At 68.2% G+C, this 53,321-nt stretch carries 48 protein-coding genes and 1 other RNA gene (1 of these 49 only partly in view); 17 read left to right on the top strand and 32 right to left on the bottom strand.

Annotation, left to right across the window (positions count from 1 at the left end):
- The 4 genes from RKE40_RS13330 to RKE40_RS13345 form a co-directional block, all read left to right on the top strand.
- On the top strand, nt 1-789 hold the 3' portion of the coding sequence (locus tag RKE40_RS13330; RefSeq protein WP_316018718.1) for a LysR substrate-binding domain-containing protein. It extends 123 nt beyond the left edge of the window; the window shows 789 of its 912 coding nt (coding positions 124-912); its start codon lies off the left edge, out of view; its stop codon occupies nt 787-789.
- A 121-nt stretch (nt 790-910) separates the two neighbouring features.
- Nucleotides 911-2,335, top strand: a complete 1,425-nt coding sequence (locus RKE40_RS13335) for an FAD-binding oxidoreductase (protein ID WP_316018719.1) — start codon at nt 911-913, stop codon at nt 2,333-2,335.
- Between the two features lie 33 nt (nt 2,336-2,368).
- Complete coding sequence (locus RKE40_RS13340) at nt 2,369-3,583, top strand: MFS transporter (RefSeq protein WP_316018720.1); 1,215 nt, start codon at nt 2,369-2,371, stop codon at nt 3,581-3,583.
- Nucleotides 3,584-3,746: 163 nt separating this feature from the next.
- The gene (locus tag RKE40_RS13345) at nt 3,747-4,694 is read left to right on the top strand and encodes a 50S ribosomal protein L11 methyltransferase (protein ID WP_316018721.1); all 948 of its coding nucleotides are present in this window, start codon (nt 3,747-3,749) and stop codon (nt 4,692-4,694) included.
- A 26-nt stretch (nt 4,695-4,720) separates the two neighbouring features.
- Here RKE40_RS13345 and RKE40_RS13350 read toward each other — a convergent pair whose 3' ends face one another.
- Nucleotides 4,721-4,849, bottom strand: coding sequence for a hypothetical protein (locus tag RKE40_RS13350; RefSeq protein WP_316018722.1), 129 nt, complete (start codon nt 4,847-4,849; stop codon nt 4,721-4,723).
- A 68-nt stretch (nt 4,850-4,917) separates the two neighbouring features.
- Nucleotides 4,918-5,160, bottom strand: a complete 243-nt coding sequence (locus tag RKE40_RS13355; RefSeq protein WP_316018723.1) for a hypothetical protein — start codon at nt 5,158-5,160, stop codon at nt 4,918-4,920.
- Between the two features lie 305 nt (nt 5,161-5,465).
- Between RKE40_RS13355 and RKE40_RS13360 the strand changes: the two genes are divergently transcribed.
- Nucleotides 5,466-7,310, top strand: a complete 1,845-nt coding sequence (locus RKE40_RS13360) for an aminopeptidase P family protein (RefSeq protein WP_316018724.1) — start codon at nt 5,466-5,468, stop codon at nt 7,308-7,310.
- A gap of 9 nt (nt 7,311-7,319) precedes the next feature.
- Here the strand turns inward: RKE40_RS13360 and RKE40_RS13365 are convergent, their stop codons facing one another.
- The 4 genes from RKE40_RS13365 to RKE40_RS13380 form a co-directional block, all read right to left on the bottom strand.
- Nucleotides 7,320-7,619, bottom strand: coding sequence for an AzlD family protein (locus RKE40_RS13365; RefSeq protein ID WP_066471812.1), 300 nt, complete (start codon nt 7,617-7,619; stop codon nt 7,320-7,322).
- Nucleotides 7,616-8,329 (bottom strand): AzlC family ABC transporter permease, encoded by a 714-nt coding sequence (locus RKE40_RS13370; RefSeq protein WP_316018725.1) that lies wholly within the window; start codon nt 8,327-8,329, stop codon nt 7,616-7,618. Before RKE40_RS13370 ends, RKE40_RS13365 begins: the two co-directional genes overlap by 4 nt.
- 15 nt (nt 8,330-8,344) lie before the next feature.
- Nucleotides 8,345-9,208 carry an AraC family transcriptional regulator gene (locus tag RKE40_RS13375; protein WP_316018726.1) on the bottom strand — a complete coding sequence of 288 codons (864 nt, stop codon included), beginning with the start codon at nt 9,206-9,208 and terminating at the stop codon, nt 8,345-8,347.
- Between the two features lie 99 nt (nt 9,209-9,307).
- Nucleotides 9,308-10,522, bottom strand: coding sequence for an MFS transporter (locus RKE40_RS13380; RefSeq protein WP_316018727.1), 1,215 nt, complete (start codon nt 10,520-10,522; stop codon nt 9,308-9,310).
- A 73-nt stretch (nt 10,523-10,595) separates the two neighbouring features.
- Between RKE40_RS13380 and RKE40_RS13385 the strand changes: the two genes are divergently transcribed.
- The 3 genes from RKE40_RS13385 (at nt 10,596) to pepT (ending at nt 14,475) form a co-directional block, all read left to right on the top strand.
- Nucleotides 10,596-11,612 carry an AraC family transcriptional regulator gene (locus tag RKE40_RS13385; RefSeq protein ID WP_316018728.1) on the top strand — a complete coding sequence of 339 codons (1,017 nt, stop codon included), beginning with the start codon at nt 10,596-10,598 and terminating at the stop codon, nt 11,610-11,612.
- 329 nt (nt 11,613-11,941) lie between these two features.
- The gene (locus RKE40_RS13390; RefSeq protein WP_316018729.1) at nt 11,942-13,153 is read left to right on the top strand and encodes an alpha/beta hydrolase; all 1,212 of its coding nucleotides are present in this window, start codon (nt 11,942-11,944) and stop codon (nt 13,151-13,153) included.
- A 92-nt stretch (nt 13,154-13,245) separates the two neighbouring features.
- A complete protein-coding gene (gene pepT, locus RKE40_RS13395; RefSeq protein WP_316018730.1) occupies nt 13,246-14,475 on the top strand; it encodes a peptidase T in 1,230 nt (409 codons plus the stop codon).
- Nucleotides 14,476-14,586: 111 nt separating this feature from the next.
- Here the strand turns inward: pepT and ligA are convergent, their stop codons facing one another.
- On the bottom strand, nt 14,587-16,737 hold the full coding sequence (ligA, locus tag RKE40_RS13400) for an NAD-dependent DNA ligase LigA (RefSeq protein WP_316018731.1): 2,151 nt from the start codon (nt 16,735-16,737) through the stop codon (nt 14,587-14,589).
- 194 nt (nt 16,738-16,931) lie between these two features.
- On the opposite strand from ligA, the gene RKE40_RS13405 reads away from it, so the two are divergent.
- Complete coding sequence (locus RKE40_RS13405; protein WP_316018732.1) at nt 16,932-17,741, top strand: DUF2189 domain-containing protein; 810 nt, start codon at nt 16,932-16,934, stop codon at nt 17,739-17,741.
- Between the two features lie 119 nt (nt 17,742-17,860).
- Here RKE40_RS13405 and RKE40_RS13410 read toward each other — a convergent pair whose 3' ends face one another.
- Together RKE40_RS13410 and RKE40_RS13415 are read right to left on the bottom strand one after the other, a co-directional pair.
- A complete protein-coding gene (locus tag RKE40_RS13410) occupies nt 17,861-18,115 on the bottom strand; it encodes a PepSY domain-containing protein (RefSeq protein WP_291636819.1) in 255 nt (84 codons plus the stop codon).
- Between the two features lie 439 nt (nt 18,116-18,554).
- A complete protein-coding gene (locus tag RKE40_RS13415; RefSeq protein WP_316018733.1) occupies nt 18,555-20,600 on the bottom strand; it encodes a DEAD/DEAH box helicase in 2,046 nt (681 codons plus the stop codon).
- A 232-nt stretch (nt 20,601-20,832) separates the two neighbouring features.
- Here RKE40_RS13415 and aidB point away from each other — a divergent pair, with 232 nt between their 5' ends.
- Nucleotides 20,833-21,651, top strand: a complete 819-nt coding sequence (gene aidB, locus RKE40_RS13420) for an AidB family quorum-quenching N-acyl homoserine lactonase (protein ID WP_316018734.1) — start codon at nt 20,833-20,835, stop codon at nt 21,649-21,651.
- A 4-nt stretch (nt 21,652-21,655) separates the two neighbouring features.
- On the opposite strand, the gene recN is transcribed toward aidB, so the two are convergent.
- From recN to RKE40_RS13460, 8 genes are all read right to left on the bottom strand, one after another.
- Nucleotides 21,656-23,344: a DNA repair protein RecN gene (recN, locus tag RKE40_RS13425; RefSeq protein ID WP_316018735.1), complete on the bottom strand. Its 1,689-nt coding sequence runs from the start codon at nt 23,342-23,344 to the stop codon at nt 21,656-21,658.
- 113 nt (nt 23,345-23,457) lie between these two features.
- Nucleotides 23,458-24,360, bottom strand: a complete 903-nt coding sequence (locus RKE40_RS13430; RefSeq protein ID WP_316018736.1) for an outer membrane protein assembly factor BamD — start codon at nt 24,358-24,360, stop codon at nt 23,458-23,460.
- A gap of 175 nt (nt 24,361-24,535) precedes the next feature.
- A complete protein-coding gene (lpxC, locus tag RKE40_RS13435) occupies nt 24,536-25,486 on the bottom strand; it encodes a UDP-3-O-acyl-N-acetylglucosamine deacetylase (protein WP_316018737.1) in 951 nt (316 codons plus the stop codon).
- A 318-nt stretch (nt 25,487-25,804) separates the two neighbouring features.
- Entirely contained in the window at nt 25,805-27,520 is a 1,716-nt protein-coding gene (gene ftsZ, locus RKE40_RS13440; protein ID WP_316018738.1) for a cell division protein FtsZ, read from the bottom strand.
- 129 nt (nt 27,521-27,649) lie between these two features.
- Nucleotides 27,650-28,975: a cell division protein FtsA gene (ftsA, locus tag RKE40_RS13445; protein ID WP_066471751.1), complete on the bottom strand. Its 1,326-nt coding sequence runs from the start codon at nt 28,973-28,975 to the stop codon at nt 27,650-27,652.
- The gene (locus RKE40_RS13450; RefSeq protein ID WP_316018739.1) at nt 28,972-29,877 is read right to left on the bottom strand and encodes a cell division protein FtsQ/DivIB; all 906 of its coding nucleotides are present in this window, start codon (nt 29,875-29,877) and stop codon (nt 28,972-28,974) included. Before RKE40_RS13450 ends, ftsA begins: the two co-directional genes overlap by 4 nt.
- 26 nt (nt 29,878-29,903) lie before the next feature.
- Nucleotides 29,904-30,818: a D-alanine--D-alanine ligase gene (locus RKE40_RS13455; RefSeq protein WP_316018740.1), complete on the bottom strand. Its 915-nt coding sequence runs from the start codon at nt 30,816-30,818 to the stop codon at nt 29,904-29,906.
- Nucleotides 30,819-30,925: 107 nt separating this feature from the next.
- Nucleotides 30,926-31,441, bottom strand: coding sequence for a MarR family winged helix-turn-helix transcriptional regulator (locus RKE40_RS13460; protein ID WP_316018741.1), 516 nt, complete (start codon nt 31,439-31,441; stop codon nt 30,926-30,928).
- A 112-nt stretch (nt 31,442-31,553) separates the two neighbouring features.
- Between RKE40_RS13460 and RKE40_RS13465 the strand changes: the two genes are divergently transcribed.
- Nucleotides 31,554-32,135, top strand: a complete 582-nt coding sequence (locus RKE40_RS13465; RefSeq protein ID WP_316018742.1) for a nitroreductase family protein — start codon at nt 31,554-31,556, stop codon at nt 32,133-32,135.
- A gap of 34 nt (nt 32,136-32,169) precedes the next feature.
- Nucleotides 32,170-33,090 (top strand): DMT family transporter, encoded by a 921-nt coding sequence (locus RKE40_RS13470; RefSeq protein WP_316018743.1) that lies wholly within the window; start codon nt 32,170-32,172, stop codon nt 33,088-33,090.
- Here RKE40_RS13470 and murB read toward each other — a convergent pair.
- From murB to RKE40_RS13535, 13 genes are all read right to left on the bottom strand, one after another.
- Nucleotides 33,045-33,968 carry a UDP-N-acetylmuramate dehydrogenase gene (gene murB, locus RKE40_RS13475; protein WP_316018744.1) on the bottom strand — a complete coding sequence of 308 codons (924 nt, stop codon included), beginning with the start codon at nt 33,966-33,968 and terminating at the stop codon, nt 33,045-33,047. The genes RKE40_RS13470 and murB overlap by 46 nt on opposite strands.
- Nucleotides 33,965-35,377, bottom strand: a complete 1,413-nt coding sequence (gene murC / locus RKE40_RS13480; protein WP_316018745.1) for a UDP-N-acetylmuramate--L-alanine ligase — start codon at nt 35,375-35,377, stop codon at nt 33,965-33,967. The genes murB and murC overlap by 4 nt, the downstream gene beginning before the upstream one ends.
- Nucleotides 35,378-35,416: 39 nt before the next feature.
- Nucleotides 35,417-36,517, bottom strand: coding sequence for an undecaprenyldiphospho-muramoylpentapeptide beta-N-acetylglucosaminyltransferase (gene murG / locus RKE40_RS13485; RefSeq protein ID WP_316018746.1), 1,101 nt, complete (start codon nt 36,515-36,517; stop codon nt 35,417-35,419).
- The gene (locus tag RKE40_RS13490; RefSeq protein ID WP_316018747.1) at nt 36,514-37,653 is read right to left on the bottom strand and encodes an FtsW/RodA/SpoVE family cell cycle protein; all 1,140 of its coding nucleotides are present in this window, start codon (nt 37,651-37,653) and stop codon (nt 36,514-36,516) included. Before RKE40_RS13490 ends, murG begins: the two co-directional genes overlap by 4 nt.
- Before the next feature lie 220 nt (nt 37,654-37,873).
- On the bottom strand, nt 37,874-39,301 hold the full coding sequence (gene murD, locus RKE40_RS13495; protein ID WP_316018748.1) for a UDP-N-acetylmuramoyl-L-alanine--D-glutamate ligase: 1,428 nt from the start codon (nt 39,299-39,301) through the stop codon (nt 37,874-37,876).
- 4 nt (nt 39,302-39,305) lie between these two features.
- On the bottom strand, nt 39,306-40,388 hold the full coding sequence (gene mraY, locus RKE40_RS13500) for a phospho-N-acetylmuramoyl-pentapeptide-transferase (RefSeq protein WP_316018749.1): 1,083 nt from the start codon (nt 40,386-40,388) through the stop codon (nt 39,306-39,308).
- A 19-nt stretch (nt 40,389-40,407) separates the two neighbouring features.
- Nucleotides 40,408-41,835 carry a UDP-N-acetylmuramoylalanyl-D-glutamyl-2,6-diaminopimelate--D-alanyl-D-alanine ligase gene (locus RKE40_RS13505; protein ID WP_316018750.1) on the bottom strand — a complete coding sequence of 476 codons (1,428 nt, stop codon included), beginning with the start codon at nt 41,833-41,835 and terminating at the stop codon, nt 40,408-40,410.
- A 1-nt stretch (nt 41,836) separates the two neighbouring features.
- A complete protein-coding gene (locus RKE40_RS13510; protein WP_316018751.1) occupies nt 41,837-43,300 on the bottom strand; it encodes a UDP-N-acetylmuramoyl-L-alanyl-D-glutamate--2,6-diaminopimelate ligase in 1,464 nt (487 codons plus the stop codon).
- A gap of 13 nt (nt 43,301-43,313) precedes the next feature.
- Nucleotides 43,314-45,092 (bottom strand): peptidoglycan D,D-transpeptidase FtsI family protein, encoded by a 1,779-nt coding sequence (locus RKE40_RS13515; RefSeq protein WP_316018752.1) that lies wholly within the window; start codon nt 45,090-45,092, stop codon nt 43,314-43,316.
- Nucleotides 45,089-45,478 carry a cell division protein FtsL gene (ftsL, locus tag RKE40_RS13520; RefSeq protein ID WP_316018753.1) on the bottom strand — a complete coding sequence of 130 codons (390 nt, stop codon included), beginning with the start codon at nt 45,476-45,478 and terminating at the stop codon, nt 45,089-45,091. The genes RKE40_RS13515 and ftsL overlap by 4 nt, the downstream gene beginning before the upstream one ends.
- Nucleotides 45,479-45,480: 2 nt before the next feature.
- Entirely contained in the window at nt 45,481-46,476 is a 996-nt protein-coding gene (gene rsmH, locus RKE40_RS13525) for a 16S rRNA (cytosine(1402)-N(4))-methyltransferase RsmH (protein WP_316018754.1), read from the bottom strand.
- 26 nt (nt 46,477-46,502) lie between these two features.
- Nucleotides 46,503-46,961 carry a division/cell wall cluster transcriptional repressor MraZ gene (locus tag RKE40_RS13530; protein WP_316018755.1) on the bottom strand — a complete coding sequence of 153 codons (459 nt, stop codon included), beginning with the start codon at nt 46,959-46,961 and terminating at the stop codon, nt 46,503-46,505.
- Between the two features lie 373 nt (nt 46,962-47,334).
- Nucleotides 47,335-47,823: a MarR family winged helix-turn-helix transcriptional regulator gene (locus RKE40_RS13535; RefSeq protein ID WP_390893359.1), complete on the bottom strand. Its 489-nt coding sequence runs from the start codon at nt 47,821-47,823 to the stop codon at nt 47,335-47,337.
- Between the two features lie 204 nt (nt 47,824-48,027).
- Here RKE40_RS13535 and RKE40_RS13540 point away from each other — a divergent pair, with 204 nt between their 5' ends.
- Entirely contained in the window at nt 48,028-48,453 is a 426-nt protein-coding gene (locus RKE40_RS13540; protein WP_316018756.1) for an organic hydroperoxide resistance protein, read from the top strand.
- 68 nt (nt 48,454-48,521) lie between these two features.
- Here RKE40_RS13540 and rnpB read toward each other — a convergent pair.
- Together rnpB and RKE40_RS13550 are read right to left on the bottom strand one after the other, a co-directional pair.
- Nucleotides 48,522-48,914: RNase P RNA component class A (gene rnpB / locus RKE40_RS13545), an RNA gene on the bottom strand.
- Nucleotides 48,915-48,959: 45 nt separating this feature from the next.
- Nucleotides 48,960-49,628 carry a lytic transglycosylase domain-containing protein gene (locus RKE40_RS13550; RefSeq protein WP_316018757.1) on the bottom strand — a complete coding sequence of 223 codons (669 nt, stop codon included), beginning with the start codon at nt 49,626-49,628 and terminating at the stop codon, nt 48,960-48,962.
- A gap of 295 nt (nt 49,629-49,923) precedes the next feature.
- On the opposite strand from RKE40_RS13550, the gene RKE40_RS13555 reads away from it, so the two are divergent.
- The 4 genes from RKE40_RS13555 to RKE40_RS13570 all read left to right on the top strand — a co-directional run.
- Nucleotides 49,924-50,214, top strand: a complete 291-nt coding sequence (locus RKE40_RS13555; protein ID WP_066472615.1) for a glycine zipper domain-containing protein — start codon at nt 49,924-49,926, stop codon at nt 50,212-50,214.
- Nucleotides 50,215-50,438: 224 nt separating this feature from the next.
- Nucleotides 50,439-51,185: a TerB family tellurite resistance protein gene (locus RKE40_RS13560; protein WP_316018758.1), complete on the top strand. Its 747-nt coding sequence runs from the start codon at nt 50,439-50,441 to the stop codon at nt 51,183-51,185.
- Nucleotides 51,182-51,970, top strand: a complete 789-nt coding sequence (locus RKE40_RS13565; protein WP_316018759.1) for an N-acetylmuramoyl-L-alanine amidase — start codon at nt 51,182-51,184, stop codon at nt 51,968-51,970. Before RKE40_RS13560 ends, RKE40_RS13565 begins: the two co-directional genes overlap by 4 nt.
- Nucleotides 51,971-52,082: 112 nt before the next feature.
- Nucleotides 52,083-53,321: HlyD family secretion protein (locus tag RKE40_RS13570; protein ID WP_316018760.1), on the top strand; the 1,239-nt coding region annotated here is incomplete at its 3' end.

Below are 53,321 nucleotides of genomic sequence, written 5' to 3' on the forward strand. Positions count from 1 at the left end.
CAGATCCAGGCGCTGGAGGAGCATCTCGGCATCGCCTTGTTCGAGCGCAGCCCCACCGGCCTCAAAGCTACCGAGGCCGGCACGATCTACCGGCCCTATGCCGAGGCGGCGATCGAGCAGATGGAGCGTGGCGCCCGGCGCATCGCCGAAAGAACCGCGCTCGGCCGGCCAATCCGGCTGCACCTCGTCGCGATCGCCGGCGAGCGCTGGCTGATGGAGCGGTTTCCCAGCTTCGCCCAGGCCCATCCCGAGATCGACGTGCAGTTCACCAATTTCATCAGCGAGAGCCAGACCGAAGACTCCGATATCGATATCGTCCATGGCATCGGCCCCTGGCCCGACCGCGAGGCGCACTATCTGTTCGGGCGTCAGGTGGCGCTGGTCGCGGCCCCTGCTCTGCTCGAGCGCATGGGCGGCTTCACCAGCCCAGCCGACATCCAGAAGATGACGCTGCTGCAGCATTTCCAGATGCCGGCCTTCTGGGCCGAGTTCACCGAGGCGCATGGGCTACGCGGCGCGGTCCCGGCGCATACGGTACGCTATGGCTACTATTCGGTGATCATTCGCGCCGCCATGGCGGGGCTTGGCGTCGCGCTCGCGCCACGCTGCTATGTCGCCGAGGAGCTAGCCTCGGGTACGCTGGTCAACCCGCTCAGCCTTGGCTTCGACAGCACCGTCGGCTGCTGGATGACGCTAAACCCGCGGGGACAGCGCGGTCCCGGCGTCGAGGCGCTGGTCGGCTGGCTGCGCGAGGAAGCAGCCCGCTTCGAAGCGGAGGCCAGCGCGTGAGGCAAAGCGAGCCTTCTGCCTGCTTGGCGACGCAGGGCACTCATGCTGCACCAGCCATGGCATGCGACAGAGAGACGTTGGAAGCTGCCGCCCGGCCACTGGCCGTTCAACGAGGATGACGATGTCCGCCACAGCCACCACCGACGCCGTCACCCTCCCCCACCCCGCCCTCGACGGGCTGACCGCCTCGCTGCGCGATCTGCTCGGCGCCCGCTGTTCGACGGCCCAGTCCGAGCGCGAGCATCACGGCCATGGCGAATCCTATCATCCGACCAGGGCGCCGGACGTCGTCTGCTACCCCGCGACGACCGAGGAGGTCAGCCGCATCCTAGCGCTCTGCCATCAGGCGAAGGTGCCGGTCATTCCGTTCGGCGCCGGCACCTCGCTGGAAGGCCATGTCGTCGCCCTGCATGGCGGCGTCTGCCTCGACCTGTCGCGGATGCAGCGCATCATCGCCGTCAACACCGAGGATCTCGACTGCGTCATCGAGCCGGGCGTGACCCGCAAGCAGCTCAACGAGCATCTGCGCGACACCGGTCTGTTCTTCCCGGTCGACCCCGGCGCCGACGCGACGCTCGGCGGCATGACCGCGACGCGGGCCTCGGGCACCAATGCCGTGCGCTACGGCACGATGAAGGACAATGTCCTGGCGCTGACCGTGGTGCTCGCCGACGGCACCGTGCTGAAGACGGGTGGCCGCGCCCGCAAATCCTCGGCCGGCTACGATCTGACCAGGCTGTTCGTCGGCTCCGAGGGCACGCTCGGCGTGATCACCGAGATCACCTTGAAGCTCTACGGCATCCCCGAGGCGAGCTCGGTCGCGGTCTGCTCCTTCCCGGATGTCGGTGCCGCCGTATCCTGCGCCATCGAGACCATCCAGAGCGGCATCCAGGTCGCTCGCGTCGAGCTGCTCGACGAGACCTGCATGCGCGCCATCAACCTGCATAACGGGCTGAGCTACCCCGAGACCGCGACGCTGTTCATCGAATTCCATGGCACGCAGGCCGGCGTCGAGCAGCAATCGACAGCGATGCATGCGATCGCCTTGGGCCATGGCGGCAGCGGCTGGCGCCATGCCGCCAGCGCCGAGGAGCGCACGAAGCTCTGGCAGGCCCGCCATAATCTCCACTACGCCCTGCTCGCCTTGCGGCCGGGCGCCAGCAGCTGGGGCACCGACGCCTGCGTGCCGATCTCCGAGCTCGCCACCTGCATCACCGAAATCCGCGAGCACGCCAAGGATGCGCCCTTCCCGGTGCCGGCGCTCGGCCATGTCGGCGACGGCAATTTCCATATGGGCTTCCTGATCAAGATGGATTCGCCCGCGGAGATCGCCGAGGCGGAGCGGCTCAACGCCCTCCTGGTCAACCGGGCGATCGATCTCGGCGGCACCTGCACCGGCGAGCACGGCGTCGGCTACGGAAAGTCAAAATTCCTGCGCCGGGAGTATGGCGATGAAGCGATCGCGGTGATGCGCCGGATCAAGCAGAGCCTCGACCCCGACAACATCCTCAATCCCGGCAAGGTCCTGCCGCCCGCGTCGCCGTGAAGGCCGCCAGAATCCGGCAGGCATGACGCGACCATGAAGGAGCCTCCAGCGACACCGGGCTGGGTCAGCGCCCTCTCGGCGATGATCATCGTGCAGATGGCGACCGCCTTCCTGACGCGGGTGACGCCGACCATCGCGCCGGCCATGTCGGCCGAGCTCGGCTGGTCGGACGCCGTGATCGGCTATCTCTCGAGCATCAGCACTGTCGGCTCGATTGCCTTTCTGGTGATGGGCGCGCCGATCATGCGCCGCTTCGGCTCCGTCCGCGCGCTGCAGCTCGGCCTCGCCCTCGGCATTTTCGGGCTCTGCTTCCTGCTGCCGCCCTTGCTGCCGGTGGCGATGGCCGGCGCTTTCCTGATCGGCCTCGGCTACGGCCCGTCGTCGCCGGCCGGCAGCGACGTTCTCCACCGCATCGCCCCGCCGCGCCATCACGCCCTGATCTTCTCGCTGAAGCAGGCCGGGGTGCCCGCCGGCGGGATCGTCGCCGGCCTCGCCTTGCCGCCGATCGTCGCCGCCTATGGCTGGCGCGCCTCGCTGCTGTTCTCGGCGGCGCTGGTAGTCGCCGTCATCCTGGTCGTGCAGCCGATGCGCCGCCGGCTCGATGCCGGTCGCGATCAGGGCCAATCGCTGGAGCCGGGCGCCTTCCTCTCGCTCGGCAATGTGCTGGAGCCGCTGCGAGCACTCCGCGCCTCGACCTCGGTTTTGCGGATCGCCGCCGTCGGCGCCTGCCTCGCCATCGGCCAGGGCATCTGGTTCGCCTATCTCATCACTTTCGCGGTGTCCGAACTCGGCTACGACCTGCGCGCCGCCGGCCTCGCCTTCGCCGTGATGCAGGCCACCGGCGTGTTCGGCCGCGTGCTGCTCGGCTGGCTCGCAGACCGCATGCGCGCGAGCGTAAGGCTGCTCGCTTTCGTCTGCCTGGCGTCGGGCGCAACCTCGCTCGCACTAATGCTGGCGACGCCCGCCTGGCCCTCCTGGCTGCTCTATGCGTTGGCGGCGGTGGCCGGCATCACCGTATCGAGCTGGAACGGCGTCCAGATCGCCGAGATCGCCCGGCGCTCGCCGAGCGGGCTGATCCGCGAGGCGGCCTCGGGCGCAACCATCGTCGTCTTCCTCGGCTATGTCGTGGGTCCTCTGTCGTTCGCTCTGCTCGTCGCCGCGACCGGCCGCTTCGATCTCGGTTTCCTGACCTGCGCCGCCGCCGGGCTCGTCGGCTTCCTGCTGCTCGCGACCAAGCGAGGCACCTGACGCGCCTTCCGAGGTGCGCGGCCGCATGACAGGCCGCCGGCAGGCTGCGAGATCGCCGCGCGTCCGTCCGGACGCGGTTACGGTGATCTATCTTTTTGTTATCGCATCGGAGTTTTCCGAAAAGTGGATTCCACTTTCCGGTCCGATGCTATAAGCCCGCGCCATGCGTGAAGGCCTCCTCCCCTCGACGGTCACGACCGTTCTCGAACTCTCGACCAGCGGCGAGCAGGCGCGCGCGCTGACCGAACTGCTCGGCGAGATCTTCGACCCGACGGAGACCGCGATCTCCGCCTTCGAGGTCGAGAGCGGCGTCACCACCCTGTCGCTGAACGAGCCCTGGAAGGTCGAGATCTACTTCTCGAGCCATCCCGACGAGGAGGCGGTGCGCGACCTGCTGCGACCGATCGTCGGCACGGTCATCGACGACACCCCGTTCACGACGGTCAGCCAGCAGGACTGGGTCGCCAACAGCCTCGAAGGGCTGAAGCCGGTGCGCGCCGGCCGCGTCCTGGTCCATGGCGCCCATGACCGCGACTATGTGCGCATCAACGATGTCGCGATCGAGATCGAAGCGGCACTCGCCTTCGGCACCGGCCATCACGGCACCACCTCGGGCTGCCTGCTCGCCCTCGATGCCGAGCTGAAGAAGCGCCGCCCGCGAAACGCCATCGATGTCGGCACCGGCACCGGCATTCTCGCGCTCGCCCTCGCCAAGCAGGTCAAGCGCAAGGTCGTCGCCGGCGACATCGACGCCGTCGCCGTCGAGGTCGCGGCGCGCAATGCCAGCCTCAATCACGCCGGTCAGGCGCTCGACCTTTATGTCGCGCCCGGCCTGCGCCACGCCAAGGCGAACCGGCCCCGGCGCTTCGATCTGGTCTTCGCCAACATCCTGGCGGGACCGCTGCGCAAGCTCGCGCCGTCGATCGCCGCGGTAACGGCCGATGACGGCGTCATCATTCTTTCAGGCCTGCTCGAAATGGATGTCGCAGGTGTGGTTTCCGCCTATCGCCACCAGGGCATCGCGCTGGTGCGGCGCTCCTCGCGCGAGGGCTGGGCGACGCTGGTCATGAAAAGAGGCGGCGCAGCCGCCAGGCCACGCCGCCTCCGATAGGCCGTCTGCTTCGAACGCCGTCGCGCTCAGAAGTCGAAGTGGCCGTACTTCTCTTCGGCCCGCGCCTGCATGACACGGGCATCGTGCCAGACGGCGGCCGCGAACTTGGCGGCATCGGCAACGGTCTCGTAGACGTACTTGATGACAGCGATCATGGTCTTTCTCCTCGATCAGGGCGCGGCGCGTGTCGCAGCCGGCGCTCCGGGTTTCAGCGGATAGAAATTCAGCGGTTGAACGGCAGCTCGGCGTCGTTTTTCAGCGAAGCCTTCGGGTAGCCACCGAGGATCAGCTCGGACTCGCGGGCGAGGTACGAATAGGCGCGCAGTTCGCGCAGCGCCGAGCGGCGGCGGCTCTCGATCATGGCGGCGTAGAGGCGCTGCCAGAAGCTCGGGCCGGCGGCCTTCGTGGTCGCCTCGGTGCGCTTGGCTACCGGCAGGTCCGCGGTGGTGTTCAGCACATAGGTCATAGGGTCCATCTCCTCAGCAAAACGAAGGACAGTCCCGGTCGCTTCCTCGTTCTCTTATGCCAGCAAGATGGGCCTTCTTCGCACTTGCGAGAAGATGTGTTCGCATATGCACAACATGCAAGGAACGCATAACGAAAACCGAGACCCGTTAATCATTGCAAAATATTGCATAACGAACCGACAGAGCGCCCAATCAGAAGTCAGCCGGAGCCTGCCGTGCAGGCACGACGAAAATGCCGGATTTGCACTGGCCTTTGACCGGCCGGCACGCCAGCATGGCCGATATTGCAGCTTCCGGACCCGACATGACCGCCTCGATCCCCGCCAAGGCCTCCGCTCCCCACTTCCAGTCCTTTTCCGAGCCGAGCGATCCGTCGCAGGTCGCGCCCCGGGTCGCGGCCCTGCGCGCCGCCCTCGCGCGCCAGGGCCTGGCGGGCTTCGTGGTTCCGCGCGCCGATGAGCACCAGGGCGAGTACGTTCCGGCCCATATGGCGCGCCTCGCCTGGCTCAGCGGCTTCACCGGCTCGGCCGGCAATGCGGTGGTGCTGGCCGACAAGGCCGCGCTGATCGTCGATGGCCGTTACACGATCCAGTCCGCCGAGCAGACCGACACCTCCGTGATCACGCCGGTCAGGATGGAGGAAACGCCGCTCGACAAATGGGTAGCGGCAAACCTGCCGGCCGGCGGCCGGCTCGGCTACGATCCCTGGCTGCACACCGTCGACGGCGTCGCGAAACTCGAAAAGGCGGTGGCGGCGGCTGGCGGCGAGCTCGTCGCGGTGACGCCCAATCCGATCGATGCGCTCTGGAGCGACCGCCCTGCTCCGCCCTCGGCACCGGTCAAGGCGCACCCCGCCGCCTATGCCGGCGAGAGCGCGGCGAGCAAGCTCGCCCGCATCCAGGAGGCGCTCGGCAAGGACAAGGTCGATGCGCTGGTCCTCTCGGATCCGCATGCGCTGGCCTGGACCTTCAACATCCGCGGCGGCGATGTCGAACACACGCCGCTGCCACTCGGCTACGCCATCGTGCCGCGCGAGGGCCGGCCGACCGTCTTCCTGGCTCCGGAGAAGATCACCAACGAGGCTGGTGACGCCATCGGCGCGCTCGGCGAGATCGCTCCGCCCCAGGCACTGGAGGAGCAGCTGAAGGCGCTCGGCGCGCGCAAGGCCAAGGTCCGCCTCGATGCGACCACCGCTGCAGCGGCGCTGGCGACCCTGATCCGCGAGGCCGGCGGCACGCCCGAAGCCGGCACCGATCCGATTGCGCTGATGAAGGCGCGCAAGAACGAGGCCGAGCTCAACGGCGCCCGCGCGGCGCATCTGCGCGACGGCGCCGCCATGGCCCGCTTCCTCTCCTGGCTCGCACGCGAGGCACCGAAGGGTGGCCTGACCGAGATCGACGCGGTGGCGGCACTGGAGGCCGAGCGCCGCGGCACCGGCCTGCTCAAGGACGTCTCCTTCACCACCATCGCCGGCGCGGGACCGAACGCCGCGCTGCCGCATTACCGCGTCACGGATTCGAGCAACCGGGCGATCGAGCCCGGCATCTTCCTGGTCGATTCCGGCGGGCAATACGAGGACGGCACCACCGACATCACCCGCACCATGGCGGTCGGCGAGCCCAGCCCGGAAATGCGCGATCGCTACACCCGCGTGCTCAAGGGCCATGTCGCGATCTCGCGCGCCGTCTTCCCGAAAGGCACCTCGGGCGCCCAGCTCGACGCCTTCGCCCGCGCCCCGCTCTGGCAGGCCGGGCTCGATTTCGACCATGGCACCGGCCATGGTGTCGGCAGCTATCTTTCGGTGCACGAAGGCCCGCAGCGCCTCTCCAAGCTCGGCACCACGCCGCTCGAGCCCGGAATGATCCTCAGCAACGAGCCGGGCTACTACAAGGAAGGCGCCTACGGCATCCGCATCGAGAACCTGATCGTGGTCGAGGAGCGCTCCATCCCTGGCGGCGACCGCACCATCTACGGTTTCGAGACGATCACCTGGTGCCCCTATGAGCGGGCGCTGATCGAGCCCGCGCTGCTCGACGATGGCGAGCGTGCCTGGATCGACGCCTATCACGGCGAGGTCTGGAAGCGCGTCGGCCCGCTGGTCGAAGGCGAGACGAAGGCCTGGCTGGAGAAGGCCTGCCGGCCGCTCTGACGGCCTTCGTCAGAACAACGCTCTGAGCCCCACCACGGTCGCAACGCCGACCGCGACCACCCCAAGCAGCGGCAGCCGCGTTGCGGCCAAGCCCGACACCAGTGCCGCGACCGTCTCGATCCAGCCGGTCGCCAGCGCGCTCGGCGCGATCACGGCGATCAGCACGGCCGGAGGGATCGCGTCGAAGGCGGCCTGCGCGCGCGGCGTCAGGTTCAGCCTGCCGACCAGGGCGAGCCCGGCGATGCGGGTGAGATAGGTCACCAGCGCCATGCCGAGGAAGGCGGCGAGATTGATCGGATCGAGGCTCATTCGGCCGGGCTTTCGCAGGGTTGCGCGGCGGCTTCGCTGCCGGCCGCGATCCAGGCGGCGGCAAGCCCACTGAGCGCGCCGGCCAGCACATGCCAGGGCGGGCCGGCGAACCGGTAGGCCAGCGCCGAGGCGATGCCGGCCGAGGCCACCGTCCAGGCCGTGACCCGGCCCTTCCAGAAGGCGGCGACGAGCGCGATGAACAGCGCGGTGAAGGCGAAATCGGCGCCGTAGCGCTTGGGGTCGCCGAGAGCTGCGCCGATGATCGCCCCGGTGGTCGAGGTCAGCAGCCACAGGCAGACGAAGGGGATCGCCATCGCGAACCAGTAGACCGGCGTGATCGGATGCGTGCGCGCCCGCTTCTCGGCCAGCGCCCAGTTCTCGTCGGCCATGTAGTAGAGCCCGAGGAAGGTCTGCGTCCGCGAAAAGCCCGAGAGCTTCGGCGCCAGCGACGCGCTCATCAGGATATGGCGGGCATTGATCAGCGCCGTCGAGAACACCAGCGCCAGGATCGGTGCCGGGCTCGCCCAGAGCTCGACAGCGGCGAACTGGGCACCGCCGGCGAAGACCAGCGCGCTCATCGCGAAGACCTCGAGCGGCGACAGCCCCTTGCCGGCCGCGAGCGCCCCGAACAGGAAGCCGATCGGCACCGCGGCCAGCGCCGCCGGCCAGATATCGTTCAGCCCTGCGCGGGCCTCATTGGTCCAGGACATCGCTTTGAAACTCGTTCAGGCGAGATGAGCGGCGCGGAAGGCGCCCGGCGTCACGCCGAGCCGCGCCTTGAAGGCCCGGGTCAGATGGGCCTGGTCGCAAAAGCCGGTCGCCGCCGCGACCTCACCCGGAGCATCGCCGCGGCGCAGGCGTTCGCGGGCGCGGCGAACACGGATGTCGACGAGATAGGCATGCGGCGTCAGCCCCGTCTCGCGGCGGAAGGCCCGGATCAGGTGATGGCGCGGCAGGCCCGAGCGCTTTGCCAGCTCGGCCAGCGAGAGATCCTCGTCATAGCGCTGCTCCAGAAGCTCACGCGCCTGGGCGATCGGCCCGCTCTCCCGCCCCAGCCCCCGGACCGTAAGGTCGGCATGGCGGGCGAGGCACCAGCCATAGGCGCGCAGCAGCCCTTCCTCTCCGGCGAGCGCGTCCCCGCCCTCCTCCAGCACGCGGTGAGCGGCGCCGAACAGCGCCGCCCCTTCCGGGTCCCGCACGGTCGGCTCGGCGAAGTACGGCGTGCCGATATCGTCGCGGCCAGTGAGCGAAGCCGCGACCTCGCGCATCAGCTCGACCGTCGGATAGCTCATCCGATAGCGATAGCCGCCCTCGCTGGGGGCGCCATCATGGACGTCGAGCGGCTGGTTGAAGACGATGTCGCCGGCCCCGGCATAGAGCCTGCGGCCGCGCGCATGCCAGATCTCGCAGCCGACCTCGATCGTGCCGATCGCATAGGTGTCGTGAACATGCGGGGCATAGGCGTGGGTACGGAACGTCGCCGACAGGAACTCCAGCCCGTCGAAGCGACGCGCCGTGAACAGATGCGCCCGCTCGCCCGACTGGAGCGGGGTCTGCTCCAGCGCCTCGCCCTGTGTGATCAGATCCATGCCGCAAGATAGAGCGGATGCGGGCGCAGATGTCTTGAAGAAAAGTGATGGCGACGATCACGCGAGCGTCACCATCCTCGTTGCAGGCGCGCGGGTTGCTCAGGGACGCGGCGGCTCCTTGCCGGCGACGAGTACCAGTACCGCACCCGCGAAGGTCGCGGCCGCCATGTAGCTGATCGGCCCGAGACCTCCGACAAGATTGACCAGCAGGCCGCCGAGTACGGCGCCGCTCGCGATCGCGACCAGGAAGGCGGCGGTCAGGAGCCCGCTCGCCGCCTCGGCGTGATCCGCCGCGATCCGCACCATCCAGCTCTGGAAGCCCACCGGCGCGAAGCCGAAGGCGAAGCCCCAGGCCGCGACCGCGATCCCCGCCACGATCGGCGACGCCCCGAACAGGGTCATCACCAGCGCCAGGGCCGCGACCGCCAGCGCGAAGGAGACGATGGCGAGCTTGACGCCCCGCGCTGCCACGGCTCCGCCGGCGAAGTTGCCGATGACGTTGCCGACGCCATAGCCGAGCAGGACGGAGGTGATCGCCGCCACGCCGAGCTGCGGCACCTGTTCGAGGAACGGCCGGATATAGGTGAAGCCGGTGAACTGGCCAGAGATGATGATCAATACGGAGATCAGCATCAGGCGCACGCTCGGCCGCGAGAGCAGCACCGCCAATGTGCCGAGCTTCGGAGCGGTCTGCGACGGCAGGGGCGGCATCGTCGCCATCAGCACCAGCAGGGCGACGCCGGCGAGACCGGCCGAGAGCGCGAACACCATCCGCCAGCCGATCAGCGAGTCGAGATAGGCCCCAAGCGGCCCTCCACCGATGAAGGCGGCGGAGACGCCGGCCGAAATGATCGCCAGCGCCCGCGGCACCGACTTCACGGGGACGAGCCGCAGCGACAGCGCCGGCGCCATCGACCAGAAGCCGCCGAGGCTGAGACCGAGGAGGAAGCGTGCCGCCAGCAGCATCGCATAGCCGTTGGCGAGCGCCGTGAGGATGCTCGACACCGCCAGCAGCGAGATCAGCGCCCACAAGACGAGGCGCCGGTCGAAGCGGCTGGTGACGATCGGCGTGAAGATCGCGGCGACCACCCCGACCAGCGAGGTCACCGTGACGGTCTGTCCGGCAGCGCCGGCGCTGATCGAAAGATCGGCGGCGATCGAGGTCAGCACGCTGGCGGGCAGGAACTCGGCGCTGACCAGCGCAAAAACGCCCATGCCGAGCGCAAACACCGCCGGCCAGACTGCGGTGCTGCGCTCTTGGGGCGCGATACCGGCGAGTGCGGGATCGGCGGTGACTGAAAGGGAATCCGACATGGGGTCGCTCCGGAAAGATCGGACACCGGAGTTAGGCGTGACGCTTCGGACCTTCCATGCTAGAAATTCCACAATGCTTGACAATTCGTCCAGAACCGCCACGCGCGATCCGCTGACCGAAATGCTGCGTGGCCTGCGTCTCGAAGGAGTCGACTACGCGCGCTACCGCATGGCAGCGCCGTGGTGCCTGCTGTTTCCCGCCCAGGCCGCGGCGCGCTTCCATTTCATGGCCGAGCGCGGCTGCTGGCTGCGGACCCCCGAGGGCGAATGGCACCGGCTCGAACAGGGCGACGCCGTGTTGATGCCGCGCGGCGCCGAGCACGCGCTCGCCAGCGAGCCGAGCGCCCAGGCGAAGCCGCTCGGCCGCTGCGCCTTCGAGGCCTGTTGCGGCGAGATCGCCGATGCGCATGGCGGTGGTGATGGCGAGGACGTCCAGTTCTTCAGCGCCAGCCTGTGCTTCAACGTCGATGCCCAGCACCCGCTGCTGCGGATGATGCCGGAGCTGATGTGGGTGCATGAGATGGCAGTGCATGAGCCCGCCATCCCACCGCTGCTCAGCACCATGTCGTGTGAACTCGCCCTTGATCGCGTCGGCGCGGGCGGAATCCTGACGCGCCTGGCCGATGTCGTCGCCGCGGCGCTGATCCGTTCCTGGGTCGAACGCGGCTGCGGCAGTCCTACCGGCTGGGTCGCCGCCGCGCGTGATCCCGATATCGGCAGGGTCCTGGCCGCGATTCATCTCGATCCCAGCGGCGACTGGACCGTCGAAGCGCTGGCCGGCGTGATGCACGCCTCGCGCTCCGCCTTCGCCGAGCGCTTCGCGGCGATCGTCGGCGAGACGCCCGCTCGCTATGTCGCACAGGTCAGGATGCACCAGGCGAGGCAATGGCTGGTGCGCGACCGGATAAAGATCGCGGTCGTCGCCCGTCGCCTCGGCTATGATTCGGAAGCTTCGTTCAGCCGCGCCTTCAAGCGCGTGATCGGCGCGCCGCCGAGCCGGTTCCGAGCGGGCGAGACGCTCGGGCCGCCCTTGCTCAGCGGCCCCCTGCCGCCGTCTTCGGTAGCCCCGCAGGACCACGGCGAGCCTTGATGCTCCGGCCTGCCGCCCTGCCCGCGCGCCCAAGCACGGACTGGAGCCATCTCGCGACGACCCCGGGCGCAGCGGCGATGGCCTCCCGACGCAGCTGGGCACTGCGACGCGCATAAAATTCGATGTCGATCGAGCCGTCGGTACGCCGGATGGTCGAGTCGTGAAGCTTCTCTGCCATGATCGCCTCCCTGGGCTGCCATGGCGAGACTGGCGCAGCATGCGGCGCCGCGCTTGACCGGGCTCTTGCGCTTTTCTTGTCCTTTCCCTGCTTTTTCGCGAAGGCTGTGGGCGTCGATACCGGCCCCGGCTTCCGCATGGTAAGAAGCGGCATGCGCTATCGCTTCGGGGCATTCGAGCTCGTTCCGGAAACGCGGGAGCTTCTCGCGGACGGGCGGCCGCGCGCGATCGAGCCGCAGGTCTTCGATCTGCTCCATTACCTGGTGTGCGAACGCGAGCGCGTGGTGTCGCAGGATGACCTGATCGCCGCGGTCTGGCACGGGCGGATCGTCTCGGATTCGGCGATCAGCGCCAGGATCAGCGCCGCGCGCGCGGCGATCGACGATGGCGGCAAGCGTCAGGACTGGATCCGCACCGTGGCACGGCACGGTTTCCGCTTCATCGGCCCGGTCGAGCCGGTGGAAGCCACGCGCCACCGGCAGCCCGCCGCAGAGGCGGCGGCGCCCGGCGGAACGCCGCATCAGCGCGTCGCCTTCTGCCGCTCGCGCGATGGCACCCGCATCGCCTATGCCACCAGCGGCGCGGGATACCCGATGGTCAAGGCCGGGCACTGGCTGACCCATCTCGAACACGATTGGCACAGCCCGCTCTGGCGCCCGCTGTTGAGCCGGCTCGGCCAACGGTTTGCGCTCCTGCGCTACGACCAGCGCGGCAATGGCCTTTCCGACAGGGAGATCAGCGACTTCGCGCTGGATCGCTTCGTCGAGGACCTCGAAGCCGCCGTGGATGCCGCCGGGCTCGAACGCTTCGCGCTCTACGGGACGTCGCAGGGCGTGCCGATCGCGCTGGCCTATGCAGGGCGACACCCCGAAAGGCTGAGCCACCTCGTCCTGCATGGGGGCTTCGTCAAAGGCCGCCTGGTCCGGTCGGGCGCCGACCGCGAACAGGGGCTGGCGCTGCTCACCTTGATCCGGCATGGCTGGGGCAAGGCGAACAGCCCCTTCATCAAGGCCTTCGCCACCCTGTTCATTCCCGATGGCAGCCGCGAGCAGATCGAATCCCTGGCCGAGTTGCAGCGGCTCACCACCTCGGCCGACAATGCCGCGGCGCTGCGCTGGGCGATCGACCATTTCGACGTCTCGGATCTGCTCGAGAAGCTTGCGGTGCCGACCCTGGTGATCCATGCCAATGACGATGGTGTCCAGCCGCTCGAACAGGGACTGGAACTGGCCTCGCGGATCGCCGATGCCGAATTCCTGCTGCTCGAGAGCCGCAATCACGTCATCGTGCCGGAAGAACCGGCCTGGCCGGTGCTCTTCGAGGGGATCGAGCGCTTCGTCCTGGGCGCAGCCGCACCGGGCTGAGCCGGATGGCCGAGCATCCCGGGGCCAAGCGCCCTGCCCTCCTCCCGTGACGCCCCTCTGACACTCGCCACCATGCACGCGACGGAACGACCATGAGCATTCGCCAGCAGCTGATCGACCGCTTTTTCCGCTATCTCTCGATTGCCAGCCAGAGCGACGCGAAGGCGGTGACGCTGCCGAGCACGCCCGGCCAGCAACAGCTCGCCGCGATGCTGGCCGACGAGCTGCGCGCGCTCGGCCTCGACGAGGTCGTTCTCGACCGGCACGCCACGGTCACGGCGGTGAAGCGGGGCACCGTGCCGGATGGGCCGAAGATCGGCTTCATCGCCCATCTCGACACCTTCGACGCCGGACTCTCGTCCGAGATCCGGCCGCAGTTACTGCGCTTCGAAGGAGAGGACCTGTGCCTCAACCGCGAGCAGGACATCTGGCTGCGGGTCGCCGAGCATCCGCAGTTGCGCGACTGGGTTGGCGCCGAGATCATCGCCGGCGACGGCTCAAGCGTGCTCGGCGCCGACAACAAGGCGGCGATCGCGGTGATCATGACCCTGCTCGCCAATCTCGGTCCGCAGGACGCGCATGGCGACATCCTCGTCGCCTTCGTGCCCGATGAGGAGATCGGCCTGCGCGGCGCCAAGGCGCTCGACCTGTCCCGCTTCGCTTGCGACTTCGCCTATACGATCGACAGCTGCGAGCTCGGCGAGGTCGTGATCGAGAACTTCAACGCCGCCGCCGCCGAGATCACCCTGACCGGCGTCAGCGCCCATCCGATGTCGGCCAAAGGCGTGCTGGTGAACCCGGTGCTGATGGCGCAGGACTTCATCGCCCGTTTCGACCGGGCAGAGACGCCGGAGAACACCGAAGGTCGCGAGGGCTATGTCTGGTTCAACAGCATCACCGCCAATGCCAGCGAGGCAAAGCTCGGTGCCCTGATCCGCGATTTCGACAAGGCGAGCTTCGCGGCCCGCAAGCGCCGCATCGGCGCGGTCGCGGCCGAGATCGCCGCGCTCTATCCGACCGGCCGCGTCGAGGCCCACATCACCGACACCTATGGCAACATCAACGACAGCCTCGGGCTGGACCAGCGCCCGGTCGCGCTGCTGTTTTCCGCGCTGGAGGCGCTGCAGATCCGGAAGAAGCAAATCCCGATGCGCGGCGGCACCGATGGTGCTGCGCTCTCGGCGCGCGGCCTGCCGACGCCAAACTTCTTCACCGGCGCCTATAATTTCCACTCGCGCTACGAGTTCCTGCCCGTCCCGGCCTTCGAGAAATCCTATCAGGTGGCGCGGATGATCTGCACGCTGGCGGCGGGGCGCAGTTAGGCGGCATGTCCCGTCATGGTCGGGCTTGTCCCGACCATCCACGTCTTCCTTCGGGCAATGCAGTGTTCAAGACGTGGATGCTCGCCACAAGGGCGAGCATGACGGCGAGCCCTACCCGCCAACCAGCTCGAACCAGCCGGCCTCGTCGATCACCTTGACGCCGTGCTTGGCCGCGTCCTTGAGCTTCGAGCCAGCACCCGGCCCGGCCACCAGCAGATTGGTCTTCGACGAGACCGAGCCGGCGACCTTGGCGCCCAGACGTTCGGCCATCGCCTTGGCCTCGTCGCGGGTCATGCGCTCCAGCGCTCCGGTGAAGACGACGATCTGGCCGGCGACCGGGCTCGACGACGCCACTGCCTCCAGAGGCTGCGGCGTCACCTCCGCCAGAAGCCGCGCCAGCATCTCCTGATTGTGTTCCTCGGCGAAGAACTGCAGCAGCGCCTCGACCACGGTCGGGCCGACGCCGTCAATCGCGTCGAGCGCCGCGCGCTCCTCGCTCTCCGGGCTCTCTGCCGCGAGGCAGGCGGCCTGCAGGGCCTCGAACGAGCCGTAATGGCGCGCCAGCAGGCGCGCATTGGTCTCGCCGATATGGCGGATGCCCAGTCCGAAGATGAAGCGGTTCAGCGGCGGCCTGCGTCGGTCCTCGATCGCCTCGAACAGCTTCTTGGTGCTGGTCGCGCCGAAACCTTCCTTGTCCTTGAGCTTCTTGAGATTGGCCCCGTCGCGCTGCGCCAGCGTGAAGATGTCGGCTGGCTCCTTCACCGGCAGATCCGGATCGGCATGGAAGAACTCGATCTGCTTGTCACCGAGCCCATCGATGTCGAGCGCGTCGCGCGAGACGAAATGCTTCAGACGCTCGACCGCCTGCGCCGCGCAGATCAGCCCGCCGGTGCAGCGGCGCACCGCATCCTCCTTGCCCGAGCGCGGATTATGCTCGCGCACCGCATCCGAGCCGCAGACCGGGCAGGTCGTCGGGAAGACATAAGGCTGCGCATCGGCCGGCCGCTTGGCGAGGTCGACCGCCTCGACGCGCGGGATCACGTCGCCCGCCCGCTTCACCGTGACGGTATCGCCGATCCGGATGTCGCTGCCGTCGCGGATCGGCAGCCCTTTCGAGTCGAAGCCGCGGATATAATCCTCGTTGTGCAGCGTCGCATTGGTGACGACGACGCCGCCGACCGTCACAGGCCTCAGGCGCGCCACCGGCGAGAGCGCGCCGGTGCGGCCGACCTGGATGTCGATCGCCTCCAGCACGGTGGTCGCGAGCTCGGCCGGGAATTTATGGGCGATTGCCCAGCGCGGCGCGCGCGCGACGAAGCCGAGCCGGGCCTGTAGTGCCAGTTCGTCGACCTTGTAGACGACGCCGTCGATATCGTAGCCGAGCGTCGCCCGCTGCGCCTCGATCAGCCGGTAATGCGCCAGCAGCGCTTCGACGCTCTCGCACCGGACCATCAGCGGATTGGTGCGAAAACCCCAGCGAGCGAAGGCCTCGACCACGCCGAACTGCGTCGGCGCCGGCAGGACCGGCATCTCGCCCCAGGCGTAGGCGAAGAAGCGTAAGGGGCGCGAGGCGGTGATCGAGACATCGAGCTGGCGCAGCGAGCCGGCGGCAGCATTGCGCGGATTGGCGAACTCCCGTTCTTCCTTTTCGCGCTGGCGCTGGTTGATCGCCGCGAAATCGGCATGGCCGAGATAGACCTCGCCGCGCACCTCGGCGACCTCGGGAACATCCCCGCCCTTCAGCCGGTGCGGGATCTCGGCGATGGTGCGGGCATTGGCGGTGACGTCTTCGCCCTCCTCGCCATCGCCGCGGGTCGCGGCGCTGACCAGTTCGCCCTTCTCGTAGCGCAGAGAGAGTGAGAGCCCGTCGATCTTGGGCTCGGCGGTGAAGGCGATCGGCTGGTCGTCCTTGCGGCCGAGGAAGGTCCTGATACGCGTGACGAAATCAGCGACGTCCTCGTCGGCGAAGGCGTTGCCGAGCGAGAGCATCGGCACCCGATGCCGGATCTTGGCGAACTTGCCGGACGGCTTGGCGCCGACCTTGTCCGAAAGCGCCTCGGGGCCCTTCAGCTCGGGAAAGGCGCCTTCGAGCGCATTGAGCCGCCGGCGCTTCTCGTCATAGACGGCGTCCTCCAGGACCGGCGCATCGTCCTGGAAATAAGCGCGATCGGCCTCGGCGATTTCGGCGACGAGTTGCTTGTGCTCGGCGCGCGCGGCCTCGGCGGTCAGGTCTTCGACGGGAAGGGCAGAATTGGCAATCATAGCGCTGTTCTAGAGCAGGGGCCTCTCCCTGCGAAGCACCCCTTGTCACGTTTGCGTTCGTCGATTTGTGACAGGAGCCCACCGGGTGTAAGCTTGCCGCGCTGACAATTGGATGCTCGACGCCTCAAGGCTCTCGAACCAGGGATTACGTCAGGGCCATCGAGGCGAACCGGGCCGGAACCGGGATGATCGCCATGGCCGATATCAACAGCACCCACCCCCGCATGAGTTCGATGCGCGCCGGGCCCGCCGAAGCGCTGCCCGTCCGCGCGCTGACGATGAGCGATATCGGCGACGCGCTGCGGCGGGGCTATGCCGACTTCCTGGCGCAGCCGAGCCATCTGCTCTTCATTGCGCTGATCTACCCGGTGGCGGGCATCGTGATCGCCCAGCTGACGGTCAGCTACAACATCTTCCCGCTGCTCTTCCCGCTGCTCGGCGGTTTCGCGCTGCTCGGCCCCTTCGCCGCCGTCGGCCTCTACGAGATCAGCCGCCGCCGCGAGCTCCACATCAACTCCTCCTGGCTGCATGCCTTCGCCGTGCTGAAATCCCCGGCGATACGGCCGATCGCGACGCTCGGCGGACTGCTGACCGGATTGTTCATCGCCTGGCTGCTCAGCGCCTGGGTGCTCTATCGCTGGCTGATGGGCAGCGTGCCGCTGACCTCGGCCGAGAGCTTCCTGGTGCCGCTCTTCAGCACCGTGAACGGCTGGACGCTGATCATCGTCGGCAATGCGCTCGGCCTGCTCTTCGCCATCGCGGCCTTCTCGCTGACCGTGATCTCGTTCCCGCTGATGCTGGACCGGCACGTCGACGTCGGCACGGCGGTGCGGACTTCGATCGCTGCGGTCGAGGCGAGCCCGCGCGCAATGATGTGCTGGGGCCTGACGATCACCGCGCTGCTGGTGCTCGGCACCTTGCCGGTGCTGGTCGGGTTGATGGTGGTGATGCCGATCCTCGGCCATGCGAGCTGGCACATCTACCGCAAGGTCGTGCCGCGCTAGCTTCGTCCCCGAGCGCGCAGGCAACCGGGAAGGATCGGAACCCGGTCCTTCGAGAGCGTGCGCGGGGGCGCCAGCCGCCCCTGATTTGCAGAGAAATTTGGCGGCCGGCGCTCAGCCGGTCATCTCCGCGGCGAACCGGTCACGGGATCGATCTTGACCTCGACCTTCGAGCCGTCGGTCTTGAAGTACTCGATCTCCCAGTAGCCGTTGCTGTCCCAATCCACCTCCTTGATGCTCGCAAAGCCGCTGACGGCCTCGATGCCGGCGACGATCTGGGACAGGGGCTTGGCGTTCGAAGGAGGGGCGGCGACGGCCGGACCGACCGCGAGAGCAAAGGCGAGCAGCGCGCCCGCGGCCATGGATTGAGTTCGCATCGACATCTCCTGCGCGAAGGACAGCGGAGCCACCAACGAGCGGCCACTCCGCCATGACCTTCGAGGCATCGGGTGACGAAAACACGACGACAAATCGCAGCAGGCGAGGCGCCCCGGTTTGGAGAGGCCAAGCGGCTCGGCTGGCATCGCGCGGAACAATGGCGCGCGAAAGCGCGTTCTCTAACGGCTGCGGCAGGCACGCCGCAGCCTGAATGCCGCGAAGGAGCGGCTTGACGCAACCAACGGGGGGTTCCGCCATGAACAACATCATCTACATCGTCGGTCTTGTCGTCGTCGTCCTGGCGATCCTGTCCTTCCTCGGCCTGCGCTGAGCACCGGCCGAAAGTGGAATCCGCTTCCTGCGGCCTCTAGATCGCCCGCGCGCGTCCGATAGGACGCTCGGCGATCTGGAGGCTGGGAAGGACTAAGACGAAACGGCTCAACGATCGTCGCGACGCGGCTTCTTGCCCGCGAAGGGCTTTTTCGCGCCGAAGGGCTTCTTGTCGGCGAAGGGCTTTTTCTCGCCAAACGCCTTCTTGGCTCCGAACGGCTTCGCGCCGCCGAAATCCCGCTCGCCATGCTTCGGCTTGCCGGCGAACGGCTTGCCGCCGCGCGGGAAATCCGCCGCATCGGCCGGCGGCTCGCGGTCGCGCCTGACCGGATCGTAGGTTTCGCGAGTGTTCTCCCGGCCGAACGGCTTGCCCTTGCCTTCATAAGGCTTGCGGAAGCCGCGCTCAGCCGGCGCGTCGTCGCGGCGCGGCGCCTTGGTGTGGTGGGCCTTCTCGGCGAAAGGCTTCGCCGGCCGACGCTCCTCATCGCCCGTCACCAGCTCGATCACGACCTTGTCGCGGTCGGCGGCGCTCGCCAGCGAGGCGAAGCGCTCGGCGACGTCGGCATCGATCTCGACCTTGGTCTCGCGGTCGAAGATGCGGATCGCACCGACCTCGTCGCGGGTGATCTTGCCACGACGGCACAGCATCGGCAGGAGCTGGCGCGGATCGGCTCCATCCTTGCGGCCGACATTGAGGCGGAACCAGACGGTCTCGCCGCGTGGTCCGGCCTTGCGCGGGGCATCGGGGTCGGCATTGTCGAAGCGCGGGCCGGCCCGGTCGCGCGGCCTGACATAGTCCTCGGGGCTGCGCGGGGCGCGGCTCGCCCGGTCGTCGCGGCCGAAGCCGGGATCGCCGACCTCTTCCGTCGCCGGCAGGCGCGAGCGATAGACGCGAACCAGCGCCGCGGCGAGTTCGTTCGCCGAGCGGCCGGCAAGCAACGCCTCGATCATGCCGGCATCGTCCTCGCCCGGCTCGCCGGAGAGCAGCGGGTCCTGCAGCAGCCGCTCCTGATCGAGGGCGCGGATCTCGTCCTGGGTCGGCGGACCGCCCCAGACGGCCTGCACGCCGGCAGCACCGAGGAGCATCTCGGCCTTGCGGCGGCGCGAGGCCGGAACCAGCAGCACGCTGGTGCCCTTGCGCCCGGCCCGGCCGGTGCGGCCGCTGCGGTGCTGCATCACCTCGGGATCGTTCGGCAGCTCGGCATGAATCACCAGGGTCAGCCCCGGCAGGTCGATGCCGCGCGCCGCGACGTCGGTCGCGACACAGACCCGGGCACGCCCGTCGCGCAGCGCCTGCAGCGCCGAATTGCGCTCGCTCTGGCCGAGTTCGCCCGAGAGCGAGACCGCCGCAAAGCCGCGTTCCAGCAAGGCAGCCTCGAGATGGCGCACCGCATTACGGGTGTTGCAGAAGACCAGCGCGCAGGCGGCGTCATGGAAGCGCAGCAGGTTGACGACCGCGAGCTCGGCTTCCTTCGGGTAGACCCGGACGGCCTTGTACTCGATGTCGGCATGGCCGCGGTCGGCGCCGGCGACCTCGATGCGCAACGCGTCGCGCTGATAGCTCTTGGCGAGCGCGATGATCGCCTTGGGCAGCGTCGCCGAGAACAGCAGGCTGCGCCGGTCCTCGGGAGCGGTCTTCAGGATGAATTCGAGATCGTCGCGGAAGCCGAGATCGAGCATCTCGTCGGCCTCGTCCAGCACGACGGCCCTGAGCGCCGAGACGTCGAGCCGGCCGCGCTCGATATGGTCGCGCAGGCGCCCGGGGGTGCCGACGACGATATGGGCGCCCTCGTCGAGCAGCGCGGCCTCGCGGCGCGGATCCATGCCGCCGACGCAGGAGATCACCCGCGCATTCGCCTGCTGGTAGAGCCAGTTCAGCTCGCGCTGGACCTGGAGCGCAAGTTCGCGCGTCGGGGCGATGATCAGCGCCAGCGGCTTGCCGGCCCGGCCGAGCGTCTCGGCGCCGTCGAGCAGCGTCTCGCCGATGGCGAGCCCGTAGGCCACGGTCTTGCCGGAGCCGGTCTGCGAGGAGACGAGCAGGTCGCGCCCGGCCGCCGCGGCTTCGAGCACCGCGTTCTGGACCGGCGTCGGCTCGCTGTAATTGCGTTCGGCGAGCGCACGCGCGAGCGGCGGGCTCGTGGAGATGAAGGACATCGATGTCAGGCCTTAGGTTCCAGCCGGCCGGCTGCCGGCGCGGAGATCGAAGGGCAGCGCCGGACACGGCACCGCGATATTGCGCTGCACATAGAGGAAAACGCGGAAAAAGGGAATGCGGCATCGGCCGGCCCCGCATGCGGCAGCGGAGGCCGGCCATGCTGCCCGTTCCGTTGCCCGCGTCGAGAGCCGCGTGATCTAACAAGTGTCACCGGAGCGGAGATCGGCGGGCATGAGCGAGACTTGGCGGCGTTTCGGACCCTATGACGTGCTCATCCTGGACGATGGTGTCTTCGAGGCACCGCTCGATGTCCTGATCCATGCCGAAGGCGAAGCCGCTCGCGACGGGGCCGTGACGCGCTGGGCCAAGCCGAAGGTCCGCATCCCCGTCAACTGCTTCGCCCTGAAGGGCGCCGACGGCATCACGCTGATCGATGCCGGTACCGGCCCTTCCTGGGGCGAGGCGATGGGTCATGCGCCCGCCGCCATGGCCAAGGCAGGCATCGCCCCCGAACAGGTCGAGCGTGTCCTGATCACGCATCTTCACGGCGACCATGCGCTCGGCCTGTTCGACGGCGAACGCGCCCGTTTTCCGAACGCCCTGATCATCGTGCCCGAGGCGGATTTCGGCTTCTTCGGAGACGAAGGCAATCGCGCGCAGACACCACAGAACCGGCAGGGAGGCTTTGCCATCACCGCAGCGGTGAAGAAGCACTATGGCGACCGCATCCATTCTGTCCCGCCAGGCAGCGTGCGGCCCGGCATCAGGCTGATCCCGCTCCCCGGCCACACCGCCGGCCATAGCGGCTATCTGATCGAGGGCGAAGAGAGCCTGCTGCTCTGGGGCGATGCGCTGCATCTCTCCAATCTGCAGGCCACCGATCCGGATATCGGCTTCATCTACGATTTCGATGCCGCCACTGCCTGCGCCTCCCGTAGTGCCATTCTCGAACGGGCTGCGCGCGAAGGCTGGATCGTCTCAGGCGGTCATATCGAAGGCTTCAGGCGTGTCGTCGAGAAAGGCATAGGGTACGAGTTGACCCCGGCCTGATCGACTAGTCGCGCATCCCCGCCGCATTGAGCAGCTTGCCGGCGGCCGCCCGCGCCTCTTCGGTGATCGAGGCGCCGGCGAGCATGCGGGCGATCTCCTCGCGCCGCGTCTCCTGTTCCAGCGGCGTGACGCGGGTGACCGTGCGTTCCTTGGCGTCCTCGCCCGCCTGCGCGGATTTCGCGATCAGGAAGTGCCGCCCGGCCTTGGCCGCAACCTGCGGCGCATGGGTCACCGAGACGACCTGCACCCGGGCCGCCAGCCGCGCCAGCCGTTCCCCGATCGCATCCGCGACGGCGCCGCCGACGCCCGTATCGATCTCGTCGAAAACCAGCGTCGGCGCCGAGCCGCGCTCGGCCAGCACGACCTTCAGCGCCAGCATGAAGCGCGAGAGCTCGCCGCCGGACGCGACCTTCATCATCGGCCCGGGCCGCGTTCCCGGGTTGGTCTCCACCCAGAACTCGACGCGGTCGAAGCCTTCCGGTCCGCGCGCCTCGGAATCGCTGTCGATCTGCGTGATGAAACGCGCCCGCTCCAACTTCAGCGGCGGCAGCTCGATCTTGACGGCGGCGTCGAGCGCAGCGGCCGCACGAACCCGCCCGGCCGACAAAGCGGTCGCCCCGGCGATATAGGCCGCTTCCGCTTCGGCGAGCTCGGCTTCCAGCCGCTTCAGCGAGCCTTCGCTCTCGTCGAGCGCGGCGAGATCGGCCGCCATAGTCTCGGCCAGCGCCGGCAGGGCATCGACCGGCACGTCGAATTTCCGCGCCGCGGCACGCAAGGCGAACAGGCGCTCCTCGACCCTCTCCAGCACGCGCGGATCGTATTCGGCGGCGCGCATCGCCGCAGCGAGCACCTCGCCGGCCTCCTCCAGCGCAACGATCGCGGTGTTCAGCGCCGCCGTCGAGGGATCGATCAGCTCGGGCGCCTGCGTCGCCCGGCGTTCCAGCCGGCGCAGCACGCCGGACAATGCCGCGACCGGCGACGCGCCGCCGCCGACGGCCTCATAGGCCTCGGAGATGTCGCGCGCGACCTTCTCGGCCTGCATCATGCCCTGGCGCTGGCCTGCCAGCGCCTCCTCCTCGCCCGGCTCCGGGGCGAGCTTGGCGAGCTCGGCCACGGCATGGCGCAGGAAATCAGCCTCCTTGCGCGCCGTCTCGACCCGCATGCGCTGGCTCTGCAGGGCCTGGCGGGCGCGCTTCAGCACGTCGCTGGCCTGGGCGACTTCGCCGGCCTGCCGCGTCAGCTCGCCGAAATCGTCGAGGATGGAACGGTGCTGGGCCGGGTCGGTCAGCGCCCGGTCGTCATGCTGGCCGTGAATCTCGACCAGCGCCGCACCGACCATGCGCAGGATCTGGACGCTGACCGGCTGGTCGTTGATGAAGGCGCGGGTGCGTCCGTCGGCATATTGCACCCGGCGCAGAATCAGATCGCCGTCGGTGTCGATTTCCTGCGCCTGCGCCAGCGCGCGCGCAGGATGATCAAGCGCGAGATCGAAGACGGCGCTGACCTGCCCTTGCGTCTCGCCATGGCGGACGAGGCTGCCATCGCCGCGCCCGCCGAGCGCCAGCGCGAAACCGTCGAGCAGGATCGACTTGCCGGCGCCGGTCTCACCGGTGAGCACGCTGAGCCCGTCATGAAAGGCCAGATCGAGCCGGTCGATCAGAACGATGTCGCGGATCGAGAGCTGGGCGAGCATGAGGCGGACTCAGCCGGTGTGCGGGTTCTGGGCATGCCCGGCCGACACGAGCCGGTCCGGGCAGCTGGATGCCGGGGCGTGCACGGACGGACCGTTGCCGCTCGCCCGCCTGATCAGCGGATCAGGCCGGTGACGGTGCGGCTGAACCCGTTGAACAGCCGGCTGATATAGGAGCCGCGGTCCTCGCGCGGCTGCAGCCCGCCGCTTTCGAGCAGCACATAGGCGTCCTTGTACCAGGGGCTGTCGGGGAAATTGTGCCCGAGCACCGCCGCGGCGGTCTGCGCCTCGTTGGTGATGCCGAGCGCCATATAGGCCTCGGTCAGGCGCATCAGCGCCTCCTCGACATGGCGCGTCGTCTGGTACTTGGTGATCACGTCGCGGAACCGGTTCACGGCGCCGGGATAATTGCGCTTCTCGAGATAGAAGCGGCCGACATTCATCTCCTTGCCGGCGAGCTGGTCGCGCGCGACCAGCATCTTCTCGCGGACGTCGACGACGTATTCGGACCTCGGATAACGGTCGAGCAGCTCCTGCATCGCCCGCAGCGCCTGCTCCGTCCGCTCCTGGTCGCGCGTCGCGTCCGGGATCTGGTTAAAGTAGGACATCGCCATGATGTACTGCGCATAGGCGGCATCGGGGCTCGCCGGGTTCTGCGCCAGGAAGCGCTTGGACGCGGTGATCGCGTCGTCCCACTTACTCGCCTGGTAGTTCGTATAGGCAGTGAGGATCAGGCCCTTACGCGAATAGGGCGAGAACGGCGCCTGCTTGTCGATCTCCTCGAACTTCTTGGTCGCGCCCTCGCTGTCGCCGTTCTGCATGCGGGCCAGGCCCTCATTGTACAGCTTGTCAGCCGGCACGGTCGGCAGCACTTCGGGCTTATAGACCTCAGGCTTGTCGAACGGGTTCATCGAGCTCAGCGTATCGCAGCCGCCGAGCGCAACCGCCAGCGAGAACACGAGCGCAAGCCGCCTGCCGCCGCTCGCCATTTCGCCGGTATTGAATGTCTTCAGCCGCATGACGCTCACTTCATCCGTCCTTCAGCGCCGCTTTCGAAGGCGGGCGAAAATGGCTTTACTCCAGAAGTCACCGTTTCGCCAACCGTGAAGGGCGCTTCATGCAATGCAAATCGCCACCGTGCTTCCGACAGGAAGCCGGCGAATGCAAGGCGCGGCGTCGCGTGATCGCCGGATTTCAGTGCAGATCGGGCGCCAGAGCCGCCGGCATCGGAGCGCCGGCCGCCATCTGGACGGCGCGCGGCGCGTAGACCGGCTCGGCCTCGACGATCGCATAATTGGCGCGGTCGGCGAACAGGGCCTCGAGGATGCGCACATTCATGCGATGGCCGCCGCAATAGGAGCGGAACTCACCGAGAATCGGATAGCCGGCCAGTGCGAGGTCGCCGACCGCATCGAGCACCTTGTGGCGCACGAACTCGTCGGCATAGCGCAGGCCCTCGGGATTGATCACCTTGTCCTCGCCGATGGCGACGGTGTTGTCGAGCGAGGCGCCGAGCGCGAAGCCGGCCTTCCAGAGCTGCTCGACATCGCGCATGAAGCCGAAGGTGCGGGCCCGCGAGATCTCGCTGGCATAGGCGGCAGGATCGAGGTCGAAGATCTTGCGCTGGCGGCCGATGGCAGGGCTGTCGAAATCGATCTCGACATCGAGGCGGAAACCCGACTCGGACGGCGCCAGCTCGGCGAAGGCGCGGCCGTGCTCGATACGGACCGGGCGCAGGACCTTGAGATAGCGGCGGGCGGCGCCGAGCGCGACGATGCCCGCAGCTTCGATGGCCGTGACGAACTCGGTGGCGCTGCCGTCCATGATCGGCATTTCCGGCCCGTCGATCTCGACCAGCACATTGTCGAGCCCGAGACCGGCGCAAGCCGACATCAGATGCTCGATGGTGGCGACCGAACCGGAAGCCTGCTCGCCGACGACGGTGCAGAGCTCGGTGGCGCTGACCTTGTTGTGGCGGGCGTGGATGAGTTGCTCATGGCCGCCTTCGAGCCCCTTGCGGAGGAAGACGACACCGGTGTTGGCGGCGGAGGGACGCAGGCACAGGCAGGCGGGAGCTCCCGAATGAACGCCGATACCTTCAAGGGTTACGGGCGAGCGAAGGGTCGTCTGCCGGTCAGCCATCATACTCTTATCCGATCCTTAGCGCGACGATCCGGTCCGGCGCCTGGCGGCGCTGCCAATCTGACGATCGATCGCGGTTCCCTTGAAACGAGCAGTCCAGGGCATCGCCCCGAATCCGTCTTCCCGGTGTTGACCTGCAAGATAAGCGCAGGAGGCGGGGCTTCAAAATCACGCTTTCTTTCGCTCTGTAACAGAGTTTAAGGAGCGCCAAAAACCTCACCATCCGATTGATGTATATGGTTTTTCAGACGTTAAAAAAGGCCCGGCGCAAGGTTGCGCCGGACCCTTTGTTTAAAATTGGTCCTGAGACCTGTTTTGACCTCAGCTGGACTGACGCCGCAGGAAGGCCGGGATCTCGAGATGATCCTCTTCGGCAGGCCGGGCCGGGGCGGCGCGGCCATGCGGGTCGAGCTGGCCCTGCGCCGGCCTGGAGGCCTGCGGCGCGGCCGGGCGGCGCATGAACTCGGCATGGGCGGCGCTCGGCGGCGCAACCGGGACCGGCGGGGCCGGACGCGGCGCCGGAGCCGGAGCCTCCACGGCTTCCTCTTCCTTGCGGCCGAAGCCGACGGAGGCCAGGCGCTGCATCAGCGACATCCGCTTCTGATCGGCAGAGACCGCAGTCTGCGGCGCAACGGCGGCCGCGCGGGTCTGCGCGATCTGGTTCTGGGCCGGCATCGGCAGATCCTCGATCCGCGGCATGCGGGTCGGCCGAATCACGGCGCGCTCGGGCGCCGGCGGGATGAAGCTGTCCTCAAGATAGGGCAGCTCGGCCTCGACCGGGAGCGGCTGCTGCATCGGCGGAGCGGCCATGACCGGGCGCGGCTGCACCGGCTCGATGCGGACATCGGCGGCGAAGTTCACCGGTGCGGCCGGGCGGACGGGCTCGGGCGTCGGCGGCAGGCGCAGCTCGGGAGCCGGCTCCTGCTGCAGCTGCGGCACGGGGGCCGACACCGGGGCGGCGGCGGTGCGCACGTTCGGCACGGCGGTGCGCAGGCGAGCCTCGGCCTTCAGCCGCTCGGCGACCTCGGCGATGCGGGCCTCGGTCGCGTCGACCTCGGCCTGCGAGCTCACCGGCTTGTCGATGCCGGTCGCGACGACCGAGACGCGGACAGTGCCCTCGAGCGATTCGTCGAAGGTCGCGCCGACGATGATGTTGGCCTCGGAATCGACCTCCTCGCGGATGCGGGTGGCGGCCTCGTCGACCTCGTAGAGCTTCATGTCGCGGCCGCCGGTGATCGAGATCAGCAGGCCACGGGCACCCTTCATCGAGACGTCGTCGAGCAGCGGGTTGTTGATCGCGGCCTGGGCGGCCGAGAGCGCGCGCTTCTCGCCCTGCGCCTCGCCGGTGCCCATCATCGCCTTGCCCATGCCGCGCATCACGGCGCGGACGTCGGCGAAGTCGAGGTTGATCAGGCCGGGACGGACCATCAGGTCGGTGATGCAGGCGACGCCCGAGTAGAGCACCTGGTCGGCCATGCCGAAGGCGTCGGCGAAACCGGTGTTCTCGTTGGCGACGCGGAACAGGTTCTGGTTCGGGATGACGATCAGCGTGTCGACGGCTTCGTTGAGCTCGCCGATGCCGGCCTCGGCCATGCGCATGCGGCGATGGCCTTCGAACTGGAACGGCTTGGTGACGACGCCGACGGTGAGGATCCCCATGTCCCGGGCGACGCGGGCGATGGCGGGCGCCGCGCCGGTACCGGTACCACCGCCCATGCCGGCAGTGATGAAGACCATGTGCGCACCGGCGAGGTGGTCACGGATCTCGTCGACGACCTCCTCGGCGGCCGCGCGCCCGACTTCCGGCTGCGAGCCGGCGCCGAGGCCTTCGGTGACCTGGAGACCCATCTGGATGATGCGCGGGGCGCGCGAGAGCGCCAGAGCCTGGGCATCAGTGTTGGCACAGACGAAATCGACCCCGTCGAGGCCAGCCTCGATCATGTTGTTCACGGCGTTGCCGCCGGCACCGCCGACGCCGAACACGGTGATTCGGGGCTTCAGTTCCCGGATGTCCGGGGCTTGCAGATTCATCGCCATGGTTGCCTCTTTCAAATTTCCGTCCGGTCCCTGGCGGGCGCCGTCCCGTTTTCCACGCCAGGGGCCGGGGCCCCGATTTCACGAACTCACTCCGTTCCGCCGGCCGGGTGGCCGGGCGGACCGCAACTCTCAGAAACTCTCCTTCAGCCAGCGGCCGACACGCGAGAAATACCCGTCGGCAGCATGGGCGAAGTAGGACGCGCCGGCCCGCGGCTCGAAATGCTCGACATGGGCGACCTGCGGATAGACCAGCAGGCCGACCGCCGCGGCGAAGGACGGACCCTTGCCCGCTTCGGGCAGGCCCCGGATACCGAGCGGGCGCCCGGTGCGGACCTGGCCGCCGAGCACGCGCCTTGCAACTTCCGGCATGCCGGTGAGCTGGCAGGCGCCGCCCGTCAGGACGACGCGCCGGCCGGCCTCGGCCGAGAACCCGGCCGCCTTGAGCCGGTCGCGCACGAGTTCGAGGATCTCCTCGACGCGCGGCTTGATGATCCGGATGAGATGCGACTTCGCCAGATGGTTCGGCATGTCGCGCTCGTCATCGTCGACCTGCGGCACCGCGATCATGTCGCGATCGTCGGACGGGCTGGAGATCGCCGAGCCGTGCAGCGTCTTCAGCCGCTCGGCCGCCGCGACCCGGGTCGAAAGCCCGCGCGCCACGTCCATGGTGATGTGGTTGCCGCCGACCGCGATGGCGTCGGCATGGGTCAGGTGACCGCCGGCGAAGACACCGAGCGAGGTCGTGCCGCCGCCCATGTCGACCACGACGACACCCATTTCGGCCTCATCGTCGACCAGCACGGAAAGCCCTGCCGCATAGGGTGTCGCGACGACGGCCTCGACCTCGAGATGGCAGCGCTCGACCGCCAGCATGACGTTGCGCGCCGCAGCCGCCTCGGAGGCGACGACATGCATGTCGACCGAAAGCGAGCCGCCGATCAGCCCACGCGGATCGAGCACGCCGGGCGAGCCGTCGAGCGCATAGCCCGTCGGCAGCGCGTGGAGCACCGCCTTGCCCGGCCGGATGGCGTGGTTGGCGGCCGCTGCGAGCACGCGCTTCACGTCGGAATCGCCGACCGAGCCGCCGCGCAGTTCGACGCTGGCCTGATAGTGCTGCGAGTTCAGCCGGCCGCCGGTCAGATTGACGATGACCGACTGCACCTCGACCTTGGCCATCCGCTCGGCGGCGTCGACCGCGGCCCGGATGGCGCGCTCGGCGCTATCGAGGTCGATGATCGCCCCGCCCTTCAGGCCGAGCGAACGCTGATGGCCGATGCCGACGATGCGGGCGACATGGGTGCGCCCGCGCAGACGCTCGTTCGCCTCGGCCGGATTGAGCTCGGCGATCAGGCAGACGACCTTGCTCGTGCCGATGTCGAGAATCGACAGGGTCGCGCTCTTGCGCGACGAGAGCGGCCGCATCCGCGGCGTCAGGCCCTGGGAGGTCAGGCTCATGCCTCGCCTCCCTTCTTCTTGCCCTTGTTCTTGAGCAGCTCGGCCCGTGCGGCCGCGCCCTCCTCGGTCAGTCGCATTGTCACGCGGTCAGGCTGGCGCAGGTCGATGGCGATCAGATCCTTCTCGCTGATCCGGAAATCCTGTTCGAGGCCGACCAGGCGCTTCAGCGCCGCACCGGACTCGGTTTCGGGCAGGCGGATGTCGATGCCCGTGTCGAGTTTGAGGTTCCAGCGCCGGCCGGCGACGAGGCTGCCGGCGCGGATGCGGGGCGCGAACGGGCCGGCCGAAGCGAGCAGCGCGACATAGTCGCGGGCACGCAGATTGGCGTCGGTTCCGACGACCAGCGGCAGATGGGCGAAGCGGCCATCATCCATCCGGTCGATCACCGTGCCGTCGGCCGCGATCAGGAACAGATCCCCCTTGGTCTGCCAGAGCGCGAATGGCTCGCGCTCGGTGAGGTTGATCGCGATCTCGCCGGGATAGAGCTTGCGGACCGAAGCCTCGCGGATCAGCGGAGTCGATTCGAGCCGCCGGCGCGCCTCGTCGGCGTCGAAGAAGGCGAGCGAAATCTTCGGGTCGATGCCCGCCGCGACCAGCACTTCGATCTCGGAAAGCTCGGTCAGGCCGGAAATGGTGACACGGTCGATGCCGAGACCGACCAGCCGGGCCAGCGCGTGCTTGGGCTCGCCATAGGTCTCGCGCAGCGTCTCGAAATGGCCGCCGAGCGCGGCGCCCGTCGTCGCCGACAGGGCGAGGAAGCCGACGGCGAGCCAGGAGCCCAGGCCGCGCGGCAGGCGCTGTGCCAGCGGCAGCGCGAAGGCGCTGCGCCGCGAGCCGCGAAACCAGCGGCGCGAGCGCTCGCCGACGAGGAGTTGAGGCCCCGCAGCGCGCGTCGGTGTCATCGGACCGGACCCTGCCAGCACCGCGTTCACCGATCTAAGGAGGCGTCCTCCACCATCCATGTGACGAGCTCACTGAAATTCATGCCCGCGTGGGCGGCCAGTTCGGGTACCAGGCTGGTCTCGGTCATGCCGGGCTGCGTGTTAACTTCCAGCCAGACGAGAGTGTCGGTCTCGTCGTCATATCGGAAGTCGGAACGACTGACGCCGCGGCACCCGATTGCTTGATGCGCCGTTAACGCACACTCTTCGATCCGCTGGTAAATATTCGGTAAAATTTGAGCGGGGCAGATGTGAATCGAACCGCCTTTCGCATACTTCGCATCGTAGTCGTAGAACTCACCCGTCGCCGCCCGAATCTCGGTCACTCCCAAGGACTTGCCGTCCATCACCGCGCAGGTCAGCTCGCGCCCGGCAATGAAGGTTTCGGCCAGTAGGAGGTCCCCGCAGGGCCAGTCCGGCCGGGCGATTTCCTGGGGTGGATGCTCGCGGCCCTTCTTGACGATCACGACCCCGACCGAGGATCCCTCGTCGATCGGCTTCAGCACGTAAGGCGGCGGCAAGGCATGACGCTTGGCGGCCTCGAAGCGCGTGACGTTTACGCCATGCGCGACCGGGACGCCGGCCGCGGCGACGACCATCTTGGCCTTGTCCTTGCGGATCGCCAGCGCCGAAGCGAGCACGCCGGAATGGGTATAGGGGATGCCCATGATCTCGAGCATGCCCTGAATGGTGCCGTCCTCGCCGAAACGACCATGCAGGCCGTTGAAGGCGACGTCGGGCCGGAGCTTCTCGAGCACCGCCGCGATGTCCCGCTGGACGTCGACCCGGGTCACGCGGAAGCCCGCCCGCTCCAGCGCGGCAGCACAGCCGGCACCGGAATTCAGGCTGACCTCGCGCTCCACGGACCATCCGCCCATCAGAACTGCGACGTGTTTGCTCATGCTGGCTCCAAGCTCCGCACCTGCGGCGAAACTGGCCAGATATGGTTAACGACGCGTTAAGAAACCGCGCTCTTGGTTAATGTCGAGCCGGCTGTGGCGGCCGCGCCTCACTCCCCTTCCTCGGCTGCGACCTTCGCCAGCAGGGTCGTGAGCAAGGCCCGTTCGGCCTTATCCAGCCGGGCGATCAGGCGCTCCTCGGTCTCGACATGGGAGACCACCAGCCGCTCGATCAGCGCGAAACCTTCATCGGTGAGGACGATGCGCAGGCTGCGCCGATCCTGTGGATCGGCCTGCCTGGCAATCAAACCGCGCCTCTCCAGCCGGTCGAGGCGATTCGTCATCGCCGAGGTCGAGAGCATCATGTCCTTGGCGAGTTCGGACGGCGTCAGCGAACCGCCGCGCTCGCCCTGACGGCGCAGTGTCATCAGCACGTCGAAGCCGGCGAAGTCGAGTTCCTCGCCGGCGAGATTACGCCCGACACCGAGCCGGACGCGCTCCGCCGCCCGCCAGATCGCGCCGCACACCGCCATCGGACTCGCGTCGATGTCCGGCCGGGCACGCCGCCACTGCATGAGGATCGAATCGAGCGGGCCGCCTTGCCCGGCTTCGTCGGCTTGACTCATGGAAACTCCACGCCTAATTATCCGTCATCAAATAATTTGATATCGAATTATCAAACTTCGGATGAACCTAGCAGCCACCTCCTGCTGCCGCAAACCAGGCGTGAGCAAGACCATGATGGACAGAACCGCCGCATTCCCGATCGACCCGATCTTCATCGAGCGCTGGTCGCCCCGCGCCTTCCACCCGGAGCCCATGCCCACAGGGGCGCTGCTGACCATCCTTGAAGCCGCCCGCTGGGCTCCGTCAGCCTACAATGTGCAGCCCTGGCGCTTCCTCTACGCCCTGCGCGACGACGCGCACTGGCCGCGTTTCCTCTCGCTGCTCGACAGCTTCAACCAGAGCTGGGCCGGCTCGGCCTCGGCCCTCGTCTTCCTGCTGTCGGATACCGGCACGGACGACGCCGCCCAGCAGCAGGCCTCGCCGATCCGCAGCTTCGACACCGGCGCCGCCTGGTCGCACATCGCCCTGCAGGCTGTCCGGCTCGGCTACCACGCCCATGCGATGGCCGGCATCGCGTTCGAGGCCGCCCGCACGAGCCTCGCCGTCCCGCCCCGCTTCCGCATCGAGATCGCCGTCGCGCTCGGCCGCCGTGCGGCCCCCGAGACGCTGCCGCCGCCGCTGCGCGAGCGCGAATGGCCGAGCCCGCGACGCTCGCTGACCGAAACCGCCTTCGCCGGCTCCTTCCCGGCCTGAGCGCCGGTTCCGCCTCTTTCGAAAGGTCACGGCCATGGCCGACAGCAAGACCCGCATCCTGTTCGCGACGATCCTCGCGCCCATCCTCTGGGGCTCGACCTATGTCGTCTTCACCCAGACGCTTCCCGTCGAGCATCCGCTGCTGGTCGGGGCGCTGCGCGCCTTGCCGGCCGGCATCCTCCTGATGCTGCTCGGGCCGGGCCTGCCGCCGCGCGACAAGCTCCTGCCGCTCGCCATCATCGGCTTTGCCAATATCGGCCTGTTCTTCGGCATGCTCTTCCTCAGCGCCGCGCGCCTGCCGGGCGGGCTCGCCGCGACGCTGGGCTCGATGCAGCCGCTGCTCGTCGCCTTCCTGGCCTGGCCCCTGCTGCTGCGCCGGCCCCGGCTCGGCCAAGTACTCGCCGCGCTCGCCGGGACCGCCGGTGTCGGCCTGCTGGTGATCGACGACACGGTGAAGCTCGACGCGATCGGCGTCGCCGCCGCGCTCGTCGGCGCCGCCTCGATGGCGACTGGTACAGTGCTGATCGAGCGCTCGGGCAAGGTCGGCACGCCGCTCGCGCTCGCGGCCTGGCAGCTCACCCTCGGCGGGCTCCTGCTCCTGCCGGTCGCGCTGATGGTCGAGGGCCTGCCGCCCGTGCCGACCATGGGCAATCTCGTCGGCCTGACCTATCTGGTCGTGATCGGCACTGCCCTCGCCTATTGGCTCTGGGTGCGCGGCATCGCAGCAATCGGCACGGGTGTCGCCTTCCTCAGCCTGCTCAGCCCGTTGGTCGCGACCTTCCTCGGCGCCGCCCTGCTCAATGAATGGTTCAACGCCCAGCAATGGCTCGGCATCGCCATCATCTTCGGCTCGACCGTCGCCGGCATCTTGCTGTCACGGCCCAAGCCAGCCGAAGCGGCAGCGCCCGCTCAGGCCGCGACGCCGAAGCGCTTGATCTCCCAGTGCAACTCGTAGCCTGAATTGTCCTTCACCCGGCGCCGGACCTCTTCGCCGAGCCCTTCGATATCGGCGGCGCTCGCGCCGCCGGTATTGATCAGGAAGTTGCAGTGCATCTCGGAGACCTGGGCCCCGCCGATGCGCAGGCCGCGGCAGCCGGCGGCGTCGATCAGCTGCCAGGCCTTGCCGCCCACGGGGTTCTTGAAAGTCGAGCCGCCGGTGCGCTCCTTGATCGGCTGCGCCGCCTCGCGCGCCGAGGTGACGCGGTCCATCTCGGCCAGGATCGCCGCCTGTTCGCCGGGCCGCCCCTGGAACAGCGCGGAGGTGAAGATCACGTCGCTCGGAGCTGCCGAGTTGCGGTAGCTGAAGCCCATATCGGCATGCGAGAAGGTCACGATCTCGCCGGCGCGCGTCACGCCGCGCGCCTCGACCAGCACGTCCGTCGTCTCGCCGCCATGGGCGCCGGCGTTCATCCGCAGAGCCCCGCCGATGCAGCCGGGGATGCCGCGATAGAAGGCGAGCCCGTCGAGCGAGGCATCGGCCGCCGCCCGCGCCACCTTGACGTCCGGCACGGCCGTGCCGGCGCGCAACCGGTCGCCGTCCTCCCGCACGATCTCGCCGAAGGCCTTGCCGCCGAGGCGGATCACCACGCCGGGAATGCCGCCATCACGCACGATCAGGTTCGAGCCGAGCCCGACCACCGTAACCGGGATCTCGGCCGGCAGCCTGGACAGGAAATAGGCGAGATCCGCCTCGTCGGCCGGCGTGAACAGAACCTGCGCCGGCCCGCCGACACGGAACCAGGTCAGCCCTGCCATCTCCTGATTGGCGACGAGACGTCCACGCAGCTCCGGGGCGGCGGCGTGCAGGGCGGGCGTGATGTCCGGGAAGCTCACTTGCCGCCCCCCAGCGCCGCGAGCTCGCCCGGCAGGGCATAGGCCCATTGCGTGATGTTGCCGGCGCCGAGCAGCACGACATAGTCGCCCGGTCCCGCCAGCGTCGCGACGATGCCGGCGAGCTTTTCGGAGGAAGGCAGCGGCAGCGCATGGCGATGGCCGCGCGCCTTGATCGCGGCGACGAGGCCTTCGCGGTCGGCACCCGGGATCGGCTGCTCGCCGGCCGCATAGGTGTCGGCGACGATCACAGTATCGGCATCGTTGAAGCAGGAGGCGAAATCGTTGAACAGGCTGGAGAGCCGCGTGTAGCGGTGTGGCTGCACCACGGCGACGACCTTGCCCTTGGTCGAGGCGCGCGCCGCCTTGAGCACGGCGGCAATCTCGACCGGGTGGTGGCCGTAATCGTCGAAGATCTGCGCCCCGTTCCATTCGCCGGTGCGGGTGAAGCGGCGCTTGACCCCGCCGAAGCCGGCGAGCCCCTGGCGGATCATCTCGACCGGCACGCCGAGATCATAGGCGACGGCGATCGCCGCGGTGGCGTTCAGCGCGTTGTGATGGCCCGGCATCGGCATGACGAGATCGCGGATCGCGTCCTCGCGCCCGTTCTTGCGGTCGCGGATCAGCAGGGTGAACCGGGCCTGGCCGCCGGAAAGGTCGATATCGGTCAGCCGGAAATCAGCCTGCGGGTTCTCGCCATAGGTGATGACGCGGCGATCCTCGATCTGCCCGACCAGCTCCTGCACGGTCGGATGGTCGATGCACATCACCGCAAAGCCGTAGAAGGGCAGGTTCTCGACGAAGGAACGGAAGGCGCCCTTGATGGCGTCGAACGTCCCGAAATGGTCGAGATGCTCGGGGTCGATATTGGTGATGATCGCGACATCGGCCGGCAGCTTCAGGAAGGTGCCGTCCGACTCGTCGGCCTCGACCACCATCCAGTCGCTCTCGCCCATGCGGGCATTGGTGCCGTAGGCGTTGATGATGCCGCCATTGATCACGGTCGGGTCGAGCCCGCCCTTGTCCAGCAGGGTCGCGACCAGCGAAGTCGTGGTGGTCTTGCCATGGGTACCGGCGATGGCGACGCAGCTCTTGAGGCGCATCAGCTCGGCCAGCATCTCGGCCCGGCGCACCACCGGCAGGCGCTTCTCGCGCGCCGCCATCAATTCCGGATTGTCGCGCTTGATCGCTGTCGAGACCACGACGACCTCGGCCTCGCCGAGATTGCCGGCGGCATGGCCGACGAAGGTCTTGATGCCCTTGTCGGCGAGGCGCCGGACATTGGCGTTGTCGGAGGCGTCCGAGCCCTGAACCTTGTAGCCGAGATTGTGCAGCACCTCGGCGATCCCCGACATTCCGATGCCGCCGATGCCGACGAAATGGATGGAGCCGAGCTTCGGCGGCAGCTTCATGGTGCGATACTCTCTGGAAAGTTCAAATCTTGGGAAAATTCAGATCTGGGCGGTTTCGGCGATCAGGCGCGCCAACCGGTCGGCGGCGTCCGGAATTCCGGCGCTCTTGGCGCTCGCAGCCATCGCAGTCAAGCGCGAGGGGTCGGCAAGCAGGCCCGAAAGCTCGCTGGCGAGCCGCCGCGGCGTGAAGTCCGGCTGCATGATCCGGATGGCTCCGCCAGCCTTTTCGAGGACAGCGGCATTGGCCGCCTGGTCCTGGTCGAGCGAGCCCGGCAGCGGCACCAGCAGAGCCGGCCGACCGATCACCGAGAGCTCGGCGACTGTCGAGGCGCCGGCGCGCCCCACGACGAGATGGGAAGTAGCCATCCGCGCGGGAAGATCCTTGAAGAAGGGCGCGATCTCTGCCTTTACGCCAAGCGCGGAATAAATGCCGCGCACCCGCTCGTCATCCTCGGCCCTCGCCTGCTGGACGATCGAGATCCTCGCTCGCTCCTCCGCGCTGAGCAGCTGGATCGCCGGGGGCACGATGTCCGCCATGACACGCGCACCCTGGCTGCCGCCGAAGACCAGCAGGTTCACCCCGCCCTCGAGCGACGGATAGGGAGAGGCGGCCTGGATCACCGCCGGCCGCACGGGATTGCCGACCTGGCGACATTTCGCCGCCTGCGTGGCGGAAAGTCCGCCGACCTCGGCGAAGCCGGTGGCGATCAGCTTCACCCGGCCCGCGAGGAAGCGATTGGCCCGGCCGATCACTGCGTTCTGCTCGTGCACCATGGTCGGCACGCCCATCAGCGCGGCGGCGAAGACAGGCGGCACCGTCGGATAGCCGCCGAAGCCGACGACCAGCGCCGGCTTCAGCGCCTTGATCTCGCGGCGCGCCGCGAAGGCGCCCTTGGCCAGCACCAGCGCCGCCTGCAGCATCTTCAGCGGCGAGCGGCCGGACGGCGTCGCGGCCGGCACGGCATGGATCGATTCCGCCGGGAAGCTGCCGGCATATTCGGCGGCGCGTGTGTCCGTAATCAGCGCCACCCGCAGGCCGCGCGCATGCAGGGCGTGGCTCAGCGCCTCGGCCGGGAAGAGATGCCCGCCCGTGCCGCCCGCGGCGAGCACGATCAGCGGAGCCCGCGCCCCTGTCGTCACGGCCGACGCCCCGTCGCGCCGAAATTCTCGGCCCGCGGCCGCTTTCGCGTCAGCGCCAGGAGGAAGCCGGTGCCGAGCGCCAGCGAGATCAGCGAAGAGCCGCCATAGGAGATGAAGGGCAGCGTCATGCCCTTGGCCGGCATCATGTGCAGGTTGACCATCATGTTGATCGCCGCCTGGGTGCCGAAGAGCAAAGCGAGGCCGGTCACCGCGAGGCGGACGAACGGGTCTTCGGCCCGCTGCGCCACGAACAGCGCCCGCAGCACGATGATCGCGAACATCGCGACCAGCACCATGCAGACGACGACGCCGAATTCCTCGGCCGTGACCGCGAAGATGAAGTCGGTATGCGCGTCCGGCAGGATGCGCTTGACCGTGCCCTCGCCCGGCCCCTTCCCGAGCCATCCGCCCTGCGCGAAGCTCTCCAGCGCGGTATCGACCTGGAAGGTGTCGCCCGAGCCCTTGTCCATGAAGCGTTCGATGCGGCCGCGCACGTGAGGCACGAGCTGATAGGCGATCAGCAGGCCGAAGGCGCCTGCCCCGCCGAGGCCCATCACCCAGAACCAGTGCAGGCCGGCGACGAAGAACAGGCCCGCCCAGACCAGCGTCACCAGCACCGTCTGACCGAAATCCGGCTGCAGCACCAACGGCACGATGGTCATCGGCAACAAAAGGAAGGCGATGATCGTGCCCGGCAGATCGGGCCGGCGGCTGCCCTCGGCGAAGGCCCAGGCCGCCATGACGACGAAGGCCGGCTTGAGGAATTCCGAGGGCTGGATCGAGCCGAGCGGGCCGAGCGTCAGCCAGCGCTTGGCGCCCTTGACCTCGACGCCGAAATAGAGCGTGCCGACCACCCCGGCCAGCGCGGCGAGATAGACGATCAGGGCGGCGCGGCGGACCTGGCGCGGGGTCAAAAGCGACGTGATCAGGAAGACCGCCAGCGCCGCCAGAAGATAGACCGCCTGGCGGTTGACGAAATGGAAGGTCGACAGGCCCAGCCGCTCGGCGACCGGCGGACCGCCCGCCATCAGCAGCACGACGCCGGAGACCATCAGCGCCACCATTGTCGAGAGGATGACGCGGTCGATCGACCACCACCAACGGCCGCTCAGGCTGGGTTCTGCGCGCGAATTCATCTATCCGGCTCCGTCAGCGAACAGGCAGATCGAGGCGCCTGCTCCAGCGAATCACTCTGTCAATGAATGGTTAACCGATTGATTCCGAGTTGAGTTCTTACCGTCGGCAGCCGTCGTTCCCCGGGCGACCCGGGACCCATGCCTGACCCTCGTTCGGAAAGGCTCAGGCATCGATCCCGTCTCTGCGCTGCGCTTCGGCCGGATGGCCGTAACGCACCACCTAGACGCCCACCGCCTCGAACCCCGGCAGCGCCTTGACCAGCGACCGGAAGGCATCGCCGCGAACCTCGAAATTCGGGAACTGGTCGTAAGAAGCGCAGGCCGGCGAGAGCAGAACCGCGATCTCGCCCTCGCCCGGTGCCGCCAGCGCGGCCTCGGCGGCGGCCGCGACCGCGACGTCGAGCGTGCCGCTGCGCTCGTAAGCGACGCGGCCGTCATCGTCGAAGGTCGCGGCGAAGAGATCGCTCGCCGCGCCGATCAGATAGGCATGGGCGATGTTCGGGAAATACCGCCGCAGCGACTCGATGCCGCCCTCCTTCGCCTTGCCGCCGAGGATCCAGAAGATCGCGCGGAAGGAGGTCAGCGCCTTCTCGGTGGAGTCGGCATTGGTCGCCTTGGAATCGTTGATGAAGACGACGCGGCCGATCCGCCCGAGTTCCTCCATCCGGTGCTTGAGGCCCGGATAGCTCTTGAAGCCGGCGGCGACCTCCTCGGCCGTGAGGCCGACCGCCACGCAGGCTGCGAAGGCGGCCGCCGCATTCTGGGCGTTGTGGGCTCCGCGCAAGCTACCGATCCCGGCGAGATTGGCGACGACCTTCGGCTTGCCGTCTTTCACTTCGACGATACGCGTGTCGAGCTTGCCCTGATTGGCGGTGACGCCGGCGAAGACGCCCTCGTCGAGCGGCTGCTCGCCGCTGATCTTGACCAGTGGCCGGCCCGAAGCGGCACGTCGCCGTGCCATCTGCTTCGAGGGCTCGTCGTCGACGCCGATCACTGCGAGATAGGACGCGGCCACCAACCGCTCCTTGATCGCGCCATAGGCCTCGAAAGTGCCGTGCCGGTCGAGATGATCCGGCGTCAGGTTCATCTGGATGCCGACGGTCGGCTTGATCGAGGGCGCGAGGTCGATCTGGAAAGTCGAGCACTCGATGACGTGGATGCGGTCCTTGGCCGGAGGCGCGAGCGCCAGCACGGCGGTGCCGATATTGCCGCCCATCTGCACATCGCGACCGGCGGCGGACAGGACATGCGCGATCAAGGCGGTGGTCGTCGACTTTCCGTTGGTACCGGTGATGCAGATCACCGGCGCCTCCGGCGCGAGCTTGGCGCGCTCGAGGAAGAACAATTCGATGTCGCCGATCACGGGGACATTGGCGGCGTTCGCCTTCTCCACCGTCCAGTGCGGCGCCGGATGGGTCAGCGGCACGCCGGGCGAAAGCACGAAGGCGGCAAAGCCCGACCAGTCGGCCTTGGCGAGGTCGACGATGGAGAGCCCTTCGGCCGCCGCCTTGTCGCGGCTGGCCTGGTTGTCGTCCCAGCAGGCGACTTCGGTCCCTCCTGCGACGAGCGCGCGGGCGGTCGCGAGCCCCGAGCCGCCGAGGCCGAACAGAGCGAAGGTCTTGCCGGCGAAAACGGTGACCGGTGTCATCGGCTCAACGCAGCTTCAGCGTGGCGAGGCCGACCAGCGCCAGCACCACCGAGATGATCCAGAAGCGGATCACCACCTGCGGCTCGGTCCAGCCCAGCTTCTCGAAATGATGGTGGATCGGCGCCATCAGGAAGACGCGCTTGCCGGTGCGCTTGAACACCGCGACCTGGATGATCACCGAGAGCGCCTCGACCACGAACAGGCCGCCGACGATGGCGAGCACGATCTCGTGCTTGATCGCGACCGCGATGGTGCCGAGCATGCCGCCGAGACCGAGCGAGCCGGTGTCGCCCATGAAGATCTGCGCCGGCGGCGCATTGAACCAGAGGAAGCCGAGCCCGGCGCCCATCATCGCGCCGCAGATCACGGCAAGCTCACCGACGCCGGGGACGTGATGAATCTGCAGGTAGTTGGCGAAGATGGCGTTACCGGCGAGATAGGCGATGAAGCCGAAGGTGCCGGCCGCGATCATCACCGGCACGATTGCGAGCCCGTCGAGTCCGTCAGTCAGGTTCACCGAGTTGCCGGCGCCGACCACGACGAAGGCGGTGACCACCGGGAACAGGATGCCGAGCGGGATCATCCATTCCTTCAGGAACGGCAGCGCGAAGCCGCTGGCGATCGCGGGCGGGCTGACCAGCATGATCGCCGTGCAGGCGACGAGCGCGATGACGATCTCGAGGCCGAGGCGCGCCTTGCTCGAGAAGCCCTTATGCGACTGCTTCGTCACCTTGAGATAGTCGTCATAGAAGCCGATGGCGCCATAGCTCGCGGTCACGCCGAGCACGATCCAGACGTAAGGGTTGCGCAGATTACCCCAGAGCAGCGTCGCGACGAACAGCCCGGTCAGGATCATCAGCCCGCCCATGGTCGGCGTGCCGCGCTTGGCGAGATGCGATTCCGGCCCGTCGGTGCGGATCGGCTGCCCCTTGCCCTGCTTGATCCGGAGCCAGGAGATCGCCGCCGGCCCGAAGAAGAAGACGAAGAGCAGCGCGGTCGCGGTCGCCCCGCCGGCCCGGAAGGTGATGTAGCGGAAAACGTTCAGGATCGGGAAGTGAACCGCAAAATCGGCTAGCCAGACCAGCATTGGAACCTGTTCCTTGTCCTCAGTCGTCGGCCGTGACGACCGGGAAGCGGGCGGTCATCGCCTTCACGATCGAGCCCATGCGCGAACCGAGCGAGCCCTTGACCGTGACGACGTCGCCGGCGCGCAGCGCATCGAGCACCAGTGGCTCGAGTCCGCTCGCCTGGGCGGCATAAGCACCGCGCTGGCGTGAAGGCAAGGCATCGTAGAGAGAACGCATCAGGGGTCCGCATGCGAAGACGAGATCGACCCCGTTGCCGGTGACAGCCTCGGCGAGCCCCTTGTGCAGCGCTGGGCCGCTTTCGCCGAGTTCCAGCATGTCGCCGAGCACGGCGATGCGCCGGCCGCGACCATGGGCGTCGATCCGCCCGAGATTCTCGATCGCGGCCCGCATCGAGGCCGGGTTGCCGTTATAGCTCTCGTCGATCAGCGTGAACGGCCCGGACGGCGCATGCAGCATCTGGCGCGCCCCGCGTCCGGCCGGCGGCTTCAGTTCGGCGAGCGCCAACGCGGCCAAGGCGAGATCGGCCCCGATCGCCTCGACTGCTGCGAGCACCGCCAGTGAATTCAGAACGATGTGCTTGCCGGGGCTGCCAAGCTTATAGGTGACTGGCCGGCCGAGCACATTGGCCTCGACCGTCGAGATATCGGGCTTGAGCGAGCAGCCGAGCAGGCGGACATCGGCCGTTTCGCTCTCGCCGAAGCTGATGATGCGCCCGGCGGGACTCGCCTGCGCCAGCTCACGCAGCAGGCCGGTCTGGGCGATGTCGGCGTTGATGATCGCCGTGCCCCCGGCCTTCAGCCCGCTGAAGATCGCCGCCTTCTCGCGGGCGATGCCCTCGATCGACTCGAAGGCGGCGAGATGCACCGGCTGCACCGTGGTGATGATCGCCACCTCCGGCTGGACCATACGGGCGAGCGGCAGGATCTCGCCGGGGCTGTTCATCCCGATCTCGTAGACGCCGTAGCGCACATCCGCCGGCGTACGCGTCAGCGTCAGCGGCACGCCCCAATGATTATTGTAGGACGCGACCGGCGCATGCGTCTTGCCCTGTCGCGAGAGTACGAGGCGCAGTGCCTCCTTGGTGCCGGTCTTGCCGACCGAGCCGGTGACCGCGAGGACGCCGGCGTGAAGCTCGGCGCGCCGTGCCATACCGGCGCGCTCCATCGCGCGCAGCACGTCCGGCACGACCGCCAGCGGCGCCTCTACCGGGAAAACCCCGGCGTGCGCCTCGTCGACGACGGCAAGCGCCGCGCCCTTCTCGAGCGCGGCGGCGACGAAATCATGCCCGTCGCGCGCATCGCCCTGGATGGCGAAGAAGGCATCGCCCGGCTCGAGGGTCCGGGTATCGATCGAAGCGCCGGTCACCGCGGCCGGCTGCGGGCCTTGCGCCCGCGCCTCCATCGCCTCGATCAGGCGGGCTCCGGTCCAGAGCGGCGCAGCCGTCATCTCATGTTCTCCCGCTGATTTCGGCAACCGCGTGCCGCACCGTCTCATGGTCGGAGAACGGCAAGGTCCGGTCGCCGATGATCTGGCCGGTTTCATGGCCCTTGCCGGCAACGACCAGGAGGTCGCCCGGCTGCAATTCGGCGACACCTGCAGTGATCGCCCTCGCCCGGTCGCCGATCTCGCGCAGGCCCGGCGCGGCGGCGAGGATCTCGGCGCGGATTGCGGCCGGGTCTTCGCTGCGCGGATTGTCGTCGGTGACGATGGCGATATCGGCGCCCTCCGCCGCGATCCCGCCCATCAGCGGTCGCTTGCCGCGGTCGCGGTCGCCGCCGCAGCCGAAGACGCAGATCAGCCTGCCGCTGGCATAGGGGCGCAACGTCCTGAGCACCGCCGCGAGCGCATCGGGCTTGTGGGCATAGTCGACGACGACGAGCCCGCCATTGTGCTCGGCCACGCGCTCCAGCCGGCCGGGCACGCCCTTGAGCCCAGACAGCGCCGCGACCGCGGCCTCCGGCTCCTCGCCCGCCGCAATGGCGAGCCCCGCCGCGACCAGCGCATTGCCGGCCATGAAATCGCCGACCAGCGGCAGCATCACTTCGACCTCGCCACCGTCGACGGCAACGCGCAGGCGCTGCGAGAAGCCCTTGCGCTCGACCGAAAGCAGCCTGAGCCGATCCCCGCCCCGGCCGATGCCGATCACCGGATGGCCTGCGGCTGCAGCGGCCTGCGCCGCCTCGGCGGCGTAAGGCTCATCGCGGTTGATCACGACCGGCGCTCCGGCGGGGAGCAACTCCCAGAGCCGGAGCTTGGCAGCGAGGTAGTCCTCGACGCTCGGATGATAGTCGAGATGGTCGCGGCCGAGATTCAGGAAGGCGCCGGCCGTCAACCGCACCCCGTCGAGCCGGCGCTGGTCGAGCCCGTGCGAGGAGGCTTCCATCGCGACATGGCTGACGCCTTCCCCGGCCAGGCGGTCGAGAGAAGCGTGCAGCGAGAGCGGGTCGGGCGTGGTCAGCGAGCCGTAATCGGCCCCGGCCGCGGTGACGATGCCGATCGTGCCGAGGCTCGCCGCCTCCCGCCCGAGCGCCATGAAGATCTGTCGGGTGAATTCCGCGACGGAGGATTTGCCGCTGGTGCCGGTCACCGCGACGATGGTCGCCGGCTGGCGCGGATGCACCTTGGCCGCGGCGAGCGCCAGTGCCCGGCGCGGGTCGGAAACCTCGGCGAACGCGATGCCGGGGGCAAGCCCCGCTGGCCGGGGCTGGCCGGAAACAATGGCAACCGCGCCGCGCGCCGCAGCATCGGCGATGAACCGGGCGCCGTCGGTCCTGGCGCCGGCGAGCGCAACGAAAGCCTCGCCCTGCGCGACCTTGCGGCTGTCGAAGGCGATGCCCGCGACGCGCCGCTCGGCATCGTCCGGAAACGCCCCGGGAAAGAGCTGGCCGAGGCTGAAACCGGTATCTTGCATCTTTTTCGTCCGCCTAGCGTGTGCCCCAGGCGCCGAGCTTCGCCATCAAGGGGAAGGGCGCGACCGGCGGCTCGAAGCGCGGCGGCAGGCCGAGAATCGGCGCCGCCCGCTCAATGACCTTGCCGGTGGTGATGCCGGCGTTCCAGGCGGCCGTCGAATAGCCGCCGCTCTCGGCATAGCCTTTAGGCTCGTCATAGATCGAAAGGAACAGGTATCGCGGCTTGTCGGCCGGCACGATCGCCATGAAGGTCGTGAAGTTCTTGTTCTTGGCGTAGCGGCCGTTGATCACCTTCTCGGCCGTGCCGGTCTTGCCGCCGACGAAGTAGCCGGCGACATCGGCTTTGCGGGCCGAGCCGCGCTCGCCGTTGAGGCGCATGATGTAGCGCATCGCCTCCGAGGTTTCGGGCTTGATCACGCGGGTGCTGACGGCTTCCGCATCCTCGGCCGTGCGCTTGATGAAGGTCGGCGTCATCAGCTTGCCGCCATTGACCAGCGCCGCGACCGCCGCCAGCGCCTGGATCGGCGCCACCGCGAGGCCGTGGCCGAAGGCGATCGTCGCGGTATTGAGCTCGCCCCAGCGCTGCGGCACGATCGGCGAAGCGCTCTCCGGCAGCTCGGTCTGCATGCGGTCGAGCTGCACCATCTTGCGCAGGAAGGCCTTGTGCCCCTCGACGCCGACCGAGAGCGCCATCTTGACGGTGCCCATGTTCGAGGAGTGCACGAACACTTCCGGCACCGTCAGCGTCCGGCCGGTGCCGCCCCGATACTCGCGGATGACCTGGCGGCCGAAGCGCATCATGCCGCCGGCGGTCGAATAGCTCGAATTGATGTTGGCCTTGCCGGTGTCGAGCGCCATCGCGACGGTCAGCGCCTTGAAGGTCGAGCCCATCTCGTAGACGCCGACATTGATCCGGTTGATCCGGTCCTTCTCGAGCGCGTCGACCGGGTTGCTCGGGTCGAAATCAGGCAACGAAACGGTGGCGATGATCTCGCCGGTGTTCACGTCCATGACCGCTCCGGCCGCGGCGAGCGCCCGGTACTTTTCCATTCCCTTGAGGAGTTCGTCGCGCAGGAGGTGCTGGACGCGCAGATCGACCGACAACGTCACCGGCTTCAGGTCGGAGGCCTGCACCGCGAGCCCGGCGCCGTTGAGGTCCTGCAACCCCTGCGAGTCGATGTATTTCTCGATGCCGGCAATCCCGACATTGTCGACATTGGCGAAGCCGAGCACATGCGCGGCCGCCGGGCCGTTCGGATAGACGCGCTTGTTCTCGGGCACGAAGCCGACGCCGGGAATGCCGAGCCGGTGCACCTCGGCCTGCTGGCGCGGCGTGATCTCGCGCTTGACCCAGACAAAGCCCTTCTTGGTGCCGAGCTTGTCGCGCAGTTCCTTGGCGTTGAGATCCGGCAGCACCGCCGTGAGCAGTTCCGTCGCCTCGTCCTTGTCGAGGATCTTGCGCGGCTCGGCGAAGACCGAGACGGTACGGATGTCGGTCGCCATCACCGTGCCGTTGCGATCGACGATGTCGGGCCGCGCCGCCGAGATCGCGTTCGAGGTCGCCCGGCGCAAGCCGACCTGATCGTTCGGGAAGGCAGCGAGCGCCACCAGCCGGCCGGTGATCGCCAGGAAGAGTGCGCTGAAGCCGAGGATGACGAGGCCGACGCGCGGCCCGCTCTTCTCCCCGCTCATCCGGAAGACGTCACGCAGCAGGCCGGCCCGCAGGCTCGGCCGACGCGGCTTTTCGACCACCGGTGCCGCGACTACGGCTGGAGCGACGGGCTCGGTCGTCATGGGCGGCCTCCCGGCGTGGTGGAGTTGTTGCTCTTGACGTTGCGCGGCGTCTCGGTCGGCAGGCCGAGGCCGAGATCCTCGAGCTTGCGGCCGATCGAATCGACCTTCGGCCCGCGATTGGGGATGTCGGAAAGGCGCACGACCTGGTTGATCACCAGCGGCTGCAAATCGAGATGCCGGTCGGCCAGCGCCTGCAGCCGGTCGGGCCGGTTGAGGAACTGCCATTCGGCTTTGAGCACGGCGATCGCGTCGCGCTCGCGCTGGGCCTTGGCCTTCAGCTTCTGCAGCTGCTCGGCCTCCAGCGTCGTCTCGTACTTGATCGAATAGGCATAGAGCGCCGAGGAGACCAGCGCGCCGATGGCGATGACGTGCAGCAGCTTGATCACGCTCAGCTTCTCCGACGGGTTTGCGGGGCGGGCACGACGGCGAGCGCGACCAGCTCGGCATCGGGCGAGCGCGCCGCGGCCTCGGTGCGCTCGGCGGCCCGCAGCTTCGCCGAACGGGCCCGCGGATTGGCACGCATCTCGGCCTCGGACGGCGCCAACGCTCCCTTGATCACGGGCCGGAAGGTCGCCGTCGGCACCGCTGCGCTCGGCGCATGGCGCGAGGCGGCGGGAGCCTTGCCGGAGCGCTGCGCGAAGAACTGCTTGACGATGCGGTCCTCGAGCGAATGGAAGGTCACGACGGCGAGGCGTCCGCCCGGTGCCAGCGCCGCTTCCGCGGCATGCAGCGCCCGGACGAGCTCGCCGAGCTCGTCGTTGATCGCGATCCGGAGCGCCTGGAAGGTCCGCGTCGCCGGATGCGGGCCGTTGGGGTCGGCCCGGACGATGCCTGCGACGAGATCGGCCAATTGCTTGGTCGTGGTCAGCGGCGTCTTGCGGCGTGCCTCGACGATGGCGCGGGCAATGGCGCGCGAGCGCCGTTCCTCGCCATAGTGATAAATGATGTTGGCGAGCACGCCCTCGTCGGCCTCGTTGACGAGCTCGGCAGCGCTCTGGCCATCGGCCTCCATGCGCATGTCGAGCGGCCCGTCGAAGCGGAACGAGAAACCGCGCTGCGCTTGGTCGAGCTGCATCGACGAGACGCCGATGTCGAGCACCACCCCGTCGAGCGGCGTCATGCCGAAACGCTCGGCTTCTTCAGCAAGAGCGCCGAAACGGGCCTGCGCCAGGGTCAGCCGCCCGGCCATGGCGGCGACGAGATCGGCTCCACCGGCAATGGCATTGGGATCACGGTCGAGCGCAAGAAGCTCCGCCTGCGGCTCGCGCGTCAGCAGGGCGCGGGAATAGCCGCCGGCGCCGAAGGTTCCGTCGAGATAGCGACCGCCCGGCTTCAGCGCGAGCGCGTCGAGCGCCTCCTCCATCAGGACGGGTACGTGCGGCATGGCCACCTCCCCTTCAGACGACGCCCTCACGAGGTCACCGTCGCGCCGAGCGCGCGCCTGACGTCCCGCAGCTTCGCCCGCGCCTGGTCGAGATGGGCCTTGAAGCGCTCCGGCTCCCAGATCTGGAATTTGTGCCCCTGCCCGACGAAGGCGACCGCGTCGCCGATGCCGGCATGGGCCTTCAGCGCCTCGCTCAGCACGATGCGCCCCTCCGGGTCGACCTTCAACACTTCCGAGGTTCCGTTCAGCGCCGTGGAGAGCGAATCCCACTCCTCCGAGAAGGGCGAGAAGCGCGAGAGAATGTCGTCGATCGTCGCGCGCAGCGCATGGCCGCCGCAATCGAGGCTGGCCTGATCGAGCGCCGGATGGACGTAGAGCCCCTCGTAGCCGTCTTTCGCCAGCACGGCACGGAAGGTCGCAGGGATCGAGACCCTGCCCTTGGCGTCCAGCTTGTTGGTGAAATGGGAGACGAAGCGGTCCGTCAACGCCGCCTCCCGGCCAGGTTTCCACGGTGCGGAGCAGGCCGGTCAGAGCCGACCGCTGATACTCCCGTCGAACCCGACAAAGCGAAGCCCTTGGCCTGAATCCGCGCGGCACACGGACCCTGACCTGTCGCTTGCCTGTCGGTTTCGACGGGATGATTTGGGATACCATGGGATATTATGGGCGTCAACGGATTCAGGGGGCCAGACGCGACCCTGCGCCAGCCTGGAAACATCACAGCCCGTTAAGGTTAACTATCCGTAAAAACGTCGATTTCCGGCGCGCGAGCACACGCGACGCCGCATGCGTTGGCCGCCCCATCCGGCCTGCCCGCGAAGAAATATTTTTGAGGCGGTCGACCGTACTCGGCCGGACCTAATCTTCCGCAGCCGCGCGACGCAGCAAGGCCTCCCGCAAGGCGCGGATTTCCTCCAGCAGGCGCGCCGGCGGGACGCCGCTTTCCTCGACCGCGCAGGGCACCGGGTTGACCGAGCGACCCGCCTTGTCGCGCAGGGCGCGGCCCGTCTCGGTCAGATCGACCAGCACCTGCCGCTCATCTTCCCGGCCGCGCTTGCGCAGGATCAGGCCATTCCCCTCGAGACGCTTGAGCAGCGGCGTCAGCGTGCCGGAATCCAGCATCAGCCGCTCGCCGATCGCCTTCACGCTCTGGCCGTCCTGCTCCCAGAGCACGAGCATGACCAGATATTGCGGATAGGTCAGACCGAGCTCGGCCAGGAACGGCCGGTAGGCCCGGTTGAAGGCATGGGCGGCCGAATAGACTGCAAAGCAGATCTGCTCGTCGAGACCTCGTACCAACCGCGAATTCGCATCCTTCGTCATGTCCTTGCCGTCAGTTGTCCGCATCGTGGCTCCTCAGTCAGGGGAAGCAATCCGATCGGATTGGAACAACTCGCCCTTAGAACAGTCTCCCCTGCCATGGAGCCAAGATACTCTTTCATCGCGCCGTGCGCCGCCGGTTCACGGAAATTTGAATTGCAAGCAATTAGATTGTGCACAATTTAATTCACATCGACCACGGCGGACAACCGCCCAGCAAGGAGAGCAGCGATGAAGATCCTCTACACCGCCCATGGTTCCGCGACGGGCGGCCGCGAAGGCCAGGCGGCGACCGACACCGGCAACGTCAAGCTCGTGCTCAACACGCCCAAGGAACTCGGCGGCGGCGGTGGCGACGGCACTAATCCCGAGCAGCTCTTCGCCATGGGCTATTCGGCCTGCTTTCTTGGGGCGCTGAAATTCGCCGCCGGCAAGGAAGGCGTGAAGATCCCGGACGATGCGCGCGTCAGCGCCGATGTCGGCATCGGCCCGCGCGACGACGGCAAGGGCTTCGGCATCGCCGTCAAGCTGACGATCGCGGCGCCGGGCATCGAGAAGGCCAAGCTCGAGGACCTCGTCCAGAAGGCTCACATCGTCTGCCCGTATTCGGACGCGACACGGGGCAACATCAAGGTCGAGCTGACGGTCGCCGGCTGAGCCTTCCCGAACCGGCAACACGCGAAAGGGCCGGGAGCGCTCCCGGCCCTTTTCGTTGCGAAGTTTTGGGCGCCAGCCGGCCTGTAAGCCGGGTTCTGGATGGCCGGAGGATTTCTCCCCCGACGTGACGGCCATTCCTCTGGGACGCGCATCGCTGCGCGCCTCGAGCAACCAACCCGGACGACCAGGCCAGGAAACAGGCCCCTCCCCGCTTGCACGGAAAGCATCGTCCCTATTTGGTTTTGCTCCCGGTGGGGCTTGCCATGCCGTCCCCGTTGCCGGGTACGCGGTGCGCTCTTACCGCACCTTTTCACCCTTACCCCCGGCCGAAGCCAGGGGCGGTTCGATCTCTGTGGCGCTTTCCCTGGGGTCGCCCCCGCCGGACGTTATCCGGCACCGTGTTTCCGTGGAGCCCGGACTTTCCTCCCCCGCGAAGCGGGAGCGGCCGTCCGGCCGACTGGCGGGATCGCCTGTGCGCTCTTGCGCCTCCGGCGTCAAGCGCCGGCTCAGTTGCTGGCGGTGATGGTGCGCACCTTGGAGCAGTAGGTGCGGTTCGCGCCGCTCATGCGCTTGGCCATGTGGCCGCTCTGGTACATCATCACGGTGCGGCAGGTGTCGCCGCCAGCGAGCCGGTAGGCCTGCGCGAGGTACTTCATGCCGTAGCGGGCATTGGTCTCGGCATCGAGCAGCCCGGCGGCGCCGCCGCTGTAGCCGACGCCACGCGCCGTCTGGTGGCGGATCTGCATCAGGCCGTAATTGCCGGCATTGGCCGCACGCGGATTGTAGCGGCTTTCGATGCGGACCACCGCATCGGCCAGCGAAAAGGGCACGCCGTTGGCGGCCGCGTGGCGGGCGACGAGAGCCCGCAGATTGTCGCTGCCGGCCGGCGCCGCCAGCGCCTGACGGCGCGGCCTTTCGCCCTTGCCGGGTTTGCCGGCGAGCTTCTGCGTCGCCGAGGAACCCGCCTCGACAGCCCCTTCCGGTGCGAGGCGCGCCTGCTGCTGACCGCTCTCAACCGCTTCCTTGGCCCGCCTGATCTCGGCCTCGCGCACGATGAAGGCGCGGGCATCGGTCTCGGCATTGATCTCGGCAGCAGCCGGTTGCAGTAGGCCCAGGCAAATCGCGAAGGCGGCGCAGCCGCTACCATAGATCCGGTTCATATTGGGGAGCCCCATGTGGCGTTGATCGGATTGAACAGCGGGGCAAATGAAAGACGAATGTGACGACAATCCGGCAGATTCGCCAGCAAATCTATATTATACTATGCCGGATTGATTATTACTGTCTAAATCATTCAAAAGTAATCATCATGTATTGAAGCATGGAACGATTCGGGTGCGGCGGCGTTGACGCAGTCAAGGCAAAAGGCCAAATCATTGCCGCATTGCGACCGCAATTGCCGGTCGCAATGGGCCGGTCGAGACCAAAAGCGCCTTGTTGCGTCGGATCGACCTGAGACGGGGGAATGAGATGAAGAAATTGCTGGCAGTCGCGGCCGTCGGCCTCGCTCTGGGCGCCGCGGCCTGCACGCCGCATGAGCAGCGCGTCGGCGGAGGTGCCGCGATCGGCGCCGCGACCGGCGCCGTGATCGGCGGTCTCGCCACCGGCCGCGCGGGCGGCGCCGTTGCCGGCGGCCTGATCGGCGCAGCGGGCGGCGCCATCATCGGCTCGGCGACCTCGCCCTATTATGATGACGGCTATTATGACGGCTGCCCCTATGGCTATTACCGCGACCGCTACGGCCGGCTCTACTGCCGCTGAGCACGTCTCGTTCGAGCAGGCCTGAACGCCTCTCATCCGATGGATCGCCATGCGTCCTGCCGGACGTCGACTGGCGATCCATCGCCTTGTCGCTGCCGCTTTGTCGCAGCGCCGGCTTTCGTCGATAAAGTGGATATCGCTTTTCGGCACGATGCTTTAGATCGGGCTTCATGCGGAAGACCGGTTCCCACCGTTTCGCGTCCTGCACCGGGACGGGCTGAACGATGAAATCATTCCACTGGGGCGCATTGGGGGGCGGAGGCCTCGGCTTTGCGCTCGGCGGGCCGCTCGGAGCGCTCGTCGGCGCGCTTGCCGGCCATGTCCTGGTCGACCGCGAGGGAGCGCCCTTCGGTCCGGCGCCCCGCCAGCTCATCTTCACCACGGGTCTCGTCGCACTCGCCGCCAAGATGGCGCGCGCCGACGGCGTCGTGACGCGCGACGAGGTCGCAGCCTTCCGCCGTATCGTCACGGTGCCGGCCGACGAGCAGGGCCATATCGAGCGCCTGTTCGACCTCGCCAAGCAGACCAGCGCCGGCTTCGAGGCCTATGCCAGCCAGATCGCCGAGAGCTTCCGCGAGGAGCCGGCCCTGCTCGAGGACGTGCTCGACGGGCTTTTCCTGATCGCTGCCGCCGACGGCGCGATCCATGAGCGCGAGCACGACTATCTGCATGACGTCGCGATGATCTTCGGCATCGACGAGGCCGGCTTCGCCCGCATCGAGGCGCGCCATGTCCGCCGCCGCGACGACCCCTATCTCGTGCTCGGCGCCAGCCGCGAGATGAGCGACGCCGAGATCCGCAAGCTGCATCGCGCTCTGGTGGTCGAGAACCACCCCGATCGCGAGATCGCCCGCGGATTGCCCGAAGAGGCCATCTGCATCGCGACGCGCCGGCTTGCCGCGATCAATGCCGCCTGGGATGCGATCCAGAAGGAGCGCGGCCTCGCAGGCCGGCTGGCTGCGCCGGCATGAGCGTCACGACCAAGCCCGACAGCCGCTTCGCCGCCAAGGTCTTCCCCTCGCCCAACCATGGCGAGCGCAAGTTCCGTGACGGGTCTGCCGATCGCCGCCCGGACACGCTGATCCTGCACTATACCGGCATGCCCGACACCGGCGAGGCACTGCAATGGCTGTGCAACCCGATCGCCCAGGTTTCCTGCCACTACTTCGTCTTCGAGAACGGCCACGTCCTCCAGCTCGTGCCCGAGGAGCGCCGCGCCTGGCATGCCGGCGCCTCGCACTGGGCCGGCGAGACCGATCTCAACTCCGCCTCGATCGGCATCGAGATCGCCAATCCCGGCCATCCCGGCGGCCTTCCCGACTTCCCGGAGGAGCAGCTCGCCGCGACGCTGAACCTCTGCCGCGACATCTGCGAGCGCTGGCAAATCCCGCCCGAGCGCGTGCTCGCCCATTCCGACATCGCGCCCGGCCGCAAGATCGATCCCGGCGAGAAGTTTCCCTGGCGTCGCTTCGCTGAAGGCGGCGTCGGCATCTGGGTCGAGCCGGCGCCGATCAAGGGCGGCCGCTTCTTCGCCCGCGGCGATGCCGGCCCGCCGGTCGAAGCCCTGCAGGCGATGTTCGCCATGCTCGGCTACGGCGTCTCGGTCGACGGGGTCTATGACGAGCGCTTCGAGGCCGTCGTCGCCGCCTTCCAGCGTCACTGGCGGCCTGAAAAGATCGACGGCGTCGCCGATGGCTCGACCATCACGACGCTACGCGACCTCCTGGCGCTGACACAGGAAGCGCGGACGGCGTAGAGCCGCAGCTTTCTCCAACATTGCAGCGAGTTAACTCGTCTGCGCCGCCCGTTTCTGGCATGCTGCTGCTATGGCAGGGCGACCATGCTGCGCTGCCGGAGGAGAATCGAACGTGCGCGTCTGGGTAATCGGGGCCGGTATCGGTGCGGCAGCGCTCGCCACCGGCTATTTGGCCCTGCGGCCGACAGGAGGCGTGGCCAACGACGCCGCCTACCGCACGGCTGCGATCGATCGCGGCCAGATCACCGCCTCAGTCCGCGCCACCGGCACCCTGACCCCCGTCACCACCGTGGTGGTCGGCTCGATGCTCTCCGGCCAGGTCGTCGAGATCCTCGCCGACTATAATTCGCAGGTGAAGGCGGGCCAGATCGTCGCCCGGCTGAACAGCGACCAGATCAAGACCCGCCGCGACGCCGCGGCCGCCGACCTCTCCCAGGCCAAGGCCGACCTCGTCGTCAAGCGCGCCCAGCTGGAGCGCGCCAGGGTCGCCCGGACCAAGGCGGATTCCACCGTCAAGGACCTGGAAGCACAGCGCGACCGCACCAAGGCGCAGCTCACCGACGCCAAGCGCACCTTCGATCGCCAGAACGAGCTCTTCACCCGCGGCGCCGGCGCCCAGCAGGGCCTCGACAGCGCCCGCACCCAGGTCGAGATCCAGACCGCGACGCTCGCCTCCAACGAAGCCCAGATCGCCTCGCTCAAGGCCGAGATCAGCGGGCTCGATGCCGATATTTCGCTCGCCGAAGGGCAGGTCCAGTCCGGCGAGGCGCTGATCTCCCAGCGCGAGGCCAAGCTGAAGGACATCCTGATCGATCTCGAGCGCACCGATATCCGCTCGCCGGTCGACGGCGTCGTCGTCCAGCGTCAGGTCAATCTCGGCCAGACCGTCGCCGCCTCGCTCTCGGCGCCGGAGCTCTTCCAGATCGCCCAGGACCTGCGCATCATCGACATCTACGCCAATATCGACGAGGCCGATGTCGGGCGCCTCAAGACCGGCCAGACCGTCTCCTTCAGCGTCAACGCCTATCCGAACCGCAGCTTCCAGGGGAAGGTCGAGATGGTGCGTCTCGGCGCCCAGACCATCCAGAACGTCGTCACCTACACCGGCGTGGTGCGTGTCGAGAACCGCGACCTCGCGCTACTGCCGGGCATGACCGCCAATGTGCAGATCGTCACCGACGACCGGCAGGACGTGCTGCGCGTGCCGAACGCCGCCCTGCGCTTCCGCCCGCTCGGCGGCCCGACCGCCCTCCCCGCCGAGGCGCCGGCCGCTCGCGGCGGCGGGAACCGTGCCGCCGGCGCGTTGCGCGAGCGCATCGAGGAGGACGTGCAGCCGACGCCGGAGCAGAAG

The organism is Allobosea rubneri, from assembly GCF_032464875.1.
Taxonomy (GTDB): domain Bacteria; phylum Pseudomonadota; class Alphaproteobacteria; order Rhizobiales; family Beijerinckiaceae; genus Allobosea; species Allobosea rubneri.

Coding starts and splice junctions, on each gene's coding strand:
- RKE40_RS13335 (WP_316018719.1), top strand. CDS start 911: ATGTCCGCCACAGCCACCACCGACGCCGTCACCCTCCCCCACCCCGCC.
- RKE40_RS13340 (WP_316018720.1), top strand. CDS start 2,369: ATGAAGGAGCCTCCAGCGACACCGGGCTGGGTCAGCGCCCTCTCGGCG.
- RKE40_RS13345 (WP_316018721.1), top strand. CDS start 3,747: ATGCGTGAAGGCCTCCTCCCCTCGACGGTCACGACCGTTCTCGAACTC.
- RKE40_RS13350 (WP_316018722.1), bottom strand. CDS start 4,849: ATGATCGCTGTCATCAAGTACGTCTACGAGACCGTTGCCGATGCCGCC.
- RKE40_RS13355 (WP_316018723.1), bottom strand. CDS start 5,160: ATGACCTATGTGCTGAACACCACCGCGGACCTGCCGGTAGCCAAGCGC.
- RKE40_RS13360 (WP_316018724.1), top strand. CDS start 5,466: ATGACCGCCTCGATCCCCGCCAAGGCCTCCGCTCCCCACTTCCAGTCC.
- RKE40_RS13365 (WP_066471812.1), bottom strand. CDS start 7,619: ATGAGCCTCGATCCGATCAATCTCGCCGCCTTCCTCGGCATGGCGCTG.
- RKE40_RS13370 (WP_316018725.1), bottom strand. CDS start 8,329: ATGTCCTGGACCAATGAGGCCCGCGCAGGGCTGAACGATATCTGGCCG.
- RKE40_RS13375 (WP_316018726.1), bottom strand. CDS start 9,208: ATGGATCTGATCACACAGGGCGAGGCGCTGGAGCAGACCCCGCTCCAG.
- RKE40_RS13380 (WP_316018727.1), bottom strand. CDS start 10,522: ATGTCGGATTCCCTTTCAGTCACCGCCGATCCCGCACTCGCCGGTATC.
- RKE40_RS13385 (WP_316018728.1), top strand. CDS start 10,596: ATGCTTGACAATTCGTCCAGAACCGCCACGCGCGATCCGCTGACCGAA.
- RKE40_RS13390 (WP_316018729.1), top strand. CDS start 11,942: ATGCGCTATCGCTTCGGGGCATTCGAGCTCGTTCCGGAAACGCGGGAG.
- pepT (WP_316018730.1), top strand. CDS start 13,246: ATGAGCATTCGCCAGCAGCTGATCGACCGCTTTTTCCGCTATCTCTCG.
- ligA (WP_316018731.1), bottom strand. CDS start 16,737: ATGATTGCCAATTCTGCCCTTCCCGTCGAAGACCTGACCGCCGAGGCC.
- RKE40_RS13405 (WP_316018732.1), top strand. CDS start 16,932: ATGGCCGATATCAACAGCACCCACCCCCGCATGAGTTCGATGCGCGCC.
- RKE40_RS13410 (WP_291636819.1), bottom strand. CDS start 18,115: ATGCGAACTCAATCCATGGCCGCGGGCGCGCTGCTCGCCTTTGCTCTC.
- RKE40_RS13415 (WP_316018733.1), bottom strand. CDS start 20,600: ATGTCCTTCATCTCCACGAGCCCGCCGCTCGCGCGTGCGCTCGCCGAA.
- aidB (WP_316018734.1), top strand. CDS start 20,833: ATGAGCGAGACTTGGCGGCGTTTCGGACCCTATGACGTGCTCATCCTG.
- recN (WP_316018735.1), bottom strand. CDS start 23,344: ATGCTCGCCCAGCTCTCGATCCGCGACATCGTTCTGATCGACCGGCTC.
- RKE40_RS13430 (WP_316018736.1), bottom strand. CDS start 24,360: ATGCGGCTGAAGACATTCAATACCGGCGAAATGGCGAGCGGCGGCAGG.
- lpxC (WP_316018737.1), bottom strand. CDS start 25,486: ATGATGGCTGACCGGCAGACGACCCTTCGCTCGCCCGTAACCCTTGAA.
- ftsZ (WP_316018738.1), bottom strand. CDS start 27,520: ATGGCGATGAATCTGCAAGCCCCGGACATCCGGGAACTGAAGCCCCGA.
- ftsA (WP_066471751.1), bottom strand. CDS start 28,975: ATGAGCCTGACCTCCCAGGGCCTGACGCCGCGGATGCGGCCGCTCTCG.
- RKE40_RS13450 (WP_316018739.1), bottom strand. CDS start 29,877: ATGACACCGACGCGCGCTGCGGGGCCTCAACTCCTCGTCGGCGAGCGC.
- RKE40_RS13455 (WP_316018740.1), bottom strand. CDS start 30,818: ATGAGCAAACACGTCGCAGTTCTGATGGGCGGATGGTCCGTGGAGCGC.
- RKE40_RS13460 (WP_316018741.1), bottom strand. CDS start 31,441: ATGAGTCAAGCCGACGAAGCCGGGCAAGGCGGCCCGCTCGATTCGATC.
- RKE40_RS13465 (WP_316018742.1), top strand. CDS start 31,554: ATGATGGACAGAACCGCCGCATTCCCGATCGACCCGATCTTCATCGAG.
- RKE40_RS13470 (WP_316018743.1), top strand. CDS start 32,170: ATGGCCGACAGCAAGACCCGCATCCTGTTCGCGACGATCCTCGCGCCC.
- murC (WP_316018745.1), bottom strand. CDS start 35,377: ATGAAGCTGCCGCCGAAGCTCGGCTCCATCCATTTCGTCGGCATCGGC.
- RKE40_RS13490 (WP_316018747.1), bottom strand. CDS start 37,653: ATGAATTCGCGCGCAGAACCCAGCCTGAGCGGCCGTTGGTGGTGGTCG.
- murD (WP_316018748.1), bottom strand. CDS start 39,301: ATGACACCGGTCACCGTTTTCGCCGGCAAGACCTTCGCTCTGTTCGGC.
- mraY (WP_316018749.1), bottom strand. CDS start 40,388: ATGCTGGTCTGGCTAGCCGATTTTGCGGTTCACTTCCCGATCCTGAAC.
- RKE40_RS13505 (WP_316018750.1), bottom strand. CDS start 41,835: ATGACGGCTGCGCCGCTCTGGACCGGAGCCCGCCTGATCGAGGCGATG.
- RKE40_RS13510 (WP_316018751.1), bottom strand. CDS start 43,300: ATGCAAGATACCGGTTTCAGCCTCGGCCAGCTCTTTCCCGGGGCGTTT.
- RKE40_RS13515 (WP_316018752.1), bottom strand. CDS start 45,092: ATGACGACCGAGCCCGTCGCTCCAGCCGTAGTCGCGGCACCGGTGGTC.
- rsmH (WP_316018754.1), bottom strand. CDS start 46,476: ATGCCGCACGTACCCGTCCTGATGGAGGAGGCGCTCGACGCGCTCGCG.
- RKE40_RS13535 (WP_390893359.1), bottom strand. CDS start 47,823: ATGCGGACAACTGACGGCAAGGACATGACGAAGGATGCGAATTCGCGG.
- RKE40_RS13540 (WP_316018756.1), top strand. CDS start 48,028: ATGAAGATCCTCTACACCGCCCATGGTTCCGCGACGGGCGGCCGCGAA.
- RKE40_RS13550 (WP_316018757.1), bottom strand. CDS start 49,628: ATGGGGCTCCCCAATATGAACCGGATCTATGGTAGCGGCTGCGCCGCC.
- RKE40_RS13555 (WP_066472615.1), top strand. CDS start 49,924: ATGAAGAAATTGCTGGCAGTCGCGGCCGTCGGCCTCGCTCTGGGCGCC.
- RKE40_RS13560 (WP_316018758.1), top strand. CDS start 50,439: ATGAAATCATTCCACTGGGGCGCATTGGGGGGCGGAGGCCTCGGCTTT.
- RKE40_RS13565 (WP_316018759.1), top strand. CDS start 51,182: ATGAGCGTCACGACCAAGCCCGACAGCCGCTTCGCCGCCAAGGTCTTC.